Origin of the sequence: Pantoea sp. Cy-639 (assembly GCF_011752525.1) — a bacterium.
In the GTDB taxonomy this organism is placed as follows: Bacteria; Pseudomonadota; Gammaproteobacteria; order Pseudomonadales; family Pseudomonadaceae; genus Aquipseudomonas.
Genome location: NZ_VWXI01000019.1, coordinates 1 through 54553, shown reverse-complemented (window position 1 = coordinate 54553; position 54553 = coordinate 1). Strand labels below are relative to the sequence as shown.

The following is a 54553-nucleotide window of genomic DNA, read 5'->3' as shown; positions in this document are numbered from 1 at the left end:
TGCGGCATGGGCTCGATGCAGCAGGAAGACCTCAAGGTACCGATCTCCCAGCGCTCGGCCTGGTAGCTGCTTCACGCCGCGCCAGTGTGCTAGGCTGCTCGCCCTTTTCATCAAGGGCGCGGATGCAGTGCGCCCTTAAGCGGAGCAAGCCAATGTCCGAACTCAACCTGTCCACCGACGAATCCCGCGTCAGCTATGGCATCGGCCGCCAGCTGGGCGGCCAGTTGCGTGACAACCCGCCACCAGGCGTCAACCTGAATGCCATCGTTGCCGGCCTGACCGACGCCTTCAACGGCGCCGACAGCCGCGTCAGCGAAGAAGACCTGTCGGCCGCGTTCAAGGTCATCCGCGAAGTGATGCAGGCCGAAGCCGCCGCCAAGGCTGAAGCTGCCGCTGCCGCCGGCAAGGAATTCCTGGCCGACAACGCCAAGCGCGAAGGCATCGTCACCCTGGCCTCGGGCCTGCAGTACGAAGTGCTGAGCGCTGGCGAAGGCGCCAAGCCGAGCCGTGAAGACAACGTGCGTACCCACTACCACGGCACCCTGATCGACGGCACCGTGTTCGACAGCTCCTACGAGCGCGGCCAGCCGGCCGAGTTCCCGGTCGGTGGCGTGATCGCGGGCTGGACCGAAGCCCTGCAACTGATGAACGCCGGTAGCAAATGGCGCCTGTACGTGCCGAGCGAGCTGGCCTATGGCGCCCAGGGCGTCGGCAGCATCCCGCCGCACAGCGTGCTGGTGTTCGACGTCGAACTGCTCGACGTTCTGTAATACCTGATCGCGGGCGGTGCTGCGCTCCGAGCAGCACCACCCGCGATGTTTTTCAGTTCCAATCCGTTCCCCCTGGGCGCAACGCCCGTGCATAGCAAAACAGGAACAGGTTGCGTACCACCTCCTTCAGCACCCCAGGTTCACTGGAATTCAGGCCCATGAGGTCCAGGTCGCCCTGGTCGCGCAGCTCATCGAGCGCGTCTTCTTCAAGCACGGCACAGACCTCGCCGGTCTCGCGATGCAGGATGCGCAGGTAGGGGTGGGGGCGGTCGAGCCAGGCGTCGATCAGGTAAGTCATGGTTATTCTCCTTGGAAGGCGGTTTCCAATGAGAATAATTCTTATTATCAAAATAGCAAGGGACTATTGGCAGAATTCTGCCAGGTGGTGCAGGCGATCCCGTTGCAGGATCGGTCAGGGCTGCCCGCGGGGCAGCCCCGAGGGCAGGGTCAGACCTTGCGCACGAATTCCGACTTCAGCTTCATCGCGCCGATGCCGTCGATCTTGCAGTCGATGTCGTGGTCGCCATCGCACAGGCGGATGTTCTTGACCTTGGTGCCGACCTTGACCACCAGGGACGAGCCCTTGACCTTGAGGTCCTTGATCACGGTGACGGTGTCGCCGTCCTGGAGGATGTTGCCGACCGAGTCCTTCTTCACCACGTCGTCGCTGGCAGCCTCGGCTTCGCCGTTGGCCGACCACTCGTGGGCGCACTCGGGGCAGATCAGCTGGGTGCCATCCTCATAGGTGTATTCGGAGTTGCATTTGGGGCAGGGTGGCAAAGTGCTCACTTCGGTTCCTCAGGGTACAGGGCGGATAAAGGCGCACATTGTATAGGGTTTAGGGTTTTCTTGCACAAATGCATCGCGGGGCAAGCTCGCTCCCACGCCCTGCTGTGTGCTGGCGTGGGAGCGAGCTTGCCCCGCGATAAAGGTGGTGCGCTGCGTCAGTGGGTACGCGCGACCGCGAACTCGCTCAGCTCGACCAGGGCATCCCGGTACTCGCTGGCCGGCAGCACTTCCAGGCAGGCGATGGCGCGGGCGACGTAGTCGCGGGCCATGTTCGCGGTGTAGTCCAGGGCGCCGGATGCCTCGACGGCAACGCGGATCTGCTCGAGGTCCTCGATACCACCTTTCTGGATCGCCTGGCGCACCAGTGCGGCTTGCTCCGGGGTGCCTTCGCGCATGGTGTAGATCAGCGGCAGGGTCGGCTTGCCTTCGGCCAGGTCGTCGCCGACGTTCTTGCCGAGGGTCTCGGAGTCGCCCTTGTAGTCGAGCAGGTCGTCGACCAGTTGGAAGGCCACGCCCAGGTGATCGCCGAAGGTGCGCAGGGCCTCGCGCTGCTCGTCGCTGGCGCCGGCCAGCGCGGCGGCGCTGTGGGTCGAGGCTTCGAACAGCATCGCGGTCTTGCCGCGGATGACGTCCATGTACACCTCTTCGGTGGTGCTGGCGTCACGGACTCGCGACAACTGCAGCACTTCGCCCTCGGCGATCACCCGGGTGGCCTTGGACAGGATCTGCATGACCGGCATCGAGCCCAGTTCGACCATCATCTCGAACGAGCGCGAATAGAGGAAGTCGCCCACCAGTACGCTCGGCGCATTGCCCCAGAGGGCGTTGGCGGTGGAGCGGCCACGGCGCATGCCGGACATGTCGACCACGTCGTCGTGCAGCAGGGTGGCGGTGTGCAGGAATTCGATGGTCGCTGCCAGCAGGCGCAAGTCGTCGCCTTCGCGACCCAGGGCCTTGCCGCACAGCAGTACCAGCAGCGGACGCAGGCGCTTGCCGCCGGCGGACGTGATATAGTCGCCGATCTTCGATACCAGCGGCACGCGCGAGGTCAGCTGCTTCTTGATGATCTCGTCGACGGCGCTGAAATCATCAGCTACCGCGCGGTAGAAGGTTTGGGGTTGCATCGGCTGCTCCATTGAGGTTGCGCGGCATGCTAGGTCGCGGGTCCCGGTGTGTCAAGGCGCGGTGGCCGTGGCCCCGGGCCGGTACTTGCAAGCATTTATAGGGTTGCGTACAATCGCGCACCCTAACTTTCCTGGGCAGCACCTGCCTTACGCAATTGCACCGGGCCGTTCCAGCCTTGTGCAGCCATGCCAGCCAATACTCATCATATAAAGCGCTGGGTGAGCAGGATTATCGGAGATTCAAAATGTCTTACGCAGTAATCGTTACCGGCGGCAAGCAGTACAAAGTCGCTGAAGGTGAATTCCTCAAGATCGAAAAACTGGAAGTCGCCACTGGCGAATCCGTGACCTTCGATCGCGTTCTGCTGGTTGCCAACGGTGAAGAAGTCACCATCGGCGCTCCAGTAGTTGCTGGTGCTAAAGTAGTGGCCGAAGTCGTTTCGCAAGGCCGTCACGACAAGGTTCGCATCATCAAGTTCCGTCGTCGTAAGCACCACATGAAGCGCATGGGCCACCGCCAGTGGTTCACCGAAATCAAAATCACCGGTATCCAGGCTTAATCCGCCCCGATCCCCTGAATTTATTGGAGAATTGAACCATGGCTCACAAGAAGGCTGGTGGTAGTACTCGTAACGGTCGCGACTCAGAATCGAAACGCCTTGGCGTGAAGATGTATGGCGGCCAGGTCATCAAGCCAGGCAACATCATCGTCCGTCAGCGCGGCACCGAATTCCACGCTGGCTACGGCGTTGGCATGGGCAAGGATCACACCTTGTTCGCCAAGATCGAAGGCGTGATCAAGTTCGAGAAGAAAGGCGAGTTCATGCGCCGTTACGTGAGCATCGTCGCCGCTTAATCGCGACGCCGCTCCAGAAGCCCCGTCATGCGACGGGGCTTTTTCGTTTGTGATGAGCCTCTTGCAAAGCTGTTTGTCTGGGCTGCCGGCGCTGGTTTCTGATTCGTACGGGGCCGCCGCGCTCATTTTTGCAAGAGCCTCAAGGTTTTCTGGTTTTCGACTCGTCATCCGACGAGAGGCGGTTTTTTAATGAAGTTTGTAGACGAAGTATCGATCCGGGTAAAAGCCGGTGACGGCGGCAATGGTTGCATGAGCTTCCGCCGCGAGAAATTCATCGAGAACGGCGGCCCCAACGGCGGTGACGGCGGCGACGGCGGCTCGGTGTACATGGTGGCCGACGAGAACCTCAACACCCTCGTCGACTATCGCTACACCCGCCACCACGAGGCCCAGCGCGGCCAGAACGGCGGCAGCACCGACTGCACCGGCAAGAAGGGCGAGGACCTGTTCCTGCGCGTGCCGGTCGGCACCACCGTGATCGACGCCTCCACCCAGGAAGTCATCGGCGACCTGATCACCCCGGGCCAGAAACTGATGGTCGCCCAGGGCGGCTGGCACGGCCTGGGCAACACCCGCTTCAAGTCGAGCACCAACCGCGCGCCACGCCAGACCACGCCTGGCAAGCCGGGTGACCAGCGCGACCTGAAGATGGAAATGAAGGTCCTCGCCGACGTCGGCCTGCTGGGCCTGCCGAACGCCGGCAAGAGCACGTTCATCCGCTCGGTCTCGGCTGCCAAGCCGAAAGTCGCCGACTACCCGTTCACCACCCTGGTGCCGAACCTGGGCGTGGTCAGCGTCGACCGCTGGAAGAGCTTCGTCATCGCCGACATTCCCGGCCTGATCGAAGGCGCCTCCGAAGGTGCCGGCCTGGGCATCCGCTTCCTCAAGCACCTGGCCCGTACCCGCGTGCTGCTGCACCTGGTCGACCTGGCGCCGCTGGATGGCAGCAGCCCGGCCGATGCCGCCGAGATCATCATCAACGAGCTGGCGCAGTTCAGCCCGGCGCTGGTCGATCGCGAGCGCTGGCTGGTGCTGAACAAGGCCGACATGATCATGGACGACGAGCGTGACGAGCGCGTCAAGGAAGTGGTCGAGCGGCTGAACTGGGATGGTCCGGTCTACGTGATCTCGGCCATCGCCAAGCAGGGCACCGAGAAGCTCAGCCATGACCTGATGCGCTACCTCGAGGATCGCGCCGACCGCCTGGCCAACGACCCGGCCTACGCCGCCGAGCTGGCCGAGCTGGACCAGCGCATCGAGGACGAGGCTCGCGCCCAGCTGCAGGCCCTGGACGACGCCCGCACCCTGCGCCGCACCGGCGTCAAGAGCGTGCACGACATCGGCGACGATGACGACTGGGATGATTTCGAGGACGACGAAGACGGCCCGGAAATCATTTACGTGCGCGACTGATCGGTTGCAGTACACTAAACGCCGCTCTCTGGAGCGGCGTTTTTGTATCCAAGGTATCTACAGATTCGACATAGGTTGGAAGAGAAGATGCGAAGCAAGGTGACTGGCGCCAGGCGCTGGGTCGTGAAGATCGGCAGCGCGCTGCTGACCGCCGACGGCAAGGGCCTCGACCGGGGCGCGATGGCGGTCTGGGTCGAGCAGATGGTGGCCCTGCGTGAAGCGGGCGTGGAACTGGTGCTGGTTTCTTCCGGGGCCGTGGCGGCGGGCATGAGCCAGCTGGGCTGGACCTCGCGACCGAGCGCGATGAACGAGCTGCAGGCCGCGGCCTCGATCGGCCAGATGCGCCTGGTGCAGGCCTGGGAGTCGAGCTTCGGCGAGCACGGCAAGCACACCGCGCAGATCCTCCTGACCCATGACGACCTCTCCGACCGCAAGCGTTACCTCAATGCTCGCAGTACCCTGCGTACCCTGGTCGACCTCGGCGTGGTGCCGGTGATCAACGAGAACGACACCGTGGTCACCGACGAGATCCGCTTCGGCGACAACGACACCTTGGCGGCGCTGGTCGCCAACCTGGTGGAAGCCGACCTGCTGGTGATCCTCACCGACCGCGACGGCATGTTCGACGCCGATCCGCGCAACAACCCCGAGGCCCAGTTGATCTACGAAGCCCGTGCCGACGACCCGTCGCTGGACGCCGTGGCCGGCGGTACCGGTGGCGCCCTCGGTCGCGGCGGCATGCAGACCAAGCTGCGCGCCGCGCGCCTGGCCGCACGTTCCGGCGCCCACACCATCATCATCGGCGGGCGCATCGAACGCGTGCTCGATCGCCTGAAGGCCGGCGAGCGCCTGGGCACCCTGTTGTCGCCCGAACGCGGCATGCTCGCCGCGCGCAAGCAATGGCTGGCTGGCCACTTGCAGACCCGCGGCACTCTGGTGCTCGACGACGGCGCGGTGAAGGCGCTGCGCGAATCGCACAAGAGCCTGCTGCCGGTGGGCGTGAAGACCGTGCAGGGCAGTTTCCGCCGTGGCGAGATGGTGGTCTGCGTAGGGCCCGATGGCCTGGAGGTGGCTCGGGGCCTGGCCAACTACAGCGCCCTGGAGGCGCAGAAGATCATCGGCCAGCCGTCCGACGCCATCGAAAACCTGCTGGGCTACAGCGCGGAGCCTGAGCTGGTGCACCGCGACAACCTGGTCCTGGTCTGAAGGAGATCACTGTGCTGAAGAGGATGATGGCCGTGGCGGCGCTGGCGCTGCCCATGCTGGTCGGGGCCGAGGAAATCGGCCAGGTGTCGACTGTGTTCAAGTTCGTCGGGCCGAACGACCGGATTGTCGTCGAGGCGTTCGACGACCCCAAGGTCGATGGCGTGACCTGCTACCTGTCGCGGGCCAAGACCGGTGGCTTGAAAGGTGGGCTGGGCCTTGCCGAGGACCGCGCCGAGGCGTCGATCGCCTGCCGTCAGGTCGGACCGATCAACTTCAAGGGTGAACTGAAGGATGGCGAGGAGGTGTTCAAGGAGCGCACCTCGCTGGTGTTCAAGACCATGCAGGTGGTGCGTTTTCTCGACAAGAAGCGCAATACCCTGGTGTACCTGGTGTACAGCGATCGCCTGATCGAAGGCAGTCCGCAGAACGCGGTGACGGCGATTCCGATCGTGCCTTGGGCGCAGTGACACCGGTTTGATCGCCAGCAGGCTTTCTGCCCCCAATCGCTGGCTGTCGCCAGCTCCCACGTCTCCAGGCGAATGAACGCTTGTGGGAGCTGGCGATAGCCAGCGAAGGGCCGCAAAGCGGCCCCGGCTACCTTAGGTCGATCCCATGCCTCCAGGCAAATGAATGCTTGTGGGAGCTGGCGATAGCCAGCGAAGGGCCGCACAGCGGCCCCGGCTACCTCAGGTCAGATCCCATGCCTCCAGGTAAATGAATGCTTGTGGGAGCTGGCGATAGCCAGCGAAGGGCCGCAAAGCGACCCCGGCTACCTCAGGCCAGATCCCATGCCTCCAGGCAAATGAATGCTTGTGGGAGCTGGCGATAGCCAGCGAAGGGCCGCACAGCGGCCCCGGCTACCTCAGGTCAGGTCCCATGCCTCCAGGCAAATGAATGCTTGTGGGAGCTGGCGATAGCCAACGAAGGGCCGCAAAGCGACCCCGGCTACCTCAGGCCAGGTCCCATGCCTCCAGGCAAATGAATGCTTGTGGGAGCTGGCGATAGCCAACGAAGGGCCGCAAAGCGACCCCGGCTACCTCAGGCCAGATCCCATGCCTCCAGGGAAATGAATGCTTGTGGGAGCTGGCGATAGCCAGCGAAGGGCCGCACAGCGGCCCCGGCTACCTCAGGCCAGATCCCATGCCTCCAGGCAAATGAATGCTTGTGGGAGCTGGCGATAGCCAGCGAAGGGCCGCACAGCGGCCCCGGCTACTTCAGGCCAGCTCTTCGGCCTCATCCTCACGCACGATGGCCTTCACCTCGTCCAGGCGGCTGATGTACTTCCAGTCCGCCTCGTCGATGTAGATGCCGTTCGGTCCGCTACCACCTTCCAGGTCGATCGCCACCCGCGCCGACACCTGCGGCTTCACGCTCGCCAGGATCGGTACGAAGCCCAGCTGCTGGCTGGTCTCCAGCAACGCTGCCTGGTTGCGTTCGTCGATGTCGGCCGCCTCGTCGAGGTAGTACGGCAGGCGGATGCGTCCGGCCAGGTCGCGGTCCATCAGGTGCAGCAACAGGTACATGTTGGTCAGCGCCTTGATGGTCATGGTGGTGCCGTTGGACGCCGCGCCGTCGATGTCGGCGTGGATCACCGGCTGGCCGTTGATCTTGGTGATCTCGAAGGCCAGCTCGAACAGGTCCTTCAGGCCCAGCTGGTTGTGGTTGGCCGCCACCAGTCGCGCCAGGTACTCCTTGGCCTCTTCGTTCTTGTGGTCCTGCTCGGCGCTCTGGGTCAGGTCGAACACCGACAGGGTCTCGCCTTCCTCGTATTGGCCGGCGCTGTGGATGATCTGGTCGATGTGCTTGAGCGCTTCCTTGTTCGGCGCCAGGACCACGCGGAAGCTTTCCAGGTTGGATACCTGGCGCTTGTTGATCTCGCGGTTGAACAGGGCCAACTGGTGCTCGAGGCTGTCATAGTCGCTGCGGATGTTGCGCAGGGTCCGGGCGATGTCGGTGACTGCCGCGCGGCGGGCCTTGGCCAGGGTCAGCGCTTCTTCGGTGCGGTGCGAGTAGGCGTTGATCAGCAGTTGCAGGCGACGTTCCATATCGTCTTCGCTGTCGAACTTGGCCACGCCCTTCAGGCGCACCTGGGCGTACAGCGCCTCGATCTGGTTATCCACGCGCTGCAGGGCCTGCCAGCTGTCCTGGTAGTCGTTGAGCAGTGGCAGCAGGTTGTCCATGGAGTCGTCGATGGCTTCCATGAATGGTGTGCCGAACGGCAGGTCGGCCGGCAGCAGTTGGCGACGGCGCAGGGCGTCCTCCAGGGTGCGCTGCTTGGCTTCCAGGTCGGCAATCTGCCGGCCCACCAGTTGCAACTTGGCCGACAGTTGCTGGACGCGCTCGGTGAACGCGTCGCTGGAGCGCTTGAGCTCGTCCTGGGCGGCCTCCAGCTGGCCAAGCTGTTCCAGCTTTTCCGGCTCCTCGGCGCTCAGTGTCTCGGTGCGGCGGTAGTCTTCCAGCGCCTTCTGCGCATCGAGCACCTGCTGGTACAGCGCTTCGGTCTGCGCCTTGCTGGCGGCGCGGTCGAGGGCCACGGCCTGCTGGGTCTTGAGCTGCTTGAGCTCTTTTTCCAGGCGCTCCTTCTGGTCGCGCAGGGCGGCGCGGTCGGCCAGGGCCTGCAGGGCCGGCGGGTCGATGTGCGAGATGTCGATGGACAGGCCCGGCACTTCGAAGCGCTCGCCCTTGAAGCGGTCGAGCACGCCTTCGAGGGTCTTGACCCAGATATCGCTCTCGTCCAGCTCGATGCCGCGCTCGCCCAGCGGCAGGCTGAACAGTGCACCGTTGAACAGGCGCATCAGGCGATCGACGTCCTGCTGCGAGAACTCTTCGCGCAGGCGGGCGTAGCTGTTGTTGTCGGCGTGGTCGAGCTGCTGCTTGACTGCCTTGACGCGTTTCTCGAGGTCGCGCACGCGCTCGTCGAGGTCTTCGGCGGAGAACTGGCGCGACTGGGCCAGGGCACCTGCCAGTTCGTCGTGGGCGTCCTTGGCTGCCAGCAGTTGCTGCTCCAGGACTTTGACGTCGTCGACCAGGGCGAAGCGGTGCTTGAGCACGGACAGTTCGCCCAGCCAGCGCTGGATACCGGTGATTTCACGCTCCAGGCGCATCAGTTCCTGGGTGCCGCCGCGCTGGTCGTTCTGCAGGCGGTCCTGCTCGCCGCGATAGTGCTCGGACTGGATGACCAGCTCTTCCTTGCGTGCCATGGCGTATTCCTGCCAGGTGCCCAGCAGGTTGTCGAGCAGGGGCGAGATGCGGTGCAGCTTGCCGCGCAGGATGTCGCGCTGGGCCACGCCGCCGGCCAGGGCTTCGACCAGTGGGCCGGCGGAGACCAGGGCGTTGTAGTCCTGTTCCATGCGGCGCACGTCGCGGAAGGCTTCTTCGCAGGCGGCGATGTAGTCGACGCTGCCCGAGCGCAGGCTGTGCTCGAAGGCGTCGAGGAACAGCTGCTTGAGCTTGGCTGCGGTGATTTCGCGCATGTGCAGCAGGTTGATGAACAGTGCGCGGAAAGTCTTCAGGCTCTGTTCGCTGGTGGAGCGCAGCGGGATCAGGGTGAGGTCAAGCGGTACCGAGGTGTGGCCACCGACCAGCAGCCGGCGCAGTTCGTCCGGCTTGAGCTCGTAGGCCTTCAGGCCATGGCGCTCGAGGTTGGTGAACAGCTCCTTCTGGCGCAGGCAGGTGTCGTCCTTCTGGTAGTGAGCCAGGTCCAGCTCGCCCTGGTAGGCGAAGAACTGGTGGCCGAAGCCGCCGCCCGGGCCACGACCGACCACGCCGATCACGTGCGGGCCGTGGGGCAGGTTCAGCTCGCAGAGGATGTAGCTGGTGTCGCTGGCGAAATAGAAGCGACGCGACTGTTCCAGGCTGTACTTGCCGAAACTCATGTCGGACATGCGCGCCAGGATCGGGAACTGCAAGGCGTTGATCGACGCCGACTTACCCAGGTTGTTGGCACCATAGACCGACAGCGGGTGTTCCAGGGGGAACAGGCCGAGGCTGTAGCCGGCAGTGTTGAGCAGTGCGAAGCGGCGGATGCCGTAGCGTTCCTGGCTCATGCGTCAATCTCCTGTTGCTCTTCGCGAATCGCCCGGGCCAGGGCATCTTCCTCGCTCTCCTCGGCGTCGAACGGGGTGAGGTCGAGTGGGTCGTCGGTGCGGTGGAGTTGTTCGGGGGTCTCTTCCTCGACCAGTACCGGGACCGGCAGCGGCAGGTCACTGTGCAGAGTGGCGGCGAGGTCGCGGTCCTGCTGGACCGACAGGCACACGTCGAGGAAGCGGTGCATCGGCGGCAGGAAGCGGTAGATGCCGCCTTCTTCGAGGGCGAAGCCGAGTTGGGTCATGCGGCGCAGGATCTTTTCTTCCAGCTCCTCGACCGTTTGCACCTCGGCCTGCAGGAACAGGTCGCGGTACTTGTCCAGCAGCGAGGGCAGTTCGTCGCGGCCGATGCTGCCGCCGTCGAGCACGGCCATCGGGTCGCGGCCCTGGTCGGCCAGGTGCTCGACCAGAATGAAGGTGAACAGCGACAGGCGCTGGGCAGTCTTGTTGACCTGCGCGGCGGCCTGCTCGGGGACGAAGTAGTAGAAACCGCGGGTGTCGCAGACCAGCTCGAAGCCCAGGGCCTTGAACAGCGTGCGGTACTGGTCCTGGAAGTTCGACAGCTGGGCGTACAGCTCCGGGTCGCGGCGGCTGACGTGGAAGCCCTTGAACAGCTCGCGGAAGATCGGCGCGAGCTGGGACAGTTCGGAAAGATCAAGATGCATGGGCGGGGCTCGCGGTGGATTCGGTCGTGGTGGCCGGCTTGGCTTCGCGGCTGGAGGTCAGGGCGAAGGAGCGCAGGCTGACCAGGTGTTCGCGGGTGGTGTATTGCTGGCGGTCGAGGCGCTGGCGGCTGAAGCGCTTTTCCCGCGACAGGCGCGAGAACCAGTACAGCAGCTCGTCGGTGGCGCCTTCGGGCTCCTGCTCCAGCAGCCAGACCATCAGGTCCGGCAGCGGCAGGGCGTCCTCGCAGCGCTCGAGCATCTCCTTGACTGTGCGCGGCGCGCGCGGGATCGGGCCTTTGTGGGTCTTGTGCGCCTTGGGGAAGCGCGCAGGCTTGGGCTCGAAGCGGGCGAGGGCATAGACATAGGCCTCGACCTGGCTGGCGCTGCCGAGGAAGGTGCTCTGCGGCCGGGTGAACAGCGGCATGGCCGCCTGCGGCACGGCGTCGATGCCCTTCTTGCGGATCACCGACAGGGCCAGCGCCGCGCCGCGGGTCACGGCGTTGTGCCGGCGCGCTTCCTCGCGCAGCGGCAGCAGCAGCTCGCGGGCATGGCGCAGGGTCAGCTGGGCGCTGGTCTGCATCTCGAGGATGCGCGCGTGGGTGCGCAGCAGCATGTCGTCGTCGACCAGGTGGCCCAGGCGCGCCTGCTCGCCCAGCAGGCGCAGCAGCACGGTCTCGACCTTGCGCACGCCCTGCTCGAAGGCGCCGTCGGCGTTGACCAGCTGGATCATCGGCTCGACGTATTCGTCCCAGGTCGCCAGGACCTCGGCATAGCGCTGGCGCAGGGGGATCTGCCGGTTGCTGGTCTTGGCTCGCTCGGCCACGGCCACCAGCGCTTGCTCGTCGTTGTCGAGCTTCTTCAGCACGTCGCGCACGCGCATGTCGAGCAGGCGCAACTGGCGCGCCAGGTCGTCGCTGTCGCGGTTGTCGAAGGCGTCCTGGATATGCCCGGCCAGGCGCTCGAGGTGGCGCAGGTAGGCCTCGATCTCCAGGCACAGGCCCAGGCGGTGCTCGCGGCGCAGGTAGGCGAGGAAGTCGTGGATCTGCGCGTTGAGTTCGAAGCGGTTCGGGCTCTTGGCCACCGGGACCAGGATGTCCAGGCGGATCCATACGTCGAGCAGCTGGGTGATGTCCTGCGGGGTGCTTTCCACCTGCTGGCGGGCCAGCTGCTGACGCAGCTCGACCAGGCTCAGGGTGCCCTGGTCGAAGCGCTCGCACAGCGGCTCGATCAAGGCCCAGTGTTCGGCTAGGGCACGCAGGACGCGCTTGGGTTCGATCATTGGCGGGTCGACTCGTTGCCAAATAAAAGGGGCGATTGTACTGCATCCGGGGGGGAGGATTTCACCCCTTGGTCCGTTATGGGGATAACCCTTAGGAATCCGGGGGGATTCACCGATTCTCATCGGCCGTGCGAGTACCGTTGGGCAATGCCCTGTCGCCGTGGCAACGGGCTTGTGCCATGACGGCCGACAATCTGTTGCGGCGCATCACGGGCAACGGCGTTAGAATGCCCGACTGTTTCGCCTACCTCCGGATACCCGTGCCTTGCTGATCGAGTCCCGCCGCCGCGCCTACCTGTCCGCCATGCAAGTGGTGCACTGGCTGCCGCGCGCCGAACTGCCGTTCGCGGCGCCGTCGCGTCCGGAGTTGCTGCTGCCGGTGGCGCCGGTCGAGGCGCTCGACTTCGAGGCGAGCCCGACGCCGGCCGCTCCGCCAGCGCCCGGCGCGGCGCCAGTGGCGCCCCAGGCGCGGGCGGAGCGGCCGAAGATCGAGATCCCGCGCCCAGGCAGCATGGCCAAGCCTGTCGCCAAGCCCGTCGAGACCGAGGAAACCGCCCCCGAGCCGCGCCCGGTCAAGGTGCCGCCACCACGCTTCGCCCTGCAGCTGCTGCGTGCCGGCAGTTGCCTGCTGCTGGTGGAGCTGGCCACCGGCCAGCCGTTCCAGAGCCGCGACCCGTCCTACCTGCTGCTCAAGGACATGCTGCGCGCCGCCGGCCTGCCGGATGCGCCACAGATCATCGGCGAGCCGGTGCGCTGGCCGTTGCTGCTGCGCGGCACCCTCGACCAGGGCCCGGAAGCCGCCCGCGACTTCGTCCAGGGTTTCATTGCCGCCCGCCTGGAGGAGGCACCCTGCACCTGCCTGTGGCTGATCGGCCTGCCCGCCGTGCGCTTTGCCGGCCAGGCCGATGCCGAGGCGTACTACCAAGAACTCAAGGTCGATCTGCTCGGCGATGCCTGGGCCTTGCCCGGCCTTGAACTGTTGATGGACGAGCCGCAGCGCAAGGCGGACGTCTGGAAAGCGATGCGCCAGCTGATGGCGCGCTGGAAGAGCGTTGAATGAGTGACTCGATCAGTTTCCGCCCGGCCACCGAGGCGGATCTGGATGCCTTGCTGAAGATCGAATACGCCGCGTTCAGCCATCCCTGGACGCGCGGCATTTTCCAGGATGCGTTGAAGTCGTACGAAGTGTGGCTGATGTTCGATGGCCAGCAGCAGGTTGGCCACGGCGTGATCAACGTGATCATCGACGAGGCGCACCTGCTCAACATCACCGTCAAGCCGGAGAACCAGGGGCGCGGCCTGGGCCTGCGCCTGCTCGAGCACTTGATGGCGCGGGCCTACCGGCTCAATGGGCGGGAGTGCTTTCTCGAGGTGCGTGCCAGCAACCAGTCGGCCTATCGCCTGTATGAGCGCTATGGCTTCAATGAAGTAGGCCGGCGCCGCGATTACTATCCGCTGGCGGGTGGGCGCGAGGATGCGCTGGTGATGGCCTGCACCCTGCTGGAAGACTGATCTGCCAGATTGGCAGCGCTTGCAGGAGCGGCCTCGTGTCGCGAAAGGGGCGCGCAGCGCGCCCCCTACCCTCAAAGCGTCTGGTCCAACCCTTGCGTTTCCAGCGGTTTGCGCAAGTCGCGCAGGCTGCGCGTCACCGGCCCGGTATTGCACTTGGCCGCTGCCTGTTCCGGGGTCATGTTGCGGATCGTGCGATAGAACAGCTCGCAGGTCTGTTTCTTCTGCGTCACCTGCCATTTGCTGCTGCAGGCATCCAGGGTGAGCTTGGCGTCGGCTTGCGGGTTGCTCCCCATGCCGGCCTGCCAGCAGGCGGCGGAAAGGTCCTGCCCCATCATCTTCAGGCCGGCGGCGTCGGCCTTGTCCTGGTCGCCGTCGTAGCTTTTCGGGTCGGCGGCGTACCAGATGGCGCTCGGGTGGTTGGCGCCAAGTACCGGCACCTTGGCACTGTTCGCCTCGGGGCTGATGCTGACCAGTCCCAGTACATCCACCTTCGGCCCGTATTGTTGCTGGATCCAGGCGCGTACCGGCGCACCGAAGGCCACCATCGGCAGCGCGCCCTTGCCGTTGTGGGTCAGGGCGACTTCCTTGACCATGCGCACCTGATAGTCGTTGAAGTACGGGTAGACCCCTTCCAGGTCCTTGCCTGCGGCAGACGGCGCGGCGATCGGGGCGATGTCGACGATGGTCTGGTAGGCCGGGGTCTGGGTGGCCGGGATGCCGTTGAACGTCAGCAGCTCGGCCCAGCGGTCGGTGGTGTTGGACTTCAGGTAATCCTGGTAGCGGGTCAGCGAATAGTCCGGCGGGAAGTGCAGCAGCTCGATGCTGCGGCGGTTTTCCAGGGCCATCCCCAGGGGCAGGAACAGGTACCAGCTGTAGTCCCAGCCGCCCTTCTGGTTGAGGCGGCTGGCGCCCTGGTAGGCCAGCTCGCCGCTGTCGAGCAGCTTGCGCAGCGGCTCGGTGTAGCTGCTTGGCACGCCACTGATGTGCGCGCGCAGCCTGTCGTGCTCGCGGCTCACGGTCACCTTGGCGCTGGCATAGCCGTCGCGCTGCACGCTTTGCGACAGGTAATGCGCGACGGTCTGTTCCAGGCTCCAGTCGCGGTAGCAGATGACATTGCAGTTGTTGGGGTAGGCGAACAGGCGGGTGACGCGCTGGGTGTCGCCCAGGTCGATCTGCGCGTCGGCCATGACCAGGCCGCTGAAGGCCAGTGCGGCCAGGCCCGGTAGAGCAATCTTGTGCATGCTTAACTCCTTGTCAGCGCCTGCCGGGATGGCGGGCGCGATTCATGGTGGATGAAGAGGTGGGGGAATGAAAAGCGGCAAGTTGTGGCTACTGGCCATCCTCTTTCTGGGCAGTGGACTGGCCAGGGCGGATGAGCGTGATGTGTGGATGTTCGCCCAGTGGGCGGGGGATCATCAGACCCGGCCATTTCGGGAAATGCTGGTGGAGGCGCGCCTGTACGGCGTGGTGCCGATCCATCAGTTGCTGCGCTCGGCGTCGGACTGGCGCCTGTGTCGCGCCTCGCCGTTCGCGGTACCGCCCGCCAGCCACTGGCCGGCGGTGCGCTCGACCTTGTCGCTGCTCAAGGCGCTGGATGAGCAGGGCATCCTGCGCCAGTTCGAGGTGGTGTCGGGGTATCGCGATCCACGCCTGAATGCCTGTGCCGGCGGCGCGCCGAGCAGTGCGCACATGCGTGCGTTCGCCGTCGACCTGCTGCTGCCGCCCTGGGCCGACCCCAACCCGTTGTGTCAGTTCTGGCAGGAGCATGGCGAGGCCTGGGGCATGGGCCTGGGGCGCTATCCGTCAGGTCGGATCCATATCGATACCGCCGGTTATCGCACCTGGGGCGGTGACGGCAGGCCCGGCTCGTCGTTCTGCAGCAAGCCCAGGTGAGCCAGGCAGGCTCGGCATTCGCCGCTGACCCATTCGGCGAAGCGTTGGCGCTTGCCGCCGTCGTCCAAAGGCTGCGGGCTGAGCAGGTAGTAGCCGGAGCCATCGCGCAGGAAGCCGTTCGGTGCCTGTAGCTGGCCGCTGTCCAGTTCGTCGCGGACCATCAGCGCCGAGGCCATGGCCAGGCCCAGCCCGGCGCTGGCGGCTTGGATCGACAGGTAGAAATGCTCGAAGTCGCTGCGCAGGCCGTTGCCGATGACCGGGCCGCCCAGGCGTTGCCAGGTCGCCCAGGCGTCCGGGCGCGTGGCGCTGTGCAGCAGGCGCTGGTCGCGCTCGCCTGGCGCGCTGACCGGGCCGATCCACTCGTCGCAGATCCTGTGGCTGTGCAGTTGCCGGTCCCAGTGGAAATCGTCGCGTCGCAGGGCCAGGTCGATGCCGCCGCGGGCGAAATCCACCGGGCCGCCTGCGGCTACCAGGTGCAGTTGCAGTTCGGGATGGGCCGCCTGCAGGCGTGGTAGCCGCGGGATCAGCCAGCGCATGGCGATGGTGGGTTCGCAGGAGAGCACCAGCACGTTGTCCGCTGGTTGCTGCTGCAGGCGTTGCACCGTGCTTTCGAGCTGTTCGAACAACGCACGGGTAGTGGCATGCAGTTCGCGGCCGGCGGCGTTCAGGAAGACGGCTCGGTTACGGCGCTCGAACAGTTCTAATCCAAGGCTCTCCTCGAGCAGGCGGACCTGGCGGCTGACGGCGCCATGGGTGACATGCAACTGTTCGGCGGCGCGCACGAAGCTTTCGCTACGGGCGGCAATGTCGAAGTAGCGCAGGGCGGAGAGTGGGGGGAGTTTCATGTGCTGGCCGGACAGATCAGGAATATGTGATGAAAACTAGCAGATCTGCTTCACGATAAATCGATTTTTAGCCAGTCGGTGACCCTCGATACTGCGGGCTTTCGTGAATCTGCATCGAGGATCAACGCAATGCCCGAACTTATCGCCGTCGCCCTGTTCACCCTCCTGGCTGTCATCAGCCCCGGAGCCGACTTCGCCATGGTCACTCGCAGCAGTTATGCACAGGGGCGCCGGGCCGGGCTGGCGGCGGCGGTGGGCATCGCTCTGGGCGTGCAGGTCCATGTGCTGTACACCGTGCTCGGCATCGCGCTGATCATCAGCCAGAGCCCGGTGCTGTTCCTGGCGATGAAGGTGGTGGGCGCGGGCTATCTGGTCTATCTGGGCTACAAGTCATTGACCAACACCACGCGAATCGTGCTCGACGACTTGCCGGTGGGGGATCGGGGTGGTGTGTTCCGGGCCTTGCGTACCGGCTTCCTGACCAATGCCCTGAATCCCAAGACCATGCTCTTCGTGGTCAGCGCCTACACCCAGGTGGTGCAGCCAGGCAGTGCGTTGGCCCTGGACTTCGCCTATGGCGCGTTCATGTCCTTCGCCCACTGGGCCTGGTTCAGCCTGGTCGCCGTGTTCTTTTCCAGCGCCGGGTTGCGCAGGGCGATGATCGAAAGGCAGCGGTTGGTCGACCGGGTCATCGGCGTGGCCTTGATCGGCCTGGGCCTGGCGGTCGTGGTGGCAGGTGTGCGCTAGGCGCACTTTCTTGAGGGCAAAGAAAAAGGGCTTATCTTTCGATAAGCCCTTTTAGAAGGTGGTGGCTACACAGGGACTTGAACCCCGGACCCCAGCATTATGAATGCTATGCTCTAACCAACTGAGCTATGTAGCCAACTTGGCGCGCATTATTAGCTCGAATCGCCAACCTGTCAACACCCGATTCAAAAAAAATTTCCAACCTTTCAAAAACTTAGCCAGAAAGACCACTTCAGCGGGCGATCAGCCAGGCTCCGGGCAGGCTGTACAACTGCAGTCGCTGATCGGCTGCCAGCCTGGCCAGGCTCTGTTCCGGGTGGTCCAGGTCGAAATCAGCCTCCACGCGCCGCTGAGCGGCCTGCTCGTCGAGCAGCCAGAGCTGTTGGCCGCGATAAGCCGCCAGGCGCTCCAGCACCTCGACCAGAGGCATGTTCCTGGCGTTGAGTCGGCCTCTGCGCCAGGCACCGGCGTCCTTGTCGTCAGCCTTTTCCACCGGGCCGATGTGCGTATCGCTGAAGGTCACCCGTTCGCCGGCGCCGACCAGGCGCTGGTCGTCCCCCTGAACCACCGCTGCCTTGCCATTGAGCACTCGGAGTTCGTCATGCCCGCCATGCCGGGTGATCTGCAGGCGGGTGCCGTACACCTGGATGCGGGTGTCGTCGAGGCGAACCTCCAGGGCACGGCCGTCGAGCGCCACCTCCAGGTAGACCTGCCCTTGCACCAGGTTCAGTACCCGGGTACGGCCGCGCAGATCGACATTCAGGGCGCTGGCGCTGTCCAGGTGCAGGACCGAGCCATCGGCCAGGCGGACGCTGCGCCGTTCACCGGCGTCGGTGTGCAGTTCGCTGGCCAGGCGCTGCGCCAGTGGCCAGTAGAGCCAGGCCAGGGCGCCCGCCAGCAGCAGGAACAAGGCCGCCAGCCATAGGCCGACAGGGCTGCGATGGACGTGGAGCAACCGTGGACGAGGTCGTGGGGCAGGGCGCTGCAGTTGCTGCCAGTACGCTTCGAGCTGGGCATAGGCACGGGCATTGAGCGGGTCCTGGCACCAGGTCGCGAAGCGCTGGCGCAAGGCTTCGTCGCAACCGGGCTGACGCAGGCACGTGAACCAGTCGAGGGCTTCCTGTTCGGGATCGGCAGGCGTGCGTGGTGCGGGCATCGGGCTCATTGGATCGGTCTGCTCGCAAGGGATGGGCGGTTTCGCCCAGTGTTTACGGGGATGGCGTGCAAAGATGCTAATTATATTGAGAACCATTTGCAAGTAAGCGGTGGCGATCTGCTGCTCGCAGCGGGGCGTGTGCAGGTGGGCGTTCGCGGCCAAATAAAAAGGTAGCTTCGTATCTATTTGTTTCACGATAATCGGATCCCAACCCCGCGGACGGATACCCAGCCCATGGCCACCAGCAGCACCCAGCCTTCCAGCGCCAGCAGCCCGACAAGCCAGGCGACGCCGCTGGTGATGCGCATCATCGGTTTCTGCGCCCTGGCGCACCTGATCAACGACCTGATCCAGTCGGTGCTGCCGGCGATCTACCCGATGCTCAAGGCCAACTACGACTTGAGTTTCGCCCAGATCGGCCTGATCACCCTGACCTTCCAGGTCACCGCCTCGCTGCTGCAACCGTGGGTCGGCTTCTTCACCGACAAACGGCCGACGCCGAACCTGCTGCCGGTGGGCACGCTGTGCACCCTGGTGGGCATCGTCATGCTGGCGTTCGTCGGCAGTTTCCCGATGATCCTGCTGGCCTCGGCGCTGGTGGGGATCGGCTCGTCGACCTTCCATCCGGAAACGTCGCGGATCGCCCGGCTGGCTTCGGGCGGGCGTTTCGGCCTGGCCCAGTCGACCTTCCAGGTCGGGGGCAATGCCGGTTCGGCCTTCGGGCCCCTGCTAGCGGCGGCCATCGTCATCCCGTTCGGCCAGAGCCACGTGGCCTGGTTCGGCGTTGCCGGGCTGTTTTTCCTCGCCGTGACCCTGATGCTGCGCCGCTGGTACAAGGAGCACCTCACCCAGGCCAAGGCGCGCAAGGCGGTGCAGGCCACCCACGGCATCCCACGTCGGCGGGTGATCCTGGCGCTGGTGGTGCTGGGGCTGCTGGTATTTTCCAAGTACTTCTACATGGCCAGCTTCACCAGCTATTTCACGTTCTACCTGATCGAGAAGTTCCAGCTGTCGGTGGCCAGTTCGCAGTTGCATCTGTTCCTGTTCCTCGGCGCGGTGGCGGCCGGGACCTTCTTCGGCGGGCCGATCGGCGACCGGATCGGGCGCAAGGCGGTGATCTGGTTCTCCATCCTGGGCGTGGCACCGTTCACGCTGGCGCTGCCGTATGCCGACCTGTTCTGGACCACCGTGCTCAGCGTGGTGATCGGCTTTATCCTGGCGTCGGCGTTCTCGGCCATCGTGGTGTACGCCCAGGAACTGGTGCCTGGCAACGTGGGGATGATCGCCGGGATCTTCTTCGGCCTGATGTTCGGCTTCGGCGGTATCGGCGCGGCGCTGCTGGGGTATGTGGCGGACCTGCGCGGGATCGAGTTCGTCTATGGGGTGTGCTCGTACCTGCCGCTGTTCGGCCTGCTGGCGGTGTTGCTGCCGTCCACCGGTAAACGTTGAGCGGCACCACGCAGGCTGTACCGGGCCAGTTCCCATGCAGCCTGTACCAGGCTCGTTCCCACAAGGTCCTGCAGCAGGTCACGTGGGAGCGGGCTGGCCCCGCGATTGACGTAACGTCCCCCCTGACCTAGAGTGCCGCCTCCATTCTTCGACCTGCGTAGTTCACGTGATGCGCCGTACCGATGTCTACCGCTCCCCTCGCCAGCCTGTCGCCCCGACAGCGCGCCGCGCATGGCCGAGCGACACGGTGCTCAAGCGTCGGCGCAGCGTGCTGTTCGCCTTCACCTTCTCGCCACACCTTGCCCTGAACTGATTCGCGTCCCTGCTTCCTGCGCCTTCGCGGCGTGAGCGCGGGCGCCTGCGTTCGATCATCTTTCAGTGGATTTTCCCGTCGGCCAGGGCCAGAGCCCCCGTACGCCGGCTTGCAAGGAGTGGTACATGAACATGCGTTTGCTGGTGGGCCTGCTGTTCGCCGTTTCGGTGGTGGGTTTCAGCCTCGGGGCGAGCCTGCCGCTGGTGTCGTTGCGTCTGCATGAAGCAGGCGCGGGCACCTTGGAAATCGGCGTCATCTCGGCGATTCCGGCTGCGGGGATGATGCTTTCGGCGTTCATGGTCGATGCCTGCTGTCGCCACCTGACCCGCCGGGTCATCTACCTGCTCAGCTTCAGCCTGTGCACCCTGAGCATCGCCTTGCTGGAGTGGGCGTTCGACTCGATGCTGTGGCTGGCCCTGCTGCGCCTGGGCCTTGGCATCGGCATGGGCATCGCGATCATCCTCGGCGAATCGTGGGTCAACGAGCTGTGCCCGGAGCATAACCGCGGCAAGATCATGGCCTTGTACGCCACCAGCTTCACCGGTTTCCAGGTGCTCGGCCCGGCCTTGCTGGCGCTGCTCGGCGCCGACAGCCCATGGCTGACCGGCGTGGTCACCGCCTGCTACGGCCTGGCCCTGCTGTGCATCCTGTTCACCGTGCCGAACGACCATGTCGCGCATGAAGAGGACGCCAAGAGCTTCGGTCTGGCCGGTTTCTTCCGCGTGGCACCGGCACTGTGCGTGGCGGTGTTGTTCTTCTCGTTCTTCGATGCGGTGGTGTTGTCGCTGCTGCCGGTCTATGCCACCAGCCATGGTTTCGCCGTGGGGGTGGCGGCACTGATGGTCACCGTGGTGTTCGCCGGCGACATGCTTTTCCAGCTGCCCCTGGGCTGGCTCGCCGACCGGGTCGAGCGTACCGGGTTGCACCTGGTCTGTGGCCTGGTGGCGATGGCCATCGGTATTGCCTTGCCCTGGCTGTTGCAGATGACCTGGCTGCTGTGGCCACTGCTGGTCGTGCTGGGCGCGGTGGCTGGTGGCATCTATACCCTGGCGCTGGTGCTGATCGGCCAGCGCTTCAAGGGGCAGGACCTGGTCACCGCCAACGCCAGCGTCGGCCTGCTGTGGGGTGTCGGTAGCCTGGTCGGGCCGCTGCTCAGCGGCGCGGCGATGAACGTGGCGCCCCATGGCCTGCCGATGGCGCTGGCGCTGATGGCCGGGTTGTTCGTCTGCTTCGCCCGCCAGGCATACCGCCGGGCCGGACAGTTGCGCGCGGTGGCCGACTGACGGTCGGCGCAAGATTCGGGGTTTCGCCGGTCGACGGCTGGTCTAGGATGGAAGGCTGTATCGCCTCCGAGCCCCGCCGATGATCCTTGCCGACCTCTCGCCCGACGCCTTTGCCGATGCCTGCGAGCATCTCGGTGCTCAGGACCCTGACTGGGCGCGGCACATCGCCGCGACTGGTCCCTGCCTGCACCGTGCCACGCCGGAGCGAGAGCCCTACGAGGCCCTGGTGCGGGCGATTGCCTACCAGCAGCTGCATGCCCGGGCGGCCGAGGCGATTCTCGGCCGGTTGCTGGCGTTGTTTCCCGGGGCGGCATTTCCCACGCCAGCACAGTTGCTGGCGATAACGCCGGAAACGATGCGCGCCTGTGGGTTTTCCGCAAGCAAGACAACAACGTTGTACGGTATCGCCCAGGCCACCCTCGAAGGCAGCGTGCCCAGCCGAGCGCAGGCCCTGGCGCTGGACGACGAAGCGTTGGTGGCGCGGCTGGTGGCCTTGCGCGGGGTAGGGCGCTGGACGGTGGAGATGCTGTTGATCTACAGCCTTGAACGTTCGGATATCCTGCCGGTGGATGATTTTGGCGTACGTGAAGGCTATCGACGCCTCAAAGGGCTGGATAAAGCCCCGACACCCGGACAGATGCGCACGCTGGGGATGGCCTGGAGCCCCTACCGGACGGTGGCTGCCTGGTATCTGTGGCGGGCGTGACAGCCCCTGATACCGGGGCATTCGTGGAAGCGGGCTTGCCCCGCGATGAGGTCGTTGAAAACAACGCAAGATTCGGAGTTCTGCACGGCGCCAGCCCTGCCAGGCTGATCACAGCGAACTTCAGGAGAGGCCCATGAACACCGCCCCGAACTACACCACCGACGCCGAGCGCTGGCACGCCGTGCAGGCTCGCGACCAGGCCGCCACTGGCCATTTCGTCTATGCCGTGCGCACCACCGGCGTGTACTGTCAGCCCGCCTGTACGTCGCGCCTGGCCAAGCGCGAGAACGTCGAATTCTTCAGCGATAGCGCCGCTGCCGAAGCGGCCGGTTATCGCGCCTGCAAGCGTTGCGGGGCCAGACAGGGCACTCGGCGCATCGAGCTGGTGGCCCGTGCCTGTCGCCTGATCGAGGCCAGTGACAGTGTGGCAAACCTCGACCAACTGGGCGCCGAGCTGAATGTCAGCCCGTTCCACCTGCATCGCCTGTTCAAGGCCGAGACCGGCCTCACGCCCAAGGCCTATGCCTCGGCCTATCGTGCCCGGCGCCTGCGTGAGCAGTTGGATACCGGCACCAGCGTTACCGAGGCGATCTACGAGGCGGGCTACAACTCCAACAGCCGTTTCTACGAGAGCGCTGATGCGCGCCTGGGCATGCGTCCGCGGGAGTACCGCGCCGGAGGCCAGGGGGCGACCATCCGCTTCGCTCTGGCCCAATGTTCGCTGGGGGCAATCCTGGTGGCGCAGAGCGAACGAGGCATCTGCGCCATCCTGCTGGGCGACGAGCCCGAGCCGTTGTTGCAGGACTTGCAGGACAAATTCCCCAAGGCCCACCTGATCGGCGGTGACGCCGGTTTCGAACGCCTGGTCGCCGAGGTGATCGGTTTCGTCGAGGCCCCGGCGCTGGGCCTGGCGTTGCCGCTGGATGTGCAGGGCACGGCGTTCCAGGAGCGGGTCTGGCAGGCCTTGCGCGAAGTGCCGGCCGGCAGCCGGGTCAGCTACACCGACATCGCCGAGCGCATCGGCGCGCCCAGGGCCGTGCGCGCCGTGGCCCAGGCCTGCGCGGCCAACAGCCTGGCGGTGGCCATCCCCTGCCACCGGGTGGTACGTCGCGACGGTGATCTCAGCGGTTACCGCTGGGGCGTGGAGCGCAAGCGCCAGTTGCTGGCCCGAGAAACGGCGCCCTCCTGACGTCGAGGAACGCGTAGAATTTCCGCCCTGTCGAGTTGTATAGAGGAACATTCGATGAGGCGTGTCAGCCTTGACCGATTTTACGCGGGGATTCTGGCCCTGTTGCTGTGGGTGGCCGTACCGGCCTGGGCTGCGCCTGTCGCGCCGGTATCGCGTCTGGCGGTGGCCGAGCAACAGGTGCTGGATGAAGACGCCAGCCTGGAGCAGTTGAGCGCGCATCTCGACCAGATCCGCCAGGGCGTTACCGCCAATGCCAATGACGACCTGCTCGCGCAACTGCGTCAGTCGGCTCTGCAGGTGCAGCGCCAGGCCGATGTGCTGGCGACCCAGCGCGCCGCCGATGTCGAACGGCTGGACGATCAGCTCAAGGTGTTCGGCCCGGTGCAGCCGGACGAGGCCGAAAGCCTGACGCGCCAGCGTCAGCAGCTCAGCGATGAAAAGAACACGGTGCTCGCCGAGCAGAAGGAGGCGGCCGAGCTGACTCAATCGGCTCGCGATCTGTCCACGCAAATCGTCAACCTGCGCCGCAGCCTGTTCAACTCGCAGATCACCAGCCGTGCTGCCAGTCCGTTGAGCCCTGCGTTCTGGTCGAGCCTGATCCGCCCCACCGACGAAGACGTGGCGCGTCTGAGCGAGTTGCGCCGCGAGGCGTCGGCTGCACTGTCCAGTGCCCTCGGCGCCGAGCACCGTTGGTGGTTCCTCACTGCCCTGGTAGCCGCGGTGCTGGTCTGGACCCTGGTACGGCGCGTGCTCGAACGCCTGCTTGCCGATGCCATGGTGCGCTGGCTACCCGAGGGCCGGCTGCGCCGCAGCGCTCTGGCCCTGAGCGTCAGCCTGGCCACCCTGGGCACCATTGCCGGTTCCGTGTCGCTGGTACGCCTGGGGTTGGAGAGTACCGCCGAACTGGGCTCGGACATCGCCAGCCTGACCAACCATGTACTGGCCCTGGTGGTGCTCAGTGCCTTCATTTCTGGGCTGGGCCGCGCGATGCTGATGCTGCAGCGCCCGTCCTGGCGCCTGCCGGCCATTCCTGATGAAGTTGCCAGCGCCCTGGGCTGGTTCCCCAAGGCGCTGGCGCTGGTGCTGATGGTGCTGCTGACCCAGGAGCGTATCAACAGCGTGATCGGCACCAGCCTGGCGCTGACCCTGGCCACCAACGGCGTGATCGCCCTGGTGGTGTCGCTGCTGTTCGTCGCTGCGCTGGTGCGCTATCGCCGTACCCTGCGCAAGCATGAGCTGGAGCGCCCCGGGGGGCTGGCCGGCCTGATTCCGTTCGTGATCGTGGTGTGGGTGGGGCTGATCCTGCTGACGCTGCTTGCGGGCTATCTCACCTTGTCCTACTTCCTCACCGCCAAGCTGCTGTGGGTGAGCATGGTCATCACCTGCGCCTACCTGCTGGTCACCTTCTTCGGCGATCTCTGCGAGACCCTGCTGTCGCCGCGCCAGCCCGGTGGCCTGGCACTGGCCTCGGCCTTGGGCCTGCAGCAGCGCCACCAGGCGCAGGCCAGCACCATCCTCGCCGGCATCGGCCGCACCCTGTTGCTGTTCGGCGCCGCGCTGCTGATCTTCATGCCGTCGGGCACCAGCCCGGGCGAGCTGCTGCTGAGCCTGGCGGACTGGGACGGCAGTGGCGGCAAGGTACTCGGCAACCTCAATATCGTGCCCCAGGACATCCTCGTGGCGGTGGCGATGTTCATCGGTGGCTGGTTCGCCATCCGAGTGGTCAAGCGCTGGCTGAGCGAGCGCCTGCTGCCGGAGACCGACATGGATGCCGGCATGCGCGCCTCGCTGGTGACCCTGGTCGGTTACCTCGGGTTCATATTCCTGGCCATGCTGGTGATGTCGACCCTGCACATCAACCTGACCAGCCTGACCTGGGTGGTCAGTGCGCTGTCGGTGGGTATCGGTTTCGGCCTGCAGCAGATCGTGCAGAACTTCATTTCCGGCTTGATCCTGCTCACCGAGCGTCCGGTCAAGGTTGGCGACTGGGTCAGCCTGGCCGGGGTCGAGGGGGATATCCGGCGAATCAACGTACGGGCTACCGAAATCCAGATGTCCGACCGCTCGACGGTGATCGTGCCGAATTCGCAGTTCATCTCCCAGAATGTGCGCAACGTGACCATGGCCAACGCCCTGGGCGTGGTTGGCATCACCCTGACCCTGCCCCTGGAGACCGATGCCAGCCGAGTGCGCGAGGTGCTGTTGGCGGCGTACAAGGAACACGACAACATCCTCGATGCGCCGGCCAGTTCCGTGAGTTTCAAGGACCTGACCGCCAGTGGCATGGTGATCGGCGTGAGTGGCTATGTGGGTTCGCCACGGCAGGTGTCGAGTACCCGTAGCGACCTGCTGTTCACTATCCTTGGCCGCTTGCGTGATGAGGGTATCGCGCTGTCGTCGCCGCAGAGCATGGTGTTGTTGCAGGAGAGTGGGAGGCCTGGCGAGCCGGCATAGTGCCAGGCAACTCATTGGATAGGCAGGCTCTTTCAGCGGCTGTGAGACCGAGCGCCGCCCGCGCGGCGCCTCGCTGGCTGGCGCCAGCTCCCACAGCCGAAATCGCCTCGCTGGCTGGCGCCAGCTCCCACAGTCGAAATCGCTTCGCTGGCTGGCATCAGCCCCCACATCTGTTTCGTCGAGCCAACAAGGCGGACCAGGTGATGGCACAGAAGAGACTGGCCCGAAACAAATGTGGGAGCTGGCGCCAGCCAGCGATGCGCCGCGCGGGCGGCGCTCGATCCCACAGGCACTGCAAAAGCCTCGGCGAACCCCTACCAGCCCCCCCCGAGAGCGGCGAAAGGAATGATCCCCAATCACCCCAGACACCGCGTCACATGCTTCACCGACTGATACCCCGCCAACCCCCAGGGCCCAAGTTCCCGCCCGATCCCGCTGCCCTTGGTCCCGCCCCACGAGGTCTCGACGAACACCGCCTGCACCGAGTTGATCCACACATGCCCGACTTCCAGCGCATCAGCCACGCGCTCGGCGCGCTCCAGATCGGCGGAGCAGACCGTGGCGACCAGCCCGAAGCGACTGTCGTTGGCCTCGGCAATGGCCTCTGCCTCGCTGGCGAAGCGACGCGCGCACAGCACCGGGCCGAAGATTTCCTCGCTCCACAGGCGGCTGTCCTTCGGTACATCGGCATACAGCGTCGGGTTGACGAACCAGCCATCGCGGTCCAGGGCCTTGCCGCCGGTCAGGCACTGCAAGCCTTCCTCACGGGCCGTGGCGAAGTAGCTGGCGACTTTCAACCATTGCGCCTGGCTGGTCAGCGGCCCCATGTCGACGTCCTCGGTCAGCGGGCTGCCCACCCGCAGCTTTTCCAAGGCCACCTGCAGGCGCGGCAGCAGTGCGTCGGCAATGCCGTCCTGCACCAGCAGGCGCGAGGTGGCCGAGCACATCTGCCCGGCGTTCCAGGTGATACCGGCGACGATCCACTCCACCGCCTGGTCCGGGTCGCAGTCGTCGAATACCACGATCGCCGACTTGCCGCCCAGTTCCAGGGTCACCGGCCGGCACAGTGTCGAGGCGCTGCGCATCACCTGGCTGCCGACGTTGTTGCTGCCGGTGAACGACAGCTTGTCCAGGCCGTTGTGATTGCTCAGCGCAGCGCCGGTCTCGGCCTTGCCGTTGACGATGTTCAGCACCCCGGCCGGCAGGCCGAGGGTATCGGCGATCTGGCCGTAGGCCTGCTCGATCAGCGGGGTCACTTCCGAGGGCTTGAGCACCACCGTGCAGCCGGCGGCCAGGGCCGGGGCGAGTTTCCAGGCACTGGTCACCAGCGGGAAGTTCCACGGTACGATCAGGCCGACCACGCCCACCGGCTCCAGGCGGGTCCGGGCAGTGAAGCCTGGCACGGCCAGGGGCACGTCGCGGTTCTGGGCCGGCAACTGCTCGGCCAGTTCGGCGTAGTAGGCGAAGGTGGCGATGGCGTCGTCCAGGTCGATCTCGGCCTCGTGGCGCGGCTTGCCGTTGTTGCGCATCTGCAGGGCGATCAGTGCGTCGCGGCGCTGGCCGAGCTGTTCGGCGAATCCGCGCAGGTAAGCGGCCCGAGTGCCGGGCGAGACACGGGCCCAGGACGGCAGGGCGCGACGGGCCGTGGCCACGGCCTGGTCGACCTGGACGGTGCTGGCGGCCAGCAACTCGGCGAATGGCCGGCCGTCGGCAGGGTTGTGGACAACGATGCAGTCGTTGCCCTGGCCTTCGACCCAGCGGCCGTCGATGTAGTGAGCAGTGGTCATGAGCAGGTTCCAGTCAGGCCATTTCGGCGGTGGTCACGGGTTGGATGGGCGTGCTGGCGCAACGGACCCAGCGCGGGCCCAGCGGGCCATACACTCCAGCAGGTTCGGGGAACAGGTTGAGCAGGATCAGGTACAGCACACCGGCGATGCCAAGGGTCACCGGCAGGCTCAGGTCGATGCCGCCGGCCAGTTCGCCCAGTGGGCCGACGAACTGCCCCGGCAGGTTGACGAAGCACAGGCCGATGGCGGCGCTGGGGATCCAGGCGCCCATGCCGCGCCAGTTCCAGCCATGCTCGAACCAGTAGTGGCCGCCGCGCTGGCCGCGGGTGAACACTTGCAGGTCGTCGGCGTGGTAGAAGCCGCGGCGGGTGATCAGGCCGAGGATCATGATCACCATCCACGGGCTGGTGCAGGTGATGATCAGCACGGCGAAGGTCGACACGCTCTGCACCAGGTTGAAGGTGAAGCGGCCGACGAAGATGAAGCCGATCGCCAGTACGCCGATCAGCAAGGTGGCGGCGGCGCGGCTGAGCAGGCGCGGGAACACGCTGGACATGTCCAGGCCGGTGCCATAGAGCGCCGTGGTGCCGGTGGACATGCCGCCGATCACCGCGATCAGGCACACCGGCAGGAAGAACCAGCCCGGCGAGATCGCCAGCAGGCCGCCGACGTAGTTGTTCGCCGCGATGTAGTCCGGTGCCTGGATGGCCACCAGGGTGGCGGTGCACAGGCCGAACAGGAATGGAATCAACGTCGCGCCCTGGGCGGCGATCACCGCCAGCATGATCCGTGACTTCGGCGTGGCGCGGGGGATGTAGCGCGACCAGTCGCCGAGGAAGGCGCCGAACGACACCGGGTTGCTCATGGCCAGGATCGCCGCGCCGACGAAGGCCGCCCAGAAACCTGGCTGGCCGAGGTTGACGCTGCCGGCGAAGCTTGCGTCGAACGGCCCGGCGAAGGCGAGGATGCCGAGCAGGAACAGCAGGCTCGAGGCCCACACCGCGATCTTGTTGACCCACAGCATGAAGCGGAAGCCGAAGATGCACACCACCAGCACCAGCACGGCGAACAGGCCGTAGGCCAGGCCCAGGGTCAGGTCGCTTTCCGCCAGGCCCACCAGGCGCTTGGCGCCGCCGACCAGGGCGTCGCCCGAGCTCCACACCGACAGCGAGAAGAACGCCACGGCGGTGAGCAGCGACAGGAACGAGCCGACGATGCGCCCGTGCACGCCGAAGTGCGCACCAGACGATACCGCGTTGTTGGTGCCGTTGAGCGCGCCGAACAGGCCCATGGGCGCGAGGATCAGCGCGCCCACGCCGACCCCTAGCAGGATCGCCCAGACGCCGGCCTGGAACGACAGGCCGAACAGCACCGGGAAACTGCCGAGCACGGCGGTGGCGAAAGTGTTGGCGCCGCCGAAGATCAGGCGGAACAGGTCCAGCGGGGTGGCGTCGCGTTGATCGTCGGGGATCTGTTCGACGCCATTGGTCTCGATACTGCTCGAGTGGCTCATGGTGGTGCTCCAGCGCGAATGTTGTCGGCCGTCGGGCGGCCTTGTTGTGGGTGCGTTGGCAGTGCGGCAGGGCCGCGGGAAATCAGCTCGGGGATACCACCGACAGGTGTTCGTGACAGGCCAGCCAGCGTTCGCCATGGCGGCGCCAGACGATGGTCTCGCGCTCGTTCACGGCCAGTTCCTCGCCGCCGATGCGCAGGCGCGTGGCCACGTCGTGGAGGAAGATCGCCACGTCGCCCTGCAGGCTCACCTGGGCGTTGCTGGAGACGCAGTCGAGCACGGCGAAGCCTTCGGCCTGCCAGGTGGCCCACAGCGCTTCATAGGCGCGGCGCGACAGCAGCGGCTGCGCCAAGGTATGGAAAAGGAACGTGGCGTCTTCGCTGAAGCAGGCGAAGTAGCGGGCGGTGTCGTTGCTGGCGAAGGCGGCGACGAGGTCGGCGGCGGCCTGTCGTACCTGGAGGGTATGGTCCACGGGAGTGGCCTCACGGTTATTGTGATTATGGTGAAGCGATTCTGGTGGGGGCGGGCGGGGCGTCAAATCGGCGCGGACAAATAATCAGTTCAGGATTTCGTGAACCAATGGCGCGCCTGCATCGTTCCTCCAGTGCAACGCTGAGGGTTCACCCATGGACCTACCGGTCCCCGTCTCTCGCCTCTACCGTTAGCGCTGTCGCCCGCCCGGCCATGGCCCGCGCGGGTTCAGCTCGACACCCACCGACTCCCCCGAGGTTACCGACTGACGGTCGCCTGGCCTGGTGAGTGTTGCCTACTCTGATAATCCCCACTACGGAACCTGTGGGGCGCGCCCGACCGCAACGGCCAGGACGGCCGGTTCTCGAAACGAGAGGAGAGAACGATGAGCCCTATCTCGCAAGCAGCCAACTTCGACGGCCAGATCGCACGGATCGACCCCGACAATGTCGCGATGCTGTTGATCGACCACCAGAGCGGCCTGTTCCAGACCGTCAAGGACATGCCCATGACCGAGCTACGGGCCAATGCCATCACCCTGGCCAAGGTCGCCAGTCTGGCGAAGATCCCGGTCATCACCACCGCCTCGGTACCCCAAGGCCCCAACGGCCCGCTGATCCCGGAAATCCACGAGGCTGCGCCTCATGCCCGCTACGTGGCGCGCAAGGGCGAGATCAACGCCTGGGACAACCCCGAGTTCGTCGCTGCGGTGAAGGCTACCGGACGCAAGCAACTGATCATCGCCGGCACCATCACCAGCGTGTGCATGGCCTTCCCCAGCATCAGCGCAGTGGCTGCCGGTTACCAGGTGTTCGCTGTCATCGACGCGTCAGGCACGTACTCCAAGATGGCCCAGGAAGTGACCTTGGCGCGGGTGGTCCAGGCCGGGGTGGTACCCATGGATACCGCGGCGGTCTGTTCCGAAGTCCAGCGTACCTGGAACCGTCCCGATGCCGCCCAGTGGGCCGAGGCCTACAGCGCGGTGTTCCCGCATTACCAGCTGCTGATCGAGAGCTATGCCAAGGCCCAGGCCGTGGCCACCGAACACGAGCTACTCGATTCGCAACGCAACTGAACCTTTCGCTTCATGCACGCACTGCAATCCACGCAAGGAGATCCACCATGGCATTCCAATACAAGCGCCTGGACAAGAACGACGCTGCAGTCCTGCTGGTCGACCACCAGACCGGGCTGCTGTCGCTGGTGCGCGACATCGAGCCGGACCGCTTCAAGAACAATGTGCTGGCACTGTCGGACCTGGCCAAGTACTTCAAGCTGCCGACCATCCTCACCACCAGCTTCGAGAACGGCCCCAACGGGCCGCTGGTGCCCGAGCTCAAGGAGCAGTTCCCCGAGGCGCCCTACATCGCCCGCCCGGGCAACATCAACGCCTGGGACAACGAAGACTTCGTCAAGGCGGTGAAGGCCACCGGCAAGAAACAGCTGATCATCGCCGGCGTGGTCACCGAGGTGTGCGTGGCCTTCCCGGCGCTGTCGGCACTGGAGGAGGGTTTCGAGGTGTTCGTCGTCACCGACGCCTCCGGCACCTTCAACGAACTGACCCGTGACTCGGCCTGGCGCCGCATGGAAGCTGCCGGCGCACAGCTGATGACCTGGTTCGGCGTGGCCTGCGAGCTGCATCGCGACTGGCGCAACGACATCGAAGGGTTGGGCACGCTGTTCTCCAACCACATCCCGGACTACCGCAACCTGATGACCAGCTTCAGCAAGCTGAACAAGTGACGCTATCCCCGGGCCCTGGTGACGGGGCCCGGGTTCGCTGCTGCGGCGACGCGGCAGTGGACGCTCCCCATTGATCACCTGTTTCTGGTTGGCGCAGCGCTGCCACTGTGACGATCCTCGAGGAATGATGGATGATGCCGCAGTGAGCCGAACGCGAGTGCTGCCCATGTTTGACCTGAACGACCTGTACCTCTACGCCAAGGTGGTGGAACATGGCGGCTTCGCGCCCGCAGGGCGCATCCTCGACCTGCCCAAGTCGCGCCTGAGCCGGCGTGTGGCCAAGCTCGAGGAACGGCTGGGCGTACGCCTGATCCAGCGTTCGACGCGCCAGTTCCAGGTCACCGAAGTGGGCCTGGAGTACTACCGGCATTGCCTGGGCATGCTTGAGCAGGCAATTGCCGCCGAAGACGCGGTGGAACGCAACCGCGCCGAACCCCGGGGCATCGTGCGCCTGGCCAGCAGCACGGCGCTGCTCGACTCGCGCCTGGCGCCGATGTTGGCGCGTTTCATGGCGCAATGCCCGGTGGTCGAACTGCTGGTCAAGAGCTACAACCGCCGCGTCGATGTGATCGGCGAAGGTTTCGACCTGGTGCTCAGCGTGCACCAGCAACCGCTGCAGAGCAGCGAGCTGATCATGCGTCGGCTGGGGCCGAGCCGGCAGTGCCTGGTGGCGTCGCCGGAGCTGCTGGCCGCCCATGGTCGGCCACAGGCGCCGGCGCAGTTGCAGGCGCTGCCGAGCCTGTGCTGGGGCATCACTGTGCAGGACTACACCTGGTTGCTGGCAGGGCCGCAGGACGCCGAGGTGTCGGTGCCATTCCGGCCGAGGATCGTGTCGGACGACCTGGCCGTGCTGCGTGAAGGCGCCCTGGCCGGTGTGGGAGTGGTACTGCTGCCGGAGGAGGCCGTCAGCGCCGATCTCGCCAGCGGCCGGTTGGTCCACGTGCTCGATGGCTGGGCACCGCGAGAGGGCGAGGTGGTGGCGCTGTTCCCTTCGCGCCGTGGGCTGATGCCCGCCGTGCGCAAGCTGATCGACTTTCTTGCCGAGGCGTTCGAACAGGAACAGGTTGCCGCTATGCCACCCCAGGCTCATTGAAGCCTCGCGCGGTCGGCGGGCGGGCGCAGCAGAGCGCTAGTCCAGCGGCCACTGCCGTCAGCGCCGCACCCGCCCAAGGCGTGGCCGCGAGTGACGCGGCACTGATCACCACGCCGCCGATGGCCGACCCCAGGCCGACGCCCAGGTGCATGGCCGACATGTTCAGGCTCATGCCCGCCGGGAAGGTGTCCGGGCCACGGGCGGCGAGGAAGTTCTGCACCACCGGCGAGGTGGTCCAGCTCAGTGCGCCCCAGAGCATCATCAGCGCCAGGAACAGCCAGGGTGTACCTGTGCAGAACGGCAGCACCAGCAGGCTGGCAAGGTACAGCAAGGGCGCCAGGACGATGGACTTGCCCGCGCCGAGCCGGTCCGCCATCCAGCCACCGACGTAGCCGCCCGACACCCCGGCGATGCCGAATGCAGCGAACAGCGCGGCCAGCCAGTGCGCCGGCACATCGGCGACTTGCCGGGCGTAAGGCGCCAGGTAGGCGAACACGCTGAAGTGTCCTGCGATCATCAGCAGCGATACGCCCTGGGCCGCCAGCAGGCGGCCATTGCGCAGATGGCGCAGGTAGCTGCCCAGGGCGATGTGCTCGCTGCTCTGCGATTGTTCCAGGCCCAGCCAGGCAATCAGCAGCACGGCCAATGCCAGCAGGCTCAGCCCGACGAAGACGCCGCGCCAGCCCAGGACATCGCACAGCAGCATGCCGGCAGGCACGCCTAGCACCAGCGAGCTGCAGATGCCCATGAAGATCACCCCGATGGCGCGGCCGCGCAGGGCTTCGGGGACCATGCGCGTGGCCATCAGGGTGCAGCTCAGGCAGGTCAGGGCGCTGGTCGCGGCCATGCCGACGCGGGCGCACAGCAACGCGGTGTAGCCGGGCGCGAGGGCCGCGGCGAGGTTGCACAGGGCGAACAGGGCCAGTGCGATGCAAAGCAGTCGACGTAACGGGAAACGGGTGGTGAGCAGGGGGGAGAAGGGGGCGGCGAGCGCGAAGCTCAGGGAGAACACCGTGGTCAGTTGCCCGGCGATGCCGAGCGGTACGGCCAGGCCATCGGCCAGGGACGGCAGGATGCCGACGGTGATGTTTTCCGCCATGCCCGTGACGAACGTCGCCAGGGCCAGCAGCCAGATACGCGGGGTCATGTGTTGCCTCCGATAAACGGGCCGGCCAAGGTCCGGACCCATTAGTCCCGACGGTTGACCGGCAGTGGTCAGGTCCATCGGGTTTCGAGGCAGTGCTTCGGTTATCCCGGTTCAAGCAGGGAGGAGTGTAGAGGTCCGCCCTTGTCGGATCAATCCGGCAAGGGCGGGGCAAGCGAGTTGCGCAGGGGAGGAAGGGTTATTTCAGTTCGGTCTCGATGAACACGACTTCGTGGTCGCAGGCATTGACCACGTTGTGCTCGACACCGGCCTTGCGGAAATAGCTGCGGCCGGCCACCAGTGGGGCGTGCTTCTCGCCTTCTGGCGTTTCCAGCAACAGCATTCCATCGGTCATCGGCACCACCACGTAGTCGTGGCCGTGCAGGTGATGGCCGGTCTCGGCGCCGGGGGCGAAGCGCCATTCGGTGACGATGACCTCGGCGGTATCCACCTGCACGGTGGCGATGGCCTTGGGGCGTGGGGCTTGTTGCGTCATGGGGCGGCTCCTGTCCACGGAAAAGCGCTTAGCTTGCGCGGGGTGACAGGTGAGTTAAATCCAAGTCTGCTGACAGTCAGGTGCGCCGCTGCTCACCTGATGCCACGTCCCGGCAGCGCCTGGTCACAGGGTGATCGGCTTCAAGCTGAGCCCGAGCAGTTGCGCCTGGGCCGCGGCAGCGCTGAAGGCCGCCGCGTTGCCCGGCGGTGGCGTTGGACCGTGCACGTGGGTGGCCAGCTCGGTGTTCATGGCTTGCACCAGGTCGAGCAGGTCGCACAGCACTTGCAGGACGTTCACCCCCTCGGAGCCTAGCCAGGTCTTTGGCGCCTGCAGGCGCTGGCTGATCCTGGCCACGCTGTCGCGCAGGCCCTCGACCCGTTCTTGGACGTCGCCGCCCATGGCCGCGTTGAGCTTCTGCGCCACCACCAGGTTGAGGTCGCGGCCGGTGGCCAGGTGCAGGTCATCGACAGCGGCCAGGCTCGTGGATCCTCCCGACAGCAGTTTCAGCGCACCCAGCGCCTCGAGCCGTTTCACGCCGCCCACCGTTTCGCTCGAGTGATCGTCGACGTTGCGTGTGTGGCTCTGGAACTGCTCGGTGTTGCTCAGCGCTTCCACTTCGCGCTCGGTCGCCTGGTCGCGGATCCTGCCGTCGGTCTGGCGCAACCAGTTGCCGTCGGCATCGACGCGTTGCTGGCAGGCCTCGCTGTGCTGCCAGACCAGGTCGCCTTTCGGCACCTGGGGCAGGCTGAGCCCATGGGGCAGGATCTGCTGGATGAACGGCTTGTGCGGCAGGCCGTAGGCGAACGACACGACCACGGTTGTCCCCTCCTCGGGGAAGCCGAACATGCCACGTTCCTGGCCGCCCATTGGCGCCGGCAGGGGCAGGCTGGTGAACACCGGCAGTGCCGGGTCCGGCTCGCCGTCCGCCCGCAGCACCTGGACGTCGACGCCGAAGCGCGGGCGAAAGTCGTCGCACAGTCCAGGTGTGGCAGGGGCGTCCGGCACGCCGACCACACGGCCGAAACGTGGCAGGTGGTAACCCCCGGTGATCTCGGGGAACTGGCGCTCTACGGCGCGGCGGATTGCGTCTTCCATCGGATGGCCATCTGGTTGTCGGCGAGCGCGACGTGGGTCACCCGCTCGCCCTGGTTGATCATGGCGCCAGGACGCAGCCCGGGCAGGGCGGCGATGCTGGCGCTGCGGTTGCCCTGGTAGTGGTCGAACAGCTCCACGGGCAGTTGCAGGGCGGTGCGTGCTGCGAAGTAGCTGTCTGCCCAACTGCCGACGTACACCTCGCCATTGCCCTGCTGTTGCCAGACGAAGTCCTCGATGGCGAACACCTCGGCCAGGCTCTCCATCACCTGCACGCCTGTGCCCAGGCTGTAGAAGAACGGTGCCCGGGTCGCGGCGTAGGGCCGTTCGGGGACACGAAAGCGCAGGCCGGTGTGCTGCGCGACCTGGGCGAGCACGCCGCGCAGGTCGACATGGCGCAGGTTCATCGGCAGCGGCTTGCCCAGGATCGCCGCCAGCTCGCGGCAGAACAGCACCTGCTGCTTGCTGTTGGCTGCGGTGCAGCGCTCCACGTAGCCGATGAAATGCCGCTGCAGGGGACTGTCGTTGTAGCCGATGTCGAGTGTGACCAGGCCCTTGAGCGCGGTCTCGGCCTGGACGGTGAAGGTCGCCCGTCCTGGGTTGCGCAGCTCCAGGCGCACGTCGGCCTTGACCAGGTCATAGCCGACGCCGTTCACGCTCAGTAACTGGTGGAGCTTCATTTGTCGTCCCCTATCCAGTCGTCGAGCTTTTTCAGCAAGGTCTCGAAACCTGTCAGCGGCGCGTCCTGGTCTTGCTCGTCCTCCTCTGCCGCCACCGCGGCGCCGGGCCCGGTCTGGGCCTTGACCGGTTTCCTGGCGCGGCGTTTCTCGACCTTCTCCGGGTTGGACTTCTTCTCGCAAAGGCCGAACTGCACCCGCCAGCAGGCCAGCGAGTCATCTTCCCGGGCACTGACGCTGTCGGCGAACTGCACCTGGCGCATGCCCAGGGCCTGCGCCGTGTCATTGACGATGCGATAGGTCTTGAGCTGGCCGCCGCTCTGCGTCGCCTCGGCCAGGCGCATGAGGTTGCGCAGCCAGGCGCTGTCGGCGTAGGGGATGGTCAGGGTGACCGTGAGGGTCTTGGGCTTGAAGCCCTTGTGCGCCTTCTCGGTGTTGCTGGTCTGGCCGGACAGGTCCTCGGACTCGATACGCAGGTTGCCGGTGACCTTCAGGGTCTTGCCTTCGACGGGCTGGCCGTCGAGCAGTAGTTGCGTCATAAACCCACCATTTCACGAACGAAGCTCAGGCCTTGCTGCGAGCCGACCAGGATCACTCCGGCGCTCGTCACCCACTCGTGCCCCGGCGACTCGCCTTCGAGCAGCATCCGCCGCAGTTGCGTGGCGTCGCCCGGGCCGAGCAGGCGGGCGCGCAACGTGCTGTCGGCCTGGCCGCCCTCCAGCGATTGGCGCAGCTCGGCCAGGCGCTGGTCGCGTGCCTGTTGCTGGGCGGCCTTGCGGCTGGCCAGGGCGGCGAGGTCGGCCATTGGTGCACTGTCGGCGGCGTAGCTTTCCAGCACGGCGACCTGCCCGGCGATCGACTGCTGCGCGGCCTTGAGCACCGTGCAGCGCTCCAGGGGCAGCGATGCCCAGCGGGGCAGGGGGGCGGACTGGGGAATCTGCCACTTCTCGGTTTCGAGCTTGACCAGGTGTTCGGCGCGGCGCTGTGCACGGACCAGTTCGGGCATGGGCAGCAACGCGTTGAAGCGCGCCAGCCCGGCCGCCAGCTGTTCGTAGCGGGTCCCCAGGAACAGCAGGCACAGCGCATGCAAGTCGCCCTGGGGGCGAGCGGCGTCGGTGCCATCGGTCAGCTTGTCGGCGAGTTGTTGCAGCAGGTTGGGCGCCGACAGGAAGTGCTGGTAACCGCGTCCCTGGCCGATACCGCTCTGGAAGGGGGTGACCACCAGGCAGGCGGGGACTTCGCCGAGCTGTTCGGCCAGGGCCCGGCGCCCGGCCGCGATCGCGCCCTGGGCTGCCTCGCCGACCGGGCCGGGGTTGGTGGTCGCCAACCCCTGCAGGCCGGCCAGGCGCTGGCCGGTGCTGGCCAGCTCGCTGCCGGCCAGGGTCTTGGCCGCGTCCAACTGCTCCATCCAGCGTGTCGCTTCGCTCGGCCAGCGCATGGCGACAGGCGCCCAGCTCATGCCGGCACCGTCCACTGGATGGCGCGCAGGGCCTTGAGCTTCTTGTCCTGCAGTGCCTTGGTGGCGTCGCGTTTGAGCTGGTCGGCGTGTTGCAGCGCGGCCTGCTTGAACTGCACCAGGTCCTTGTTCACCTGCAGCAATTGCTCGCGGGTATGTGCCAGGTACTGGGACACGCCATTGCTACCGGTACACGGGTAGGCGCCGTCCAGCCCGCTGAACACCAGGCTGGTGAGGTTTACCTGGTCTTCCAGCGTGCTGCCGTAATGGCGCTGCTCACCCAGGGCCGCAGAGTCATAGCCGCCGTCCAGGTACTGGGTGCAGCCGTTGCTCACCTCGGCCAGCTTGTCCTGGTACAGCCTGGCCAGCACGGCGGCGGTGTCGTCCACCCACTCGCCGTCTTTCCAGACCTGCTCCGGCCCAGGCTGCTTGAGTGTGTAACCGGATGGGATCGGCTCCATGCCGGTGAGTGTGCGAGGCTCCCCAGTCTTGATGCTGTAGACGATCAGCCCATCATGGTAGTCAACCAGTTGCCAGGCCTGGCCGTTCCAGTGCGCGGCTTTATGCGCCGGGATTTCGGGTGGGGGCGCCTCTACGCACCCCGCGGGGATTAAGAAAACACCGCTCTCCAATGGGCTAAGGTCGGCGTGGACGGGCCCCACATACAGGCCCTGACGGTCAGTCTGGTAAACGATCTTCTGTTCCATCGGCACCTCAGTATTTGATGCAAGTCAATAGCGCGATGTTGCGCGGACGGGTCTCGGCGCCTCCGGCGGCATCCGTTGCGAAGGTCCCCGCACCTTGGCCAAGCCCCAGGTTCACTCGCCCCCAGCCAATCCAGTTACTGCCGCTCCCGGATAGCATTGAGTGAGCGTGCGATTGAATGTCTTGGGGCTGCCAGGTGCCCAGCACGCGACCGGGGTCTACTCCACGGCCATCATCGACGCCGCGGATGAACTCGCCCCGCAGATCGGGCAAGTTGAAGGTGCTCACACCGTCACCTGCTCCGTAATAGGTGCCAAGCACCGCGAAGAGTCTGGCGTAGGTGGCGCGTGAAATGGCCGCGCCATTGGCTTTGAGAAAGCCCTCTGGCGGCGCTCCGGCGGCGTAGTGAATGACCATGCCCGGCGGTACGATGGCTTGGGGGCTCAAGTTTCCCGTGTGGTAGTGGGTCATGAATTCTTTGTCCCACTCCCCATTTCTCTGAATCCGAGTCGCGAGCCGTGAGTCGTTAAATGAGTGCCAGACCTGCCGGCACCAGAGGTTGTTATGACGGATGTTCTCGATGAACCACCAACCGGCATCAGGAGCGCCTTGAATGCTCGCCCCCATGTAGAAGCCCGTTTCCATGAGGTTGTCTGCGCTTTCCCCGGTGATATTCCAAGCGACATCACCCAGGCCATACTGCCCGCGTCTGATCCCATCGGTGATGCCATAGCCCGCCAGCGTAGTAGGCTTGCCGCTGGTGATCTTGCTCCAGTCCAGGTTCGGCACGTCGTTCTGTTGCAGCACCTGGTTGCCGACGACCTGGCCCTTGGCGTTGATGACCACCTTTGAGTAGGCCCCGGGTGCGATGCCCAGGTCTGGCAGCGTCGCCTGCATCACCACGTTGCTGCTGCCGTCGAAGTCCACATGGCCGGCGATATCGCCCTGCAGCGCGATCTGGCGCGCCTCGGTCAGGCGTCGGGCCTTGCCGGCGGATGTAGTACCGTTCTCGAGGTCGACCACCGATTGACGGCTGGCAAAGTGCTCGACCAGTGGCCCCGCGATCGGCTTGGCGGTGCGCAGGTCGATGATCTCGCCCGAGGCTGTCAGCTCGGCCAGCTGGATGCAGTAGACCCAGCCGTCATCGGTCGGGTAGTCCCGCTGGTCGGGCTCGTACACCACTTTCCAGTCCGGGACTACGTCGTTCTGCTCACGGCGCATCGTGAGGCGCATCCACACCTGGGTCGCACCGCCGGGAGCTGCCAAGACCTGGGCCTTGGCCAGCGCCAGGTGAATGCCTTCCAGGTAGGCCACGCCGGCGGCCAGTTGGTAGGCGGCGCCGATTTTCTCGAAACGCAGGCCATTGCCGAAGAAGCAGGCCCGCCCGTAGATATCGCGATTGCTCAGGCGCTCGCGTTCGTCGATGCCCTTCAGGCGCACGGTGAAATCGTGCTGCCAGGTACTGGCGTCGATGGTGATACCGGTCAGCTCCTGCGCGCCGCTGTACTCCACCAGGATGTTGCGGGTGACGTTGTTGCCGATTTGCTGCGGCGGGATGTTGCGGCGCTTCTGTTGCAACGGCAGGTAGGCCACGGCGAACAGCACGCCCTCGGCGCTCTCGAGCCCCAGCCAGTTCCAGTCGAAGTCGCCGATGTCGCTGCCGAGCATCGAGCTGTAGACCACCTGGTTGGGGTTCACGTAGCCACTGTTGCCCGGCGGGATGTCGTAGGTATGCACGATCTGGTTGGCCGGTGGCTTGGCGGCTGCGCGGTCGATCGGCGCATTGGCGTCGAGCCCGGGCACGTTGGCGTAGATGAAGCGGGTGATCTGCAGGACTTCTTTGGCCCCCTGCTTCTGGGCGATCAGGCTTTCGCCCGCGAAAGTGATTCTGGCCACGGCGGGCTCCTACAGTGTGGCGACCAGGGTCTGCTGGTCGTCGTTGAAGTCGACTGCGGCGAGGCGCAGGGTGACGGGGGTGATGCTGACGAAGTCGTAGCGCCGACAGGTCCTGCCGTACTGCTGGATCAGTACCCGCAGCAATTCGGGGCTTTCCGACAGTTGCGAATCGGAAAGGCGCAGCAGCACCACGTCCCAGTCGCGGTCTGCCAGGCGTTCGTCGATCTCGATATAGCCGACGCCCAGTCGGCGCAGGATGCGCTTGAGGCCTGCGGTGCTACCGGCGTCGACGGCATTGATGAAGGCATGCTTGACCCGTAGCCGGTACAGGCTCTCCGGCTCGTCCCTGTAGCGGGTGATGTCCCGCTGCCAGGCGAGCAGGTCGAGAATGGTGAGGTGGCACTGTTCGGCGTCCATCTGCAGCAACGGCCAGCGCAGCCACTCGATCACCTTGCCCCACCAGGCCTGCGCGGCATCCTTGAGCCGGGTCAGCTCGGGCCCGGCGAGCCAGAACGGCAGTTTCAACGGGCTCATGCGAGGTCCACCTGCAGGCTGGCGATACGCGCGACGCTCAGCTCGGAGACGATGTCCTCGTTGGCGAAGTGCAGCGACTCGATATCGGCGAAGGCCAGGTGCAGCTCCTCGGCCAGGCGGCTGAACGAGAAGCGCGATTGCGGGTGGGTCAGGGTTGGCTGGTAATCACTGGCGCTGCTTTCGCGAAATGCCGCGCGGACGAACTGGGTGATCCCTTCGCGCAAGGCCTCGCGCCGTTGCGCCGTGAGGTTGGCGCGTGGCCAGACCTTCAGCGCGACGTCGTGTCGGGTCTCGGGCATGACCATCACCAGCAGGTCGTCGCCATGGCCGTGGTTGCCCTGGTCGCGCACATGGCTGTTGATCTGCTTCAGGTAAGACTCGGCCGGCACGTCGGCGTCGAACAGCACGTAGGCATTGGCGCTGCCCGGCCCTCGCGGCGCATCGTGGAGAAAGTACACGCCGTCGGGGCGCACGCCGGGGAAGGCGGCGATCATCGCGCGGTAGACCGCGTCGGTGTGCCACTGGTTGACCGCGCTGAACTGATTGCGGGTGCGCAGGCGCAGTTGCTCGTCCGGTTCGGGATCGGCGCCGGGGGAGGACATCCAGCCGTCGGCGTTGACCACCTGGACGATCCCGGGCACCGGCTGGGGCAGGATGGCGTAGTAGCCGGGCGCCAGGTTGTAGCCGCTGCCGACTTGCTGCGCCTGTACCTTCACCGATAGCTGCAGGCGGCCATCGGCAAACACCGCGTCCTCTGTTGTCGCCAACTGGTAGACGTGGCCGTTGATCGCTGCCGACTGGACCACCACGCCGGCGCGCAAGCGCAGTTCGCCGGCGCTGTTCTCGCGGGTGAACAGCAGTTGGCCCTGGGCCTTGGTCGCGCCCTTGCGTTCGATGTTCACTGCCCAGGCCAGGCTGTCCAGCCAGGCGCCGCTGGCGGTCTTGACGAAGAAGTTGGGCAGCACGGTGTCGCTGACGAAGCCGACGAGCCAGAGCACCGGCTTGGTCACCAGGGCCGTGACCACGCGCCAGAACGGCGAGTAGGCGCTGGTGTTGCTGAGCTTGCTGCCCTGGGCGGCCACCTCGGCCTCCCAGGCCTTGTGCAGGGCGGCCTCAGTGGTTGGAATGCCGGCGTCGGCCAGCGCCTGGCGAAAGTCTATGTCGCTCACAGGTACACCTCGATATCACCGAATTTCAGGGTTTTTGCCGTGACCCGGTACAGGCCAGGGCGCGCCTGGAGGATGCGCGCGGTACCGGGCACCAGGCGTTCGTCGTTCTCCACCAGCAGCTCCAGCTGCAAGATGCAGTCGGCCTGTCGTTGTCGGCTGCGCTCGGCCACCAGGGTCACCAGCAGGCCGCTGTCGCGGATCATGTGGGCGATGTCCTGGGCGATGCTGGCGCGGTCCTCGATCAGCAGCGGTTGGTGGGAAGGGTCCAGGACCAGGTCGTTGTCGTGAATCAGCAGGTCGATGTAGTCGCTCATCAGCCCACCGCCATGTCCATCATCTGTTCGAGCTCCAGCGGGCTCATGGCCTTGCTGGTGTTGATCTCGATCTTCTCGACGTGCATGCGCCGATCCTGGGTCTGGGTGCTGTTCTGGATCTGGGTCATCAGCCCTCCCTGGGGAACACTGGCCGGGCCGGCCGGCGAAAGGTTGAGTGCGGTCTGGGCCATGCGCTGGCGCTGTTGGGCGACCTGATCGACCGCTGGCGTCAACGCCATCGGCATGAACGTGGTCGGTACGACTTGCAGGGGCGGTTGCGGTATCGCCGGTACTTGCGGCAGTTCGCCGAAGCGCGTCTCGATGTTCACCCCCGGGATCTTGTTGAGCATCTCGATCAGGCTGTCCAGCGCGCTGCGGAAGATCCCGCTGATGCTGTCCCAGGCTGACTTGGCGACGTCGACCCAGCCACTCATCGAGCCGAACAGCGCGCCCAGCGCGGTGAACTGCTCGCTGACCCACTGGAATGCCGCGTTGTCGAGCAGGGCCGCCTTGAGGTCATCCCAGTACCTGACGACCAGGGCGACGATCGTGATCAGTACGGCGATGCCGGCGACCACCATGCCGATCGGGTTCGCGTACATGGCCACGTTGACCAGCCAGATCACGGCCTGCCAGGCGAGCATGGCGAAGCGCAAGGCGCCCAGCACGGCGGTCATGAGCAGGACGCGGCCCACCAGCAGCACGCACTGGATGGAGTGGAGGGCGAATACGGCCAGGCTTCTCAAACCGGTCAGGTTGAGCAAGGCCCAGGCGGCCTGCATGCCCAGCACGGTGACCCGGGACAGGGTGACCAGGGTGCCCAGTATGCTCAGTGCGGTGACCATGCCGACGACGGTCAGGGCAGTGATGCCGATGACTCGGGTGATGTTGGGGAACAGCTTGATCCAGCGGACCAGGGTGGTGCTGATGGCGGTCAGACGGGTCATCATCGGCTGCAGGATGGGGATCAGCGCCTGGCCGAAGGCAATGTGTACCGCCTTGATCGCCGCGGCGAACTTCTGCCATGGGTCGGCCAGGGCCTTGGCCATCTTCTCGGCTTCTTCGAGCCCGCGGACCTTGCCCAGTTTGTCCAGGCTGGTCTTGAAGCGATCGGTGTCCTGCGCCAGCGCACCGATCAGGCGAGCGGCATCGCCGCCGAACGCCTTGCCGAGGTCGGCGTCGGCCGCCGCGCCGCTGAGGTCGCCGTACTTGCCTTGCAGCTTCTCCAGGATCTTCAGCATGGGCAGAAGCTGGCCATCGGCGTTGGTGAACTTCATGCCGAGCTTGTCCGCGGCGCCTTCGACATTGTCGAAGAAGGCCTTGTAGAGCTCGCCGGCCTTGCTGCCTGGCATCGTGCTCGACAGGCTGCCGATCACCGCCATCTGTTCGGCCAGGTCGACACCGGCTGCCGCGGCACTGGCTCCGGCAGCCTTGAAGCCTTCGCCCATCTGTGCGCCGCTGGTGCGGAACAGCTGGACGGCGAGGGCGGTCTGTCCGCCCAGTGTCTTGACCCACAGGCCTTTGCCCATGGCGTCGGCCTGTTGCTTTTGCAGGTTGTACAGCGTGCCGACATAGTCGGCCATCACGCTCTGGTCGGACTTGATGGCTTTGGCCAGCACGCTGCTGGTGTAGGTGAAGGTGGCCAGCTGGGAGCCGCTCAAGCCCTTGATCGCTCCCTCGATCTTGTATGCCGAGGCAACGAAGTCGCGGGCGTTCTCGCCGTAGGCGATGGAGAAGCTGAGGGCCTTCTTGTTGAGCAGGTCCAGGGTCTTGTCGGCCACGCCGAGCGAGCTGAGGTCCGCCAGGGCACGGTTCATTTCAAGGGCAGGTCCCAGGGCGGTGGAGAGGCCGCCCAGAGAGCCTTTGAGCCTGTCCGTGTGCTTGGTCAGTTGCTCGCTCTCATCGTTCATTTTCTCCAGGGGCTTGGCGATCTTGCTTGTCAGATCGAGCAGTTTGTCCAGCCGGCTGGTTGCGTTGTTTGCGCTCATGGGATCTCAGCTTCCGTTGAATGCACGGGCGATGCCGTTGGCGATGGCGATTTCCATGCGCCGCCAGTGCTCGTCCTCCAGCCATTTGGCCGTGCCCAGGTTCTCGGGCGTGGACGGGGCACCGGGCAGCCAGCGTTCGGTCAGGGCCAGCAACTGGCCCAGGCCGTCCTCGGTCAGTCGTTCGGCGTGGCCGAGTGCTTTTTTACGGTGACCTCGACGGTGGGGGCGTACTCCTCGACCAGGGCGCCGGCCAGCTGGATGACGGTCATCGGGTTGGCCAGCAGCGGCTTGAGCTGTTCCTTGTGCTCGAGCTTGATGGCGTTGACCAGCAGGTTGTTGGCCGGGGCGACCTTGTTGGACGGGGTCAGGGCGTTGATGTACTTGGTCATCAGCGCCGGATCGATGGCGAATTCCAGGGACTGCTCGCCGATTTCCAGGGTGATGTCGGTGCGTTGGGTCATGGGGTACTACTCCGTAGGAAAGAATGATGCGGGGTGGGGAACGGCCGGGCGCATGTCCGGCCGTGGAGCGGCGAAGGCTCAGTGGCGCTGCTCGTGCCGGTGCTGGCAAGGGACGCAGCGGCGCTTGCCGCCCAGGGCGCGGCGCGCCTCGGGTATCTCGTCGGCGCAGTCTTCGCAGTGGCTGAGGCTGGGCCCAGTCGCCACGCCCTGCTGCAGGGCGGCGGCGGTCGCCAGATCACGCCAGCGTTGTTCCAGGGCCTGGGCGCGGTCGAATGGGCACACCATCAGATCAGGCCCTCGACCTCTTCGAAGGACAGGTACGGCACGCCGTTGATATGGATGAAGTCCGGGCTGGTGACGTCGAACGGCAGCTTGTGCTTGGTCTTCTCGCCACCCTTGGGATCGATGCTGAGCAGGCTGGAGATCTTGAACCGGCAGCCGAAGGCCTCGACTCGGATCTCGTCGGTCGGGGTCCGTGCGTAGAACAGCTGGTCGAAGGTGCCCAGCTGGCGGAAGCTGCCCGCCTTGGCGGCTGCCTCGATGATCAGGTTGAAGTTGGTAGTGTCGACCTCCAGCTCGCCGCTGGCGGCCACGTCGCCGGCGACCCAGCCGTCCGGTACGCCCTTGGTGTGCGCCACGGCGCTGTTGTCGGTGATGTCGAGGGTTGCGTTCTCAACGTGGACCTTCAGATCGCCCACGTTGATGTCGAAGTTCATGCCACTGATCTTGGCCATGGGTTACTCCTGGTTGTCCTGGGAAAGGTCCAGCGCGATGTTCGCGGTGATGTCCTTGGGGCAGTTGTGCGGGCGGATGCGGATGAACACCTCCACCTGGGTGCGGCTCTTCCAGACGATGACCAGGTCACCATCCTTCGGCGGCTGGATCTCGCCAGGGAACACTTCACCGGCGAAGTTCACCGCCTTGGCCATCCGGCGCAGCGGCGCCATCAGGGCGCTGGTGGCGGCAGCCATGCTGGCCGGGCTGCTGTTCAGACGGCGGTCGCCGATGCGACGGATGAGCAGCGGGCGTACCTGGCGGGCGGCCTTGTCGGCCAGGCGCAGGTATTCCAGGACCTGGAAGTCGCTCGCCGCGGTGTCCAGCAGATTGGCGTCGCCCCAGTACACGCCCTCGTAGTCGGGATAGGTCTGGGACACGGAGAAGCGTGCCTTGTCCAGCTCGCTGCGGATCGCCGAGGGCAGGGGGATGCCGTCCTTGTCCTGGGGTACCGCGCCCAGGCCCAGGACAGGGCCGCTGGCCACGCGCATCGGGGTGTCGGCGACGCTCCAGGCCGCGTTGGCCAGGCGCCCGGCCAGCACGCCGAGGTCGTTGCCGTGCAATTGCGGCACTGCCAGGACACGTGGCGCGGCAACACCGCTGGTGATCGCCTTCTGCTCAGCGAGGTAGTCCGACCAGGTGGCGGCCGGCAGGATGCCGGCGGACGCGGCCAGCACGAATGCGCGACGGCCATAGACCGCGTTCAGTTGCTCGGCCGCAGTGTGCATGGCCAGCAGTTCGGCGCCGGTGGCCACCGGTTTGGTGATGACCACGGCTTCGACCGAGAAGCCCTGTTGCTGGGCGTGTTCCAGGGCGCTTGCCCAGTCGCCTTCGGTGCCGATCGGTGCGGCCAGGCAGGCCCAGCGGTCGCCGCCGTTGACCTTGGCCGCGAGCAGTTGGGTCTTGAGGTCGCTGTCGGCCACGCCCAGTTGGTCGTCCAGGTCGCTGTCAGTGTTCAGGGGCAGCAGCTTGCCGACGTTCTTGGCGGCGGGGCCGATGAAGAGGAAGTAGCGTTCGATCTCGGTGACGGCGCCCTGGCCGAGGTTGAGATTGTTCACGCTGATTTTACCGAGTGCCATAGGTTGCCTCGTTTAGCGGGATATTGAAGGGGTGAGGGCAGGACCTGCTCGAGCAGGTCGCTGTTTGCCCGGACAGGGTTGCCCGGGAAAGCGTTGTCCATGACCTGCGCGGGGCGGTCAGGACGAAGGGGCACGGTTCAGAGCGGGGGCTGGTGGATACTCAGCTCGCCCTGTTCCGCGACCCACAGGTCGAACGGGATGAACGACCAGGTTCTGTCGAAGACCTCGATCTCGCCGCTGGCGTCTTCGGCCAGGTAGAGGGGCTCGACGAATTCCACGGTCAACGACACGTCGAACAGATCGTTGGCCGGGTCCTTGGCCTGCACGGTGAGGCTCGGTCGCGCCAGCGCAAAGCGGTGGCGGTCCGGGTCGTGGACCTCCAGCCAGCTGCCGGCCAACGCCATGAGGCGGGCAGGGGAACCGCTGAAGTCGTGTAAGTCGAACAGGGCGCGGTAATGCAGGTCGCCCATGTGCAGGCCCTGTTCGGTCTCGGCCCATGCCAGTTGCAGGTCAAGCTGTTCGGTGCGGGCCTGGAACTGTGCCGCGGGTACCAGTTGGCGGGCGAGCAGGTAGGTGGCCAGGGCCTTCAGCTGATTCATGGCTGTGGCGCCGGCAGGCGGGCGCGGTGATGAATGGCCAGGGCAGAAACCCTGGCGGGGTTGGCTGGAGCGCGCATCGTGGGTCCCTCGTGAAGAGCGGCAGGGTTGCCGGTGAAGCCTTGCTTGGCATTCCAAAAAGCCCGCCTTGCAGGCTTTTCAGTAATGCGTTGTCAAACCGCCGGCCACGACTGGTGACGCCGCGCGGTTACGCTTCAGGTTGGTGACTCCGACCGCGGCCGCTCGCCCGCCGGATAACTGTTCTTGGTGCTTTACGCTGCGCACCTGGGTCAGTTGCCAACCCTCTGAACAGTCGAGGCCTGTTCATCGCTGCCTGTGTAACAACCGGTTGCTGACCGGCGTGAGACACAGGTTATGCATGCATGCATATGCAGTCAATGCATTTATGAAAATATTTATGCATAAGATGATGCGCAAATGCATGGAGGCCTTTGCGGGTGCAGGCTGTAGGAGTTTTCTATGGGCGAAAAAAAACCCGCCGAAGCGGGTTTTTCTGTGGCGCGGTGTCGCGTGCGCGGATCAGACGTTGAAGCGGAAGTGCATCACGTCACCGTCCTTGACGATGTAGTCCTTGCCTTCCAGGCGCCACTTGCCGGCTTCCTTGGCGCCGCTTTCACCCTTGAACTGGATGAAGTCGTCATAGGCCACCACTTCGGCGCGGATGAAGCCTTTTTCGAAGTCGGTGTGGATCACCCCTGCGGCCTGCGGAGCGGTGGCGCCCACGCGCACGGTCCAGGCACGTACTTCCTGCACGCCGGCGGTGAAGTAGGTCTGCAGGTTCAGCAGTTCGTAGCCGGCACGGATCACACGGTTCAGGCCAGGTTCTTCCAGGCCCAGGGCCTCGAGGAACATGTCCTTCTCCTCGCCGTCTTCCAGCTCGGCGATTTCCGCCTCGATCTTGTTGCACACCGGTACCACGACCGCGCCTTCTTCTTCGGCGATGGCCTTGACCACGTCCAGGTGCGGGTTGTTGTCGAAGCCATCTTCGGCAACGTTGGCGATGTACATTACCGGCTTGCTGGTCAGCAGGTGGAAGCCGCGGATCATGGCCTTCTCGTCTTCAGCCATGTGCTTCATCAGGCTGCGCGCCGGCTTGCCCTCGGTGAAGTGCGGGATCAGTTTCTCCAGGATCGCCTTCTGTGCCAGGGCGTCCTTGTCGCCGCCCTTGGCGTTGCGGGCAACCTTCTGCAACTGCTTCTCGCAGCTGTCGAGGTCGGCGAAGATCAGCTCGAGGTCGATGATCTCGATATCGCGCTTGGGGTCGACGCTGTTGGAGACGTGGATCACGTTCTCGTCTTCGAAGCAGCGCACCACGTGGGCGATGGCGTCGGTCTCGCGGATGTTGGCGAGGAACTTGTTGCCCAAGCCTTCACCTTTCGAGGCACCGGCCACCAGGCCTGCGATGTCGACGAACTCCATGGTGGTCGGCAGGATGCGGTTCGGTTTGACGATTTCGGCCAGTGCCGCCAGACGTGCGTCGGGCATCGGCACGATGCCGCTGTTCGGCTCGATGGTGCAGAAGGGGAAGTTCTCCGCCGCGATGCCGGACTTGGTCAGGGCGTTGAACAGGGTGGACTTGCCGACGTTGGGCAGGCCGACGATGCCGCAATTGAAACCCATGGGAATTCCCCTTTCTAAAGAGTCAGGCCTTCTGGCTGTGCAGCTCGCGCATCGCCTTGGCGAAGTCGCCGGCAAGCACGTCCGGCAGCACGCCGAGGGCAAAATCGATGCTGGCGTCGAGCTTCTCCTGCTCGGCGCGCGGTGCGCGGCCCAGGACGAAGTTGGAGACCAGTTTGGCGTCGCCCGGGTGGCCGATGCCGAGCCGCAGGCGGTGGAAGTCGTTCTGGTTGCCGAGCTGCGCGATGATGTCGCGCAGGCCGTTGTGCCCGCCGTGGCCGCCGCCCTTCTTGAGCTTGGCGACGCCGGGAGGCAGGTCGAGTTCGTCGTGCGCCACCAGGATCGCTTCCGGCTTGATGCGGAAGAAATTGGCCAAGGCCGCCACGGACTGGCCGCTGCGGTTCATGTAGGTGGTGGGGATCAACAGGCGAACATCGTTGCCCTGATGGCTGAACTTGGCCGTCAGGCCGAAATACTTTTTGTCAGCGGACAGCGAAACGCGCTGGGCGCTGGCGAGGCGTTCAACGAAAAGAGCCCCTGCGTTATGCCGGGTCTGTTCGTATTCGGGGCCGGGGTTACCCAGGCCGACGATCAACTGGATGGCGGTCACGTCAGGGGCTCTTCCTTGGAGTTGGTGGGTTACGGTGCGCGCGGCACTGTAACCCGATCAACGCCGGCGTGCGAGTGGATTACTCGGCAGCGCCTTCAGCAGCGTCAGCGGCAACGCGCGGGGCGTGGACGTTGGCAACAGCTTTGTCATCACCGTGGGCCAGAGCGACGAACTCTACGCCTTTCGGAGCTTTCAGGTCCGACAGGTGGATGATGGCGCCGATTTCGGCCTTGGACAGGTCGACTTCGATGAACTCAGGCAGGTCTTTGGCTTCGCAGGAAACTTCGATCTCGGAAACAACGTGCGAGATTTCGCCGCCTTTCTTGACCGGAGCTTCTTCACCAACGAAGTGAACTGGAACCTTGGCGGTCAGTTTCTGGCCAGCAACGACGCGAACGAAGTCGGCGTGCATGATGAAGCCTTTGGCAGGGTGACGTTGCATGGCCTTGACCACGACGTTCTGCTTGGCGCCGTCGACGTTCAGTTCGATCACGTGGCTGAAGGCAGCTTCGTTTTCGAACAGCTTGGCGATTTCCTTGGCCACGATGGTCAGGGATTGGGCTTCTTTATCGCCACCGTATACAACGGCAGGGATGTTGGCGGAGTGACGCAGGCGGCGGCTCGCACCTTTCCCCAGGTCAGTACGCGCTTGGGCGTTCAGGATGAAGTCAGTCATTTTGTTTCTCCAAAATAGCCTCCCGAGGGCGTTTGCGACCAGCGCCAACGGGGATGGCAAAAAAGCCCCGCCCCGACAACCAGTGTCGGGGCGGGGCGCTTTTCGTCAGCGAGCGTTCCGCTTAGCGGAACATCGCGCTGATCGATTCTTCGTTGCTGATGCGGCGTACCGCTTCAGCGACGACCGGTGCGATATCCAGCTGGCGGATACGGTCACAGGCCTGAGCAGCGGCGGACAGCGGAACGGTGTTGGTCACCACCAGCTCGTCCAGTACCGACTTCTCGATGTTCTCGATCGCGCGGCCCGACAGGACAGGGTGCGTGCAGTAGGCATAAACCTTGGCCGCGCCGTGTTCTTTCAGGGCTTTGGCCGCGTGGCACAGGGTGCCGGCGGTGTCGACCATGTCGTCTACCAGGATGCAGGTGCGTCCTTCGACGTCGCCGATGATGTGCATAACCTCGGAGTGGTTAGCCTTTTCGCGGCGTTTGTCGATGATACCCAGATCGACACCCAGGGACTTGGCGACGGCACGGGCACGTACCACGCCACCGATGTCCGGGGAAACGATCATCAGGTTCTCGAAACGCTGGTCTTCGATGTCGTCGACCAGTACGGGCGAGCCGTAGATGTTGTCGACGGGGATATCGAAGAAACCCTGGATCTGGTCAGCGTGCAGGTCGACGGTGAGTACACGGTCGATACCCACGACAGTGAGCATGTCAGCGACGACTTTGGCGCTGATGGCTACACGTGCCGAACGCGGACGGCGGTCCTGGCGGGCGTATCCGAAGTAGGGAATCACGGCGGTGATTCGCGACGCAGAGGAGCGGCGGAAGGCATCGGCCATCACCACCAGTTCCATCAGATTGTCGTTGGTTGGGGCACAGGTTGGCTGGATGATGAAGACGTCCTTACCGCGGACATTTTCATTGATCTCAGCACTGATTTCGCCGTCGGAGAACTTGCCGACAGAAACATCACCCAGTGGAATATGCAGCTGACGTACGACACGCCGAGCCAGATCGGGGTTGGCATTCCCCGTGAAGACCATCATCTTGGACACGCGCAGTACCTGAAGGCTGAGGGTAACCTGGATGAGTATAAGAAATGGCAGGGGCGGCTGGATTCGAACCAACGCATGGCAGGATCAAAACCTGCTGCCTTACCGCTTGGCGACGCCCCTGTATCTGTTGCTGCGAACTCTTATGAGCTCGACTTCTTGATCAGACTTTGCAGCTTGCGATGCAACATCGAAACATTGCTTCCTTTCGCCACAAACCCTGCTTGGGTCTCTGAAAGAAGGGCCAGAACTTTATCAGCTTCGGCTTTGCTTGGGAAGGCCCCAAACACACAACTTCCAGTGCCGGTCATTCGAGCTTCCGTAAATTTACCCAGTGAAATCAGCGCGTTGCGAACTTCAGGGTAACGTTGCTCTACTACCGGTTGGCAGTCATTTCGACTGTTTCCCTCGGGAACGGGGCGCATCTTAAGGGGGAGGGAATCACGTGTCAACTCCGGATGCGAAAAAATTTCCGCAGTACTGACAGACACTTGCGGCACCAGCACGACATACCAGGGCTCGGCGGGGTCGACCGGGGTCAGTTGTTCGCCAACACCCTGGGCGAAGGCCGCGTGGCCACGGACGAACACCGGCACGTCGGCGCCCAGGCCCAGGCCCAGCGCCGCCAGGCGATCGATGCTCCAGTCCAGTTGCCACAGGTGGGCCAGGGCCAGCAGCGTGGTCGCCGCGTCGGAACTGCCGCCACCGATGCCGCCGCCCATGGGCAGCACCTTGTCCAGCCAGATGTCGGCGCCCAGAGAAGTGCCGGACTGTGCCTGCAACTGACGCGCTGCGCGCACGATCAGGTTGCTGTCGTGGGGCACGCCTTCGATCTCGGTGCGCAGGTTGATCTGGCCGTCGTCGCGCAGGGCGAAGCTCAGTTCATCGGCATGCTCGAGGAACTGGAACACCGTTTCCAGCTCGTGGTAGCCATCGTCGCGGCGACCGGTGATATGCAGCCACAGGTTCAGCTTGGCCGGGGCGGGCAGGGTCAGCTTCTCCATCGCCTCAGTGTCCCAGCTGGCGTGGCTGCCAGTCCTTGACCACCAGGGTGACGTCGATGTTCTCGCCGTGCAGTTTCAGGCGCTCGGGCAGCCAGTAGCCGTTCTGCTGGGTGTAACTCAGGTACTGCACCTGCCAGCCATCCTGGGTCAGGCTGGCCAGGCGGCTGTCGCCGTCCAGGGTCAGCTGGCTCTTGCTGTCGGGGGCGGGCAGGCCGCGTACCCACCAGACCAGGTGGGACACCGGCAGGCGCCAGCCGAGCTGCTCTTCCAGCAAGGCTTCGGGATTGGCCGCCTCGAAGCGGCCCTGGTTGGCCACTTCCAGCACCACGCCGCCAGGACGGCCGGTCAGCCGAGCGGCACCGCGGCCCAGCGGGCCGGCCAGGCGAATGTCGTAGTAGTCCTGGCGCTGCAGCCAGAACAGCGTGCCGCTGCCAGAGTCGCGTGGCGCACGGATGCCGACCTTGCCGTTGATCTGCCAGCCGTCGAGGGTGCTCAGCTGTTGCTTGTGCGCCCGCCACAGTTGCGGATTGCCCTGGCCCTGGACGGCTTCCTTGTTGCCGAAGCCGGCGCAGCCGGCCAGCAGGGCGATGAGGGTGAAGGTGATGCAATGACGCAGGAACATGATTTACAGGCTCTCGGATCCGGTCAGGCGCAACAGGGTCTTGCGCAGGATGGGGCTGTCGGGCTGGGCTTCGAAACCCTTGGCCCAGATCTGTCGGGCTTCGCGGCGCTTGCCGTTGGCCCACAGCACTTCGCCCAGGTGGGCGGCGACTTCGTGATCGGGGAAACGCTCGAAGGCCTGGCGCAACTGGCGCTCGGCTTCTTCCAGGTTGCCCATGCGGTAGGCGATCCAGCCCAGGCTGTCGAGCACCGCCGGATCGTCCGGGGTGAGCTGGTGGGCCTTGTCGATCAGCGCCTTGGCTTCGCCGTAGCGGGTGGTTCGGTCGGCCAGGGTGTAGCCGAGGGCGTTGAGGGCCATGGCGTTGTCGGGCTCGCGGGCGATGATCGCGCGCAGGTCCTTCTCCATCTGTGGCAGGTCATCGCGTTTCTCGGCGAGCATGGCACGGGTGTAGAGCAGGTTGAGATCGTCCGGATAGCGCTTGATCGCTTGCTCGAGCACCTGTCCGGCCTGGGCTTCCTTGCCATTGTTGCCCAGGCTTTCGGCCTCGATCAGGTACAGCTGGATGGCATAGTCGGGTTGGGCTTCGCGGGCTTCGGCGAGCAGGCGCGAGGCCTCGGCGCTGCGGCCGTTGGCGATCAGGATGTCGGCCTGGCGCAGTTGCGCCGCCAGGTAGTCGGGACCGGCGCCGACCAGGGCGTACTCGCGCAGGGCGGCGGCCGGGTCGTGACGTTCTTCGCGGATGCGCCCGAGGTTGAGGTGGGCGGCGTCGGGGTTGGCGTCGCGCTCGACCATTTCCTGCAGGTAGCCTTCGGCCTCGTCCCAGTGCTTGGTCTCCATGCACACCAGGGCGAGCGAATAACGGATCTCGTCGTCTTCCGGGTACTGCTGCAGCAGGCTTTCGAACTCGGCCTTGGCATCGTCGATGCGGTCCTGCTCGACCAGGGTGCGGGCGTAGGTCAGGCGCAGGCGCTTGTCCTCGGGGTTGTCGCGAATTGCACCACGCAGCAACGGCAGGGCCTCCGGGCCGCGGTCCAGCGACTGCAGCAGGCGTGCGCGCAGCAGCACCGGGGCGATTTCGCCGTTCTGCGGAGGGTGTTTCTCCAGCAGTTCGAGGGCTTGCTCGGGCTTGTCATCCTGGTTCAGCAACAGGGCCTTGCCGAATACCAGCTGGCCGTTGTCGGGGTATTTCACCAGCAGGCGATCGAAGCTCTGCATCAGGCCGTCGCGGGTGCTCTGGTCGGTTTCTGCGGCGGACAGGGCGAGGAAGTCGAAGTGGGTGTCGCCCTTGCCCTGCAGGACTTTCTCCATATAGGCCATGGAGTCGTCATAGCGCCCGGCGCGGGCCAGCTGGATGGCGGCGGCGCGCTGGGCATCGAGGTTCTGCGGGTCGTTGCGGGCCCAGATCAGCGCATTCTCCAGCGCCGGCTCGTCGGCGCCGAGGTACTCGGCGATACGATAGGCACGCTCCGAGACACCAGGGTCCTGGGTCTTCTCGGCCTGGTCGGTGTAGTTGGCCAGGGCGATGTCGAAGCGGTTGCGCTGGCCGGCCAGCTCGGCCACCAGCAGGCTGTACAGGGTGTCCTGCTTGAACGACCCGTACACCACGGGCTTTTCCACGCTCTTGCCGGCGTCGGCCGGGGCGTCCGTCTTCTGCGGTGCCAGGTTCTGGCAGCCCTGGAGCAGGGCAAGGGCGAGCAGCAATGCGTAGGGTTTGTTCATAGAGGGCTTTAGATTAGAAGGGCTAGCCGACGGTCGGAGCATCATGACACAAGCGCGATGGCAAACCCACCTGCGAAGGTCGTGGTGTGAAGCGTGGCTTCGGTCATAGGGACAATGCCTGGTGTGGGAGGTTCGCCGGCAAGCCGGCTCGCCCAACACAGCTCTATTGTTTCCACTGTTTTTTGGTTTTTGACTTTTTGGTCAACTGCGCAAGAAGTTGCGCACTCAAATGTGGATAAGTGTGTGGATAGTTCGATGCAGGCCTTGGTAATCATTATGTACAGCCAACTGCGCAACTTTTTGCCACCACTGCGCAAGAAGTTGCGCAACTTTTGGATTGATTTTGTTTTGCAAATCACTCGAATGGGTGTCAATGATCTGTAATTAATTGATATTAAAAGGAAAAATATTTTTGGCACGATAGTTGATGCCTCTTTGCTGGCCACCTGGCAATTTCCTGCCAGTTCAGGCACTTATCCCCAGCAAGGAGAGCAACACATGG

Annotated in this window: 58 protein-coding genes and 2 tRNA genes (1 of these 60 cut by a window edge); 20 read left to right on the top strand and 40 right to left on the bottom strand. The window is 65.2% G+C overall.

The annotated features are described in order from the left end of the window. On the top strand, positions 1–66 hold the final stretch of the coding sequence (locus F3J43_RS20620; RefSeq protein WP_166891175.1) for a DUF6482 family protein. 240 nt of this gene lie to the left of the window's left edge; the window shows 66 of its 306 coding nt (coding positions 241–306); its start codon lies off the left edge, out of view; the stop codon is at positions 64–66. An 86-nt stretch (positions 67–152) separates the two neighbouring features. After that, positions 153–770, top strand: a complete 618-nt coding sequence (bamJ, locus tag F3J43_RS20615) for a BamJ family beta-barrel-assembly machinery protein (RefSeq protein WP_166891170.1) — start codon at positions 153–155, stop codon at positions 768–770. Positions 771–822: 52 nt separating this feature from the next. Here the strand turns inward: bamJ and F3J43_RS20610 are convergent, their stop codons facing one another. From F3J43_RS20610 to F3J43_RS20600, 3 genes are all read right to left on the bottom strand, one after another. Beyond that, entirely contained in the window at positions 823–1068 is a 246-nt protein-coding gene (locus tag F3J43_RS20610; RefSeq protein ID WP_166891168.1) for a PA4570 family protein, read from the bottom strand. Positions 1069–1217: 149 nt separating this feature from the next. Beyond that, complete coding sequence (locus tag F3J43_RS20605) at positions 1218–1559, bottom strand: zinc ribbon domain-containing protein YjdM (RefSeq protein ID WP_134693613.1); 342 nt, start codon at positions 1557–1559, stop codon at positions 1218–1220. 155 nt (positions 1560–1714) lie between these two features. After that, complete coding sequence (locus F3J43_RS20600) at positions 1715–2683, bottom strand: polyprenyl synthetase family protein (RefSeq protein ID WP_166891165.1); 969 nt, start codon at positions 2681–2683, stop codon at positions 1715–1717. A 245-nt stretch (positions 2684–2928) separates the two neighbouring features. Between F3J43_RS20600 and rplU the strand changes: the two genes are divergently transcribed. From rplU to F3J43_RS20575, 5 genes are all read left to right on the top strand, one after another. Further along, positions 2929–3243: a 50S ribosomal protein L21 gene (gene rplU, locus F3J43_RS20595; RefSeq protein WP_003247466.1), complete on the top strand. Its 315-nt coding sequence runs from the start codon at positions 2929–2931 to the stop codon at positions 3241–3243. A gap of 38 nt (positions 3244–3281) precedes the next feature. Further along, positions 3282–3539: a 50S ribosomal protein L27 gene (gene rpmA, locus F3J43_RS20590; protein ID WP_003247464.1), complete on the top strand. Its 258-nt coding sequence runs from the start codon at positions 3282–3284 to the stop codon at positions 3537–3539. A gap of 189 nt (positions 3540–3728) precedes the next feature. Next, positions 3729–4952 carry an Obg family GTPase CgtA gene (cgtA, locus tag F3J43_RS20585; protein WP_134693611.1) on the top strand — a complete coding sequence of 408 codons (1224 nt, stop codon included), beginning with the start codon at positions 3729–3731 and terminating at the stop codon, positions 4950–4952. 87 nt (positions 4953–5039) lie between these two features. Further along, on the top strand, positions 5040–6158 hold the full coding sequence (proB, locus tag F3J43_RS20580) for a glutamate 5-kinase (protein ID WP_166891162.1): 1119 nt from the start codon (positions 5040–5042) through the stop codon (positions 6156–6158). A gap of 23 nt (positions 6159–6181) precedes the next feature. Further along, the gene (locus tag F3J43_RS20575) at positions 6182–6625 is read left to right on the top strand and encodes a CreA family protein (protein ID WP_205298006.1); all 444 of its coding nucleotides are present in this window, start codon (positions 6182–6184) and stop codon (positions 6623–6625) included. Between the two features lie 747 nt (positions 6626–7372). Here F3J43_RS20575 and mksF read toward each other — a convergent pair. The 3 genes from mksF to mksB are packed head-to-tail and all read right to left on the bottom strand — an operon-like array spanning position 7373 to position 12187. Next, positions 7373–10204: an Mks condensin complex protein MksF gene (gene mksF / locus F3J43_RS20570; protein WP_166891159.1), complete on the bottom strand. Its 2832-nt coding sequence runs from the start codon at positions 10202–10204 to the stop codon at positions 7373–7375. Beyond that, entirely contained in the window at positions 10201–10908 is a 708-nt protein-coding gene (mksE, locus tag F3J43_RS20565; protein WP_166891156.1) for an Mks condensin complex protein MksE, read from the bottom strand. Before mksE ends, mksF begins: the two co-directional genes overlap by 4 nt. Continuing rightward, a complete protein-coding gene (gene mksB / locus F3J43_RS20560; protein WP_166891153.1) occupies positions 10898–12187 on the bottom strand; it encodes an Mks condensin complex protein MksB in 1290 nt (429 codons plus the stop codon). The genes mksE and mksB overlap by 11 nt, the downstream gene beginning before the upstream one ends. Before the next feature lie 265 nt (positions 12188–12452). On the opposite strand from mksB, the gene F3J43_RS20555 reads away from it, so the two are divergent. Both F3J43_RS20555 and rimI read left to right on the top strand, forming a co-directional pair. After that, a complete protein-coding gene (locus tag F3J43_RS20555) occupies positions 12453–13247 on the top strand; it encodes an energy transducer TonB (RefSeq protein ID WP_166891150.1) in 795 nt (264 codons plus the stop codon). Further along, positions 13244–13699 (top strand): ribosomal protein S18-alanine N-acetyltransferase, encoded by a 456-nt coding sequence (gene rimI, locus F3J43_RS20550; RefSeq protein WP_166891147.1) that lies wholly within the window; start codon positions 13244–13246, stop codon positions 13697–13699. The genes F3J43_RS20555 and rimI overlap by 4 nt, the downstream gene beginning before the upstream one ends. Positions 13700–13770: 71 nt before the next feature. Here rimI and F3J43_RS20545 read toward each other — a convergent pair whose 3' ends face one another. Continuing rightward, complete coding sequence (locus F3J43_RS20545) at positions 13771–14940, bottom strand: hypothetical protein (protein WP_166891144.1); 1170 nt, start codon at positions 14938–14940, stop codon at positions 13771–13773. Positions 14941–15007: 67 nt separating this feature from the next. On the opposite strand from F3J43_RS20545, the gene F3J43_RS20540 reads away from it, so the two are divergent. Beyond that, complete coding sequence (locus F3J43_RS20540; RefSeq protein ID WP_166891141.1) at positions 15008–15592, top strand: YcbK family protein; 585 nt, start codon at positions 15008–15010, stop codon at positions 15590–15592. Here F3J43_RS20540 and F3J43_RS20535 read toward each other — a convergent pair. After that, the gene (locus F3J43_RS20535; protein ID WP_166891138.1) at positions 15532–16437 is read right to left on the bottom strand and encodes a LysR substrate-binding domain-containing protein; all 906 of its coding nucleotides are present in this window, start codon (positions 16435–16437) and stop codon (positions 15532–15534) included. The two genes, F3J43_RS20540 and F3J43_RS20535, sit on opposite strands and share 61 nt — an antisense overlap. 129 nt (positions 16438–16566) lie before the next feature. On the opposite strand from F3J43_RS20535, the gene F3J43_RS20530 reads away from it, so the two are divergent. Further along, complete coding sequence (locus F3J43_RS20530) at positions 16567–17184, top strand: LysE family translocator (RefSeq protein WP_166891135.1); 618 nt, start codon at positions 16567–16569, stop codon at positions 17182–17184. Between the two features lie 59 nt (positions 17185–17243). On the opposite strand, the gene F3J43_RS20525 is transcribed toward F3J43_RS20530, so the two are convergent. Both F3J43_RS20525 and F3J43_RS20520 read right to left on the bottom strand, forming a co-directional pair. Then, a tRNA-Met gene (locus F3J43_RS20525) sits at positions 17244–17320 on the bottom strand. 96 nt (positions 17321–17416) lie between these two features. Then, complete coding sequence (locus F3J43_RS20520) at positions 17417–18340, bottom strand: FecR family protein (RefSeq protein WP_205298002.1); 924 nt, start codon at positions 18338–18340, stop codon at positions 17417–17419. Positions 18341–18574: 234 nt separating this feature from the next. Here F3J43_RS20520 and F3J43_RS20515 point away from each other — a divergent pair, with 234 nt between their 5' ends. The 6 genes from F3J43_RS20515 to F3J43_RS20490 all read left to right on the top strand — a co-directional run bounded on the left by F3J43_RS20515 (position 18575) and on the right by F3J43_RS20490 (position 25734). After that, entirely contained in the window at positions 18575–19789 is a 1215-nt protein-coding gene (locus tag F3J43_RS20515; protein WP_166891126.1) for an MFS transporter, read from the top strand. A 169-nt stretch (positions 19790–19958) separates the two neighbouring features. Then, positions 19959–20102 (top strand): hypothetical protein, encoded by a 144-nt coding sequence (locus F3J43_RS20510; RefSeq protein ID WP_166891123.1) that lies wholly within the window; start codon positions 19959–19961, stop codon positions 20100–20102. Between the two features lie 125 nt (positions 20103–20227). Continuing rightward, positions 20228–21385 (top strand): MFS transporter, encoded by a 1158-nt coding sequence (locus F3J43_RS20505; protein ID WP_166891120.1) that lies wholly within the window; start codon positions 20228–20230, stop codon positions 21383–21385. Positions 21386–21464: 79 nt separating this feature from the next. After that, on the top strand, positions 21465–22091 hold the full coding sequence (locus F3J43_RS20500; protein WP_166891117.1) for a DNA-3-methyladenine glycosylase family protein: 627 nt from the start codon (positions 21465–21467) through the stop codon (positions 22089–22091). Positions 22092–22224: 133 nt separating this feature from the next. Continuing rightward, positions 22225–23280: a bifunctional DNA-binding transcriptional regulator/O6-methylguanine-DNA methyltransferase Ada gene (ada, locus tag F3J43_RS20495; RefSeq protein WP_166891114.1), complete on the top strand. Its 1056-nt coding sequence runs from the start codon at positions 22225–22227 to the stop codon at positions 23278–23280. Between the two features lie 54 nt (positions 23281–23334). Then, on the top strand, positions 23335–25734 hold the full coding sequence (locus F3J43_RS20490) for a DUF3772 domain-containing protein (protein WP_166891111.1): 2400 nt from the start codon (positions 23335–23337) through the stop codon (positions 25732–25734). Between the two features lie 356 nt (positions 25735–26090). On the opposite strand, the gene F3J43_RS20485 is transcribed toward F3J43_RS20490, so the two are convergent. From F3J43_RS20485 to F3J43_RS20475, 3 genes are all read right to left on the bottom strand, one after another. Continuing rightward, on the bottom strand, positions 26091–27521 hold the full coding sequence (locus tag F3J43_RS20485) for an aldehyde dehydrogenase family protein (protein ID WP_166891108.1): 1431 nt from the start codon (positions 27519–27521) through the stop codon (positions 26091–26093). Positions 27522–27534: 13 nt separating this feature from the next. Further along, positions 27535–29034 (bottom strand): purine-cytosine permease family protein, encoded by a 1500-nt coding sequence (locus tag F3J43_RS20480; protein ID WP_166891105.1) that lies wholly within the window; start codon positions 29032–29034, stop codon positions 27535–27537. Between the two features lie 82 nt (positions 29035–29116). Further along, a complete protein-coding gene (locus tag F3J43_RS20475; protein WP_166891102.1) occupies positions 29117–29506 on the bottom strand; it encodes a YybH family protein in 390 nt (129 codons plus the stop codon). A gap of 393 nt (positions 29507–29899) precedes the next feature. On the opposite strand from F3J43_RS20475, the gene F3J43_RS20470 reads away from it, so the two are divergent. The 3 genes from F3J43_RS20470 (at position 29900) to F3J43_RS20460 (ending at position 32341) form a co-directional block, all read left to right on the top strand. After that, entirely contained in the window at positions 29900–30580 is a 681-nt protein-coding gene (locus F3J43_RS20470) for a hydrolase (RefSeq protein ID WP_166891338.1), read from the top strand. 47 nt (positions 30581–30627) lie between these two features. Next, complete coding sequence (gene ycaC / locus F3J43_RS20465) at positions 30628–31248, top strand: isochorismate family cysteine hydrolase YcaC (RefSeq protein ID WP_166891099.1); 621 nt, start codon at positions 30628–30630, stop codon at positions 31246–31248. A 166-nt stretch (positions 31249–31414) separates the two neighbouring features. Continuing rightward, a complete protein-coding gene (locus tag F3J43_RS20460; RefSeq protein ID WP_166891096.1) occupies positions 31415–32341 on the top strand; it encodes a LysR substrate-binding domain-containing protein in 927 nt (308 codons plus the stop codon). Here F3J43_RS20460 and F3J43_RS20455 read toward each other — a convergent pair. From F3J43_RS20455 to F3J43_RS20325, 27 genes are all read right to left on the bottom strand, one after another. After that, complete coding sequence (locus F3J43_RS20455) at positions 32319–33488, bottom strand: MFS transporter (protein ID WP_166891093.1); 1170 nt, start codon at positions 33486–33488, stop codon at positions 32319–32321. The genes F3J43_RS20460 and F3J43_RS20455 overlap by 23 nt on opposite strands. Before the next feature lie 196 nt (positions 33489–33684). Continuing rightward, positions 33685–33981 (bottom strand): cupin domain-containing protein, encoded by a 297-nt coding sequence (locus F3J43_RS20450; protein ID WP_166891090.1) that lies wholly within the window; start codon positions 33979–33981, stop codon positions 33685–33687. A 123-nt stretch (positions 33982–34104) separates the two neighbouring features. Continuing rightward, on the bottom strand, positions 34105–35076 hold the full coding sequence (locus F3J43_RS20445; RefSeq protein ID WP_166891086.1) for a hypothetical protein: 972 nt from the start codon (positions 35074–35076) through the stop codon (positions 34105–34107). After that, positions 35049–35753 carry a hypothetical protein gene (locus F3J43_RS20440; RefSeq protein WP_166891083.1) on the bottom strand — a complete coding sequence of 235 codons (705 nt, stop codon included), beginning with the start codon at positions 35751–35753 and terminating at the stop codon, positions 35049–35051. The genes F3J43_RS20445 and F3J43_RS20440 overlap by 28 nt, the downstream gene beginning before the upstream one ends. Next, positions 35750–36289 carry a baseplate complex protein gene (locus F3J43_RS20435; protein ID WP_166891080.1) on the bottom strand — a complete coding sequence of 180 codons (540 nt, stop codon included), beginning with the start codon at positions 36287–36289 and terminating at the stop codon, positions 35750–35752. Before F3J43_RS20435 ends, F3J43_RS20440 begins: the two co-directional genes overlap by 4 nt. Continuing rightward, positions 36286–37209, bottom strand: a complete 924-nt coding sequence (locus F3J43_RS20430) for a hypothetical protein (RefSeq protein ID WP_166891077.1) — start codon at positions 37207–37209, stop codon at positions 36286–36288. Before F3J43_RS20430 ends, F3J43_RS20435 begins: the two co-directional genes overlap by 4 nt. Next, on the bottom strand, positions 37206–37913 hold the full coding sequence (locus F3J43_RS20425; RefSeq protein WP_166891074.1) for a DUF4376 domain-containing protein: 708 nt from the start codon (positions 37911–37913) through the stop codon (positions 37206–37208). Before F3J43_RS20425 ends, F3J43_RS20430 begins: the two co-directional genes overlap by 4 nt. A gap of 7 nt (positions 37914–37920) precedes the next feature. Next, positions 37921–39807, bottom strand: coding sequence for a phage tail-collar fiber domain-containing protein (locus F3J43_RS24375; RefSeq protein ID WP_166891072.1), 1887 nt, complete (start codon positions 39805–39807; stop codon positions 37921–37923). 9 nt (positions 39808–39816) lie between these two features. Continuing rightward, on the bottom strand, positions 39817–40341 hold the full coding sequence (locus F3J43_RS20415; RefSeq protein ID WP_166891069.1) for a phage tail protein: 525 nt from the start codon (positions 40339–40341) through the stop codon (positions 39817–39819). Beyond that, positions 40338–41510 (bottom strand): baseplate J/gp47 family protein, encoded by a 1173-nt coding sequence (locus tag F3J43_RS20410; RefSeq protein ID WP_166891066.1) that lies wholly within the window; start codon positions 41508–41510, stop codon positions 40338–40340. The genes F3J43_RS20415 and F3J43_RS20410 overlap by 4 nt, the downstream gene beginning before the upstream one ends. Then, on the bottom strand, positions 41507–41824 hold the full coding sequence (locus tag F3J43_RS20405) for a DUF2590 family protein (RefSeq protein ID WP_166891063.1): 318 nt from the start codon (positions 41822–41824) through the stop codon (positions 41507–41509). The genes F3J43_RS20410 and F3J43_RS20405 overlap by 4 nt, the downstream gene beginning before the upstream one ends. Next, positions 41824–43812, bottom strand: coding sequence for a phage tail tape measure protein (locus F3J43_RS20400; protein WP_166891060.1), 1989 nt, complete (start codon positions 43810–43812; stop codon positions 41824–41826). The genes F3J43_RS20405 and F3J43_RS20400 overlap by 1 nt, the downstream gene beginning before the upstream one ends. Before the next feature lie 6 nt (positions 43813–43818). Continuing rightward, positions 43819–43965, bottom strand: a complete 147-nt coding sequence (locus tag F3J43_RS20395) for a DUF6890 family protein (RefSeq protein WP_166891021.1) — start codon at positions 43963–43965, stop codon at positions 43819–43821. A 20-nt stretch (positions 43966–43985) separates the two neighbouring features. Continuing rightward, a complete protein-coding gene (locus F3J43_RS20390) occupies positions 43986–44273 on the bottom strand; it encodes a putative phage tail assembly chaperone (protein WP_166891057.1) in 288 nt (95 codons plus the stop codon). Positions 44274–44351: 78 nt separating this feature from the next. Then, the gene (locus F3J43_RS20385; RefSeq protein WP_166891054.1) at positions 44352–44558 is read right to left on the bottom strand and encodes a TraR/DksA C4-type zinc finger protein; all 207 of its coding nucleotides are present in this window, start codon (positions 44556–44558) and stop codon (positions 44352–44354) included. After that, positions 44558–45007 carry a phage protein gene (locus F3J43_RS20380; RefSeq protein ID WP_166891051.1) on the bottom strand — a complete coding sequence of 150 codons (450 nt, stop codon included), beginning with the start codon at positions 45005–45007 and terminating at the stop codon, positions 44558–44560. The genes F3J43_RS20385 and F3J43_RS20380 overlap by 1 nt, the downstream gene beginning before the upstream one ends. Positions 45008–45010: 3 nt before the next feature. Further along, the gene (locus F3J43_RS20375) at positions 45011–46126 is read right to left on the bottom strand and encodes a DUF2586 domain-containing protein (protein ID WP_166891047.1); all 1116 of its coding nucleotides are present in this window, start codon (positions 46124–46126) and stop codon (positions 45011–45013) included. A 137-nt stretch (positions 46127–46263) separates the two neighbouring features. Further along, positions 46264–46725, bottom strand: a complete 462-nt coding sequence (locus F3J43_RS20370) for a phage tail protein (RefSeq protein ID WP_166891043.1) — start codon at positions 46723–46725, stop codon at positions 46264–46266. A 537-nt stretch (positions 46726–47262) separates the two neighbouring features. Beyond that, positions 47263–48363, bottom strand: a complete 1101-nt coding sequence (gene ychF, locus F3J43_RS20365) for a redox-regulated ATPase YchF (RefSeq protein WP_166891040.1) — start codon at positions 48361–48363, stop codon at positions 47263–47265. A 22-nt stretch (positions 48364–48385) separates the two neighbouring features. Then, complete coding sequence (gene pth, locus F3J43_RS20360; protein ID WP_134694009.1) at positions 48386–48970, bottom strand: aminoacyl-tRNA hydrolase; 585 nt, start codon at positions 48968–48970, stop codon at positions 48386–48388. A gap of 79 nt (positions 48971–49049) precedes the next feature. Continuing rightward, positions 49050–49706, bottom strand: coding sequence for a 50S ribosomal protein L25/general stress protein Ctc (locus F3J43_RS20355; protein ID WP_353618268.1), 657 nt, complete (start codon positions 49704–49706; stop codon positions 49050–49052). 61 nt (positions 49707–49767) lie between these two features. Further along, the gene (locus F3J43_RS20350) at positions 49768–50709 is read right to left on the bottom strand and encodes a ribose-phosphate pyrophosphokinase (RefSeq protein WP_016391678.1); all 942 of its coding nucleotides are present in this window, start codon (positions 50707–50709) and stop codon (positions 49768–49770) included. A gap of 45 nt (positions 50710–50754) precedes the next feature. After that, positions 50755–50829 (bottom strand) — tRNA-Gln (locus F3J43_RS20345). A 20-nt stretch (positions 50830–50849) separates the two neighbouring features. Continuing rightward, a complete protein-coding gene (ispE, locus tag F3J43_RS20340; RefSeq protein WP_166891034.1) occupies positions 50850–51710 on the bottom strand; it encodes a 4-(cytidine 5'-diphospho)-2-C-methyl-D-erythritol kinase in 861 nt (286 codons plus the stop codon). A 4-nt stretch (positions 51711–51714) separates the two neighbouring features. Then, positions 51715–52332 (bottom strand): lipoprotein insertase outer membrane protein LolB, encoded by a 618-nt coding sequence (lolB, locus tag F3J43_RS20335; RefSeq protein WP_166891031.1) that lies wholly within the window; start codon positions 52330–52332, stop codon positions 51715–51717. Positions 52333–52335: 3 nt separating this feature from the next. Next, positions 52336–54051: a tetratricopeptide repeat protein gene (locus F3J43_RS20330; protein WP_166891028.1), complete on the bottom strand. Its 1716-nt coding sequence runs from the start codon at positions 54049–54051 to the stop codon at positions 52336–52338. 41 nt (positions 54052–54092) lie between these two features. Further along, a complete protein-coding gene (locus F3J43_RS20325) occupies positions 54093–54497 on the bottom strand; it encodes a hypothetical protein (protein ID WP_166891025.1) in 405 nt (134 codons plus the stop codon). Positions 54498–54553: the final 56 nt, after the last annotated feature.

Excerpts from the sequence above, each read along its gene's own strand:
- bamJ (WP_166891170.1), top strand. The coding sequence starts at position 153 with ATGTCCGAACTCAACCTGTCCACCGACGAATCCCGCGTCAGCTATGGC.
- F3J43_RS20610 (WP_166891168.1), bottom strand. The coding sequence starts at position 1,068 with ATGACTTACCTGATCGACGCCTGGCTCGACCGCCCCCACCCCTACCTG.
- F3J43_RS20600 (WP_166891165.1), bottom strand. The coding sequence starts at position 2,683 with ATGCAACCCCAAACCTTCTACCGCGCGGTAGCTGATGATTTCAGCGCC.
- rplU (WP_003247466.1), top strand. The coding sequence starts at position 2,929 with ATGTCTTACGCAGTAATCGTTACCGGCGGCAAGCAGTACAAAGTCGCT.
- rpmA (WP_003247464.1), top strand. The coding sequence starts at position 3,282 with ATGGCTCACAAGAAGGCTGGTGGTAGTACTCGTAACGGTCGCGACTCA.
- cgtA (WP_134693611.1), top strand. The coding sequence starts at position 3,729 with ATGAAGTTTGTAGACGAAGTATCGATCCGGGTAAAAGCCGGTGACGGC.
- proB (WP_166891162.1), top strand. The coding sequence starts at position 5,040 with ATGCGAAGCAAGGTGACTGGCGCCAGGCGCTGGGTCGTGAAGATCGGC.
- F3J43_RS20575 (WP_205298006.1), top strand. The coding sequence starts at position 6,182 with ATGATGGCCGTGGCGGCGCTGGCGCTGCCCATGCTGGTCGGGGCCGAG.
- mksF (WP_166891159.1), bottom strand. The coding sequence starts at position 10,204 with ATGAGCCAGGAACGCTACGGCATCCGCCGCTTCGCACTGCTCAACACT.
- mksE (WP_166891156.1), bottom strand. The coding sequence starts at position 10,908 with ATGCATCTTGATCTTTCCGAACTGTCCCAGCTCGCGCCGATCTTCCGC.
- mksB (WP_166891153.1), bottom strand. The coding sequence starts at position 12,187 with ATGATCGAACCCAAGCGCGTCCTGCGTGCCCTAGCCGAACACTGGGCC.
- rimI (WP_166891147.1), top strand. The coding sequence starts at position 13,244 with ATGAGTGACTCGATCAGTTTCCGCCCGGCCACCGAGGCGGATCTGGAT.
- F3J43_RS20545 (WP_166891144.1), bottom strand. The coding sequence starts at position 14,940 with ATGCACAAGATTGCTCTACCGGGCCTGGCCGCACTGGCCTTCAGCGGC.
- F3J43_RS20540 (WP_166891141.1), top strand. The coding sequence starts at position 15,008 with ATGAAAAGCGGCAAGTTGTGGCTACTGGCCATCCTCTTTCTGGGCAGT.
- F3J43_RS20535 (WP_166891138.1), bottom strand. The coding sequence starts at position 16,437 with ATGAAACTCCCCCCACTCTCCGCCCTGCGCTACTTCGACATTGCCGCC.
- F3J43_RS20530 (WP_166891135.1), top strand. The coding sequence starts at position 16,567 with ATGCCCGAACTTATCGCCGTCGCCCTGTTCACCCTCCTGGCTGTCATC.
- F3J43_RS20520 (WP_205298002.1), bottom strand. The coding sequence starts at position 18,340 with ATGCCCGCACCACGCACGCCTGCCGATCCCGAACAGGAAGCCCTCGAC.
- F3J43_RS20515 (WP_166891126.1), top strand. The coding sequence starts at position 18,575 with ATGGCCACCAGCAGCACCCAGCCTTCCAGCGCCAGCAGCCCGACAAGC.
- F3J43_RS20510 (WP_166891123.1), top strand. The coding sequence starts at position 19,959 with ATGCGCCGTACCGATGTCTACCGCTCCCCTCGCCAGCCTGTCGCCCCG.
- F3J43_RS20505 (WP_166891120.1), top strand. The coding sequence starts at position 20,228 with ATGAACATGCGTTTGCTGGTGGGCCTGCTGTTCGCCGTTTCGGTGGTG.
- F3J43_RS20500 (WP_166891117.1), top strand. The coding sequence starts at position 21,465 with ATGATCCTTGCCGACCTCTCGCCCGACGCCTTTGCCGATGCCTGCGAG.
- ada (WP_166891114.1), top strand. The coding sequence starts at position 22,225 with ATGAACACCGCCCCGAACTACACCACCGACGCCGAGCGCTGGCACGCC.
- F3J43_RS20490 (WP_166891111.1), top strand. The coding sequence starts at position 23,335 with ATGAGGCGTGTCAGCCTTGACCGATTTTACGCGGGGATTCTGGCCCTG.
- F3J43_RS20485 (WP_166891108.1), bottom strand. The coding sequence starts at position 27,521 with ATGACCACTGCTCACTACATCGACGGCCGCTGGGTCGAAGGCCAGGGC.
- F3J43_RS20480 (WP_166891105.1), bottom strand. The coding sequence starts at position 29,034 with ATGAGCCACTCGAGCAGTATCGAGACCAATGGCGTCGAACAGATCCCC.
- ycaC (WP_166891099.1), top strand. The coding sequence starts at position 30,628 with ATGGCATTCCAATACAAGCGCCTGGACAAGAACGACGCTGCAGTCCTG.
- F3J43_RS20460 (WP_166891096.1), top strand. The coding sequence starts at position 31,415 with ATGTTTGACCTGAACGACCTGTACCTCTACGCCAAGGTGGTGGAACAT.
- F3J43_RS20455 (WP_166891093.1), bottom strand. The coding sequence starts at position 33,488 with ATGACCCCGCGTATCTGGCTGCTGGCCCTGGCGACGTTCGTCACGGGC.
- F3J43_RS20450 (WP_166891090.1), bottom strand. The coding sequence starts at position 33,981 with ATGACGCAACAAGCCCCACGCCCCAAGGCCATCGCCACCGTGCAGGTG.
- F3J43_RS20445 (WP_166891086.1), bottom strand. The coding sequence starts at position 35,076 with ATGGAAGACGCAATCCGCCGCGCCGTAGAGCGCCAGTTCCCCGAGATC.
- F3J43_RS20440 (WP_166891083.1), bottom strand. The coding sequence starts at position 35,753 with ATGAAGCTCCACCAGTTACTGAGCGTGAACGGCGTCGGCTATGACCTG.
- F3J43_RS20435 (WP_166891080.1), bottom strand. The coding sequence starts at position 36,289 with ATGACGCAACTACTGCTCGACGGCCAGCCCGTCGAAGGCAAGACCCTG.
- F3J43_RS20430 (WP_166891077.1), bottom strand. The coding sequence starts at position 37,209 with ATGAGCTGGGCGCCTGTCGCCATGCGCTGGCCGAGCGAAGCGACACGC.
- F3J43_RS20425 (WP_166891074.1), bottom strand. The coding sequence starts at position 37,913 with ATGGAACAGAAGATCGTTTACCAGACTGACCGTCAGGGCCTGTATGTG.
- F3J43_RS20415 (WP_166891069.1), bottom strand. The coding sequence starts at position 40,341 with ATGAGCCCGTTGAAACTGCCGTTCTGGCTCGCCGGGCCCGAGCTGACC.
- F3J43_RS20405 (WP_166891063.1), bottom strand. The coding sequence starts at position 41,824 with ATGAGCGACTACATCGACCTGCTGATTCACGACAACGACCTGGTCCTG.
- F3J43_RS20400 (WP_166891060.1), bottom strand. The coding sequence starts at position 43,812 with ATGAGCGCAAACAACGCAACCAGCCGGCTGGACAAACTGCTCGATCTG.
- F3J43_RS20390 (WP_166891057.1), bottom strand. The coding sequence starts at position 44,273 with ATGACCCAACGCACCGACATCACCCTGGAAATCGGCGAGCAGTCCCTG.
- F3J43_RS20385 (WP_166891054.1), bottom strand. The coding sequence starts at position 44,558 with ATGGTGTGCCCATTCGACCGCGCCCAGGCCCTGGAACAACGCTGGCGT.
- F3J43_RS20380 (WP_166891051.1), bottom strand. The coding sequence starts at position 45,007 with ATGGCCAAGATCAGTGGCATGAACTTCGACATCAACGTGGGCGATCTG.
- F3J43_RS20375 (WP_166891047.1), bottom strand. The coding sequence starts at position 46,126 with ATGGCACTCGGTAAAATCAGCGTGAACAATCTCAACCTCGGCCAGGGC.
- F3J43_RS20370 (WP_166891043.1), bottom strand. The coding sequence starts at position 46,725 with ATGAATCAGCTGAAGGCCCTGGCCACCTACCTGCTCGCCCGCCAACTG.
- ychF (WP_166891040.1), bottom strand. The coding sequence starts at position 48,363 with ATGGGTTTCAATTGCGGCATCGTCGGCCTGCCCAACGTCGGCAAGTCC.
- ispE (WP_166891034.1), bottom strand. The coding sequence starts at position 51,710 with ATGGAGAAGCTGACCCTGCCCGCCCCGGCCAAGCTGAACCTGTGGCTG.
- lolB (WP_166891031.1), bottom strand. The coding sequence starts at position 52,332 with ATGTTCCTGCGTCATTGCATCACCTTCACCCTCATCGCCCTGCTGGCC.
- F3J43_RS20330 (WP_166891028.1), bottom strand. The coding sequence starts at position 54,051 with ATGAACAAACCCTACGCATTGCTGCTCGCCCTTGCCCTGCTCCAGGGC.